Origin of the sequence: Dokdonella fugitiva (genome assembly GCF_014138265.1) — a bacterium.
GTDB classification, from domain to species: Bacteria; Pseudomonadota; Gammaproteobacteria; order Xanthomonadales; family Rhodanobacteraceae; genus Dokdonella_A; species Dokdonella_A fugitiva_A.
Window position 1 is genome coordinate 114,891 of sequence record NZ_JACGXL010000007.1, and the last position, 55,802, is coordinate 170,692.

A 55,802-nucleotide genomic window follows, 5' to 3' on the forward strand; every position below is an offset into this window, starting at 1 on the left:
GGTGTCTTCGAGCTGCAACCGATGCCGCTGAGCTTGGCGACGCGGTGCGGCTCGATCGCGAGTTCCCAGCACGCGTGGATGATCGCGGCGGAGATCGAATCGTGGCCGCAGCCCGCGCAGAGCGTCGAGATCTTGCCCTCGTAGTCGCGCCGGGTGAAGCCGATCGCGTTGCAGCCGAGGGTCGGGTGGTGCAGCTTGGGCTTGGCGATCCAGGTCACGGCGTCTTCCTCGGCGGCGACGCGTGCGCGGCGTCGCGGTGCAGGCGATAGATCACGTTGTTCAGCGCGAACAGCAGTTCGTCGTCGCCGGTCGCGTGGAAATCGATCTCGCAGCCGGTGTCGAGCGTGGCGATCGGGCGCCTGGCGAAACCGATCCGCGTCGCGAGCGCGTCGGCGCCGAGTGCAGGGTCGCCGTATTCGGCGAGACCGCCCTGGAACAGCCCTTCGGCGGGCACGTTCTCGAGCGCGTAGTGCGGGCCGTCGCAGCCGAGCGGAGCGGGACCGCGGATGCGCTTGGCCTCGAACGTCACGTGCTGGCCGACGAGGCGTTTCACTTCGGCCGGGTCGACCGCACCGGTGGTGCCGACCCACGGCGCGGCGTCGCCGCGCGCGATCGTCCAGCGGCCGGCGAAACGATCCTGCGCAGCGGCAGCCGCGGCGAACAGACCGATCGCGAAGAGCCACCACGAAGCGGGCGATCGATGCTCAGTCACAGTCGTCCTCCGGCGCCGCGTAGCCGTCGACGAAGCGCTGGCCGTAGCCGATCTCGAACGAGCGCGTGTCGCGCTTGTAGTCGAGGCCGTCGACGTCGTGGTTCTCCGCGCGGAACGCGTACGCCTTGCCCGGCTTGCCGTCGACCGGCTTCTCGAAATAGACCTCGATGCGCGCCGGGTGCTTCGGATCCTCGTTCGGCACGATCGTCGCGCCACCGCACCAGTCCGAGCCGCTGTCGATCGGGTTGTCCGGATTGGCGAGCAGGCAGGCGCCGCCACGCCAGGTGACGCGCGCGGTGTCGCCGACCGCGTCGTCGAGCCAGGCTTCGATGCTGCGTTCGTCGCCGCACTCGCCGCGCACGTAGTCGACGTCGGCGACGCGTGCCGAACGCGCGGCGGCCGCGAGCGCCGCGTCGCTCACGCCGCGCTTCGACGCGGCCTGCGACGACGGCGGTGTCGCGGACAGCGCGAGCGCGATGCCGCATGCGACGACGGCATGGATCGCCCTGGCGGCGCGCATGTCAGCGCTTCCCGCTCACTTCGATCGCGTAGCCGAGCAGGCCGATCGCGAACACGAGGCCGGACAGCGTCCACGCGGAGAACATCAGCGGCGCCGAGCGAACGAGGTCGGGCTGCACGATCAGCACGAAGCGGAACGCGAGCCCGACGGCTTCGGCACCGAGCGCGACGACGAGCCAGGCCGAGCGGTCGCGCCGCCAGAGCAGGGCCAGTGCGCCGAGCACCATCGCCGCGATCACCACCGAGAACAGCGACTGCAGCGCGGGCGAAAGGGCGTTCATCAGGCCACCTTGTCCGCTTCACGCGGCTGCTGGGCGCCGACCTGCTGCTCGATCGTGCGCGTGATGAAGCGCGCGGTGATCGGCGTGCCGTCGTAGTGCAGCACCGGCACGAGCCGAGCCGGGTCGATGCCGAACTCGTTGACGAGCATCGAGCGCAGCTGCGCGTCGCGGTTCTGCTCGACCACGAACACGCGCTCGTGCGCGGCGACGAACTCGGCGACCGCGTCGGCGAACGGGAACGCGCGCACGCGCAGGGTGTCGAGATGCACGCCGTTGCGCTCGAGTGCGACGATCGCCTCGTCCATCGCGGGTGCCGTCGAGCCGAAATGGATCGCGCCGAGCGTGGTCGGCTGCGTCGCCTTGCGCAGCAGCGGTTGCGGCACGAGCGCCTTCGCGGTCTCGAACTTCTTCAGCAGCCGCTCCATGTTGTAGACGTAGTCGGGCCCGCGCTCGGAATAGCGAGCGTACGGATCGCGCGAGGTGCCGCGCGTGAAGTACGCCCCCTTGTCCGGGTGCGTGCCCGGGTAGGTGCGGTAGGGTATGCCGTCGCCGTCGACGTCCTTGTAGCGGCCGAAGTCCTTGCCGGCCTCGAGTTCGGCCGCGCTCATGACCTTGCCGCGGTCGTACGCGCGCGCGTCGTCCCAGTCGAACGGCGCGCACAGGCGCTGGTTCATGCCGATGTCGAGGTCGGTCATCACGAACACGGGCGTCTGCAGGCGGTCGGCGAGGTCGAGCGCGTCGGCCGAGAACGCGAAGCACTCGTTCGGGTCGCACGGGAACAGCAGCACGTGCTTGGTGTCGCCGTGCGAGGCGTAGGCGCAGGCGAGCAGGTCGGCCTGCTGCGTGCGCGTCGGCATGCCGGTCGACGGGCCGCCGCGTTGCACGTCGACGATCGTGACCGGGATCTCGGCGAAATAGGCGAGGCCGATGAACTCGGTCATCAGCGAGACGCCGGGGCCGGAGGTCGCGGTGAACGCGCGCGCGCCGTTCCAGCCCGCGCCGACGACCATGCCGATCGACGCGATCTCGTCCTCCGCCTGCACGATCGCGAAACGGTTGGCGCCGGTCTCGGCGTCGACGCGGTACTTCATGCAGTACTTCTGGAACGCCTCGGCGAGCGACGACGACGGCGTGATCGGATACCACGCGCAGACGGTCGCGCCGCCGTAGACGCAGCCGAGCGCGGCCGCGCTGTTGCCGTCGACGAAGATGCGCTCGCCGACGCCGTCGGCGTGCTTCACGCGCAGCCCGAATTGCGCCGTGTCGAAGCTCGCGCAAGGCCGGTCGTCCGCCGAGGGGTTCCCGATGTAGTCGCGGCCGAGATGCAACGCGTGCTTGTTCGCGTCGAGCAGCTTCTCCTTGCCCTTGTACTGCTCGCCGAGCAAGCGCTCGATGATCGCGACGTCGATGTCGAGCAGCACCGACAGCGCGCCGACGTACATGATGTTCTTGAACAGCTGGCGCTGGCGCGGGTCGGTCCAGGCGCGGTTGCAGATCTCGGTGAGCGGCACGCCGATCACGTGGATGTCGTCGCGGAACTTCGACTTCGGCAACGCGCGGGTCGAATCGTGCACGAGGTAGCCACCCGGCTCGATCTCCTTGACGTCGGCATCCCAGGTCTGCGGGTTCATCGCGACCATGAGGTCGACGCCGCCGCGGCGGCCGAGCCAGCCGTTGCCGCTCACGCGCACTTCGTACCAGGTCGGCAGGCCCTGGATGTTCGACGGGAAGATGTTGCGCGGGCTGACCGGCACGCCCATGCGCAGGATCGCCTTCGCGAACAACTCGTTGGCGGATGCAGAGCCGGAGCCGTTGACGTTGGCGAACTTGACGACGAAGTCGTTGCAGGCCGCGATCGGCTTCATGCGGCCTTCTCCTTCGGCGCGCCGGATCGGCAGCCCTCACCCGCGTGCGTGACGCCGAGCAGGAACTTCTGCATGTCCCACGCACCGGTCGGGCAGCGCTCGGCGCACAGGCCGCAGTGCAGGCAGACGTCCTCGTCCTTGACCATCACGCGGCCGGTCTTCAGCGGTCCCGACACGTAGAGGTCCTGCGTCGTATTCGTCGCCTGCGCGGACAGGCGCGTGCGCAGCTCGTCCTCGGTGCCGTCCGGCGTGAACGTGATGCAATCCATCGGGCAGATGTCGACGCAGGCGTCGCATTCGATGCAGACGCGATCGGTGAACACGGTCTGCACGTCGCAGTTGAGGCAACGCTGGGTCTCCTTCCACGCGGTCTCGACGTCGAAGCCGAGTTCGACCTCGAGCGTGATGCTCCTGAGCGTCTTGCCCGCGTCGGCCCACGGCACCTTGTAGCGCTCGTCCGGCGAGACGTCGTTGTCGTAGCTCCACTCGTGAATGCCCATCTTCTGCGAGATCATCTCGACCGCCGGCGCAGGCCGATCGCGCACGTCCTCGCCCGACAGCAGCTTGTCGATCGACACGGCGGCCTCGTGGCCGTGCGCGACCGCCCAGATGATGTTCTTCGGGCCGAACGCGGCGTCGCCGCCGAAGAACACGTGCGGCAGGCTCGACTGCATCGTCGCCGTGTCGACCACCGGCATGTCCCAGCGTTCGTCGAACGCGATGCCGATGTCGCGCTCGATCCACGGGAACGCGTTCTCCTGGCCGACCGCGATCAGCACTTCGTCGCATTCGAACAATTCGTCCGGCTCGCCGGTCGGCACGAGCGTGCGGCGGCCCTTCGCGTCGCGCTCCGCGCGCACCTTCTCGAACGTCATGCCGGTCAGGCGGTCGCCCTCGTGCACGAATGCCTTCGGCACGCGGTAGTCGAGGATCGGGATGCCTTCGTGCATCGCGTCCTCCTTCTCCCACGGGCTCGCCTTCATCTCGTCGAAGCCCGAGCGCACGATCACCTTGACGTCGTCGCCGCCGAGGCGGCGCGCGGAACGGCAGCAGTCCATCGCGGTGTTGCCGCCGCCGAGCACGATCACGCGCCGGCCGACCTTCTCGACATGGCCGAAATAGACCGACGCGAGCCAGTCGATGCCGACGTGGATGTGCGCAGCCGCCTCGCGCCGGCCGGGCAGGTCGAGGTCGCGCCCGCGCGGGGCGCCGCAACCGACGAATACCGCGTCGTGGTGCTCCGCGAGCAGCGCCTTCAGCGACTCGATGCGGCGGCCGCCGACGAACTCGACGCCGAGGCCGAGCACGTAGCCGGTTTCCTCGTCGATGACTTCCTCGGGCAGGCGGAAGCGCGGCACCTGCGTGCGCATGAAGCCGCCCGCCTTCGCGTCGGCTTCGTACACGGTCACGTGATACCCGAGCGGCGCGAGGTCGCGCGCGACGGTGAGCGAGGCCGGCCCCGCGCCGATGCAGGCGATGCGCTTTCCGTTGCGCTGCGCGGGCGCTTTCGGCAGGCGCGGGCGGATGTCGTCCTTGAAGTCCGCGGCGACGCGCTTTAGGCGGCAGATCGCCACGGGTTCGGGCTTGCCGCCCGCACTCTCCTCGACGCGGCCGCGCCGGCACGCGGGTTCGCACGGACGGTCGCAGGTGCGCCCGAGGATTCCCGGGAACACGTTCGACTTCCAGTTGACGAGGTAGGCGTCGGAGTAGCGTCCGGCCGCGATCAGGCGGATGTATTCGGGAACCGGCGTGTGGGCCGGGCAGGCCCACTGGCAATCGACGACCTTGTGGAAATAGGCGGGATCACGCGTATCGGTCGGCTGCACTACGGTCCCCTCTGGAAACGCACAGTGATGGCTGTCGTCGAGACTAGACCTTGTGCCTGCGCGGTGCAAAGCGCAGCGCACCAAACGCGCGCCGAACGGGCGCGGTCGCGCTCGCCGCGCGCGGCTCAGCCGCCACCGTTCTCCTGCGCCTCGATGTCCTTGTCGTGCTTCTCCTTCTCCTTCTGCAGCTGCTGCTCGACGCCCTTGGCCTTGTCGATCGCCTTGAGCTGGTCGTCGAACACGGTCTTCTGGCGCGCCTCCGGCGCGGCCGGTTCGGCCTTCTTCGGTGCTTCCGCTTCGGGCTTGCCACCGCAGGCGGACAGGGCGAGCAGCAGGCTCGCGAGCAGGATGGTGCGGTTCATGGCGGACTCCCGGTGGCGGTATCCGCTAGAGTCTGCGCCGCGGCCGGCGCCGGCCACAAGCAGGAGATTTCGCGCATGACGAACCCGTCACGCTGGCGGCTCGACGGCCGCACCGCACTCGTGACCGGCGCGAGCCAGGGCATCGGCTACGCCTGCGCGCGCGAACTCGCCGCGCTCGGCGCCGACGTGCTGCTCGTCGCGCGCGACGAGGTGCGCCTCGAGCAGGCGCGCGCGGAACTCGCCGAGGAGTTCCCCGGGCGCGAGTTCCTCGCCTGCGACGCCGACCTCGCCGTGCAGGAACAGCGCCTCGAGGTGTTCGACTGGATCGCCGACCTCGACGTCGACCTGTCGCTGCTCGTCAACAACGTCGGCGGCAACGAGGCGAAGCCCGCGCTCGACTACGCGCTCGACGAAGTGCGCGCGCTGGTCGAACTCAACGTGCTCAGCGCGTTCGAGCTGTGCCGCCTCGCGCATCCACACCTCGCCGAACACGGCAATGCGGCGATCGTCAACGTCGGTTCGGTGTCCGGCCTCGTGCACGTGCGCACCGGCGCGCCGTACGGCCTGACCAAGGCCGCGCTGCACCAGCTCACGCGCAACCTCGCCTGCGAATGGGCCGAGGACGGCATCCGCGTCAACGCGGTCGCACCGTGGTACATCCGCACCCGCCGCACCGAGGACAAGCTCGCCGATCCGGACTACCTCGACGACGTGCTGCTGCGCACGCCGATGGGCCGCATCGGCGAGCCCGACGAAGTCGCCGGCGCGGTCGCGTTCCTGTGCCTGCCGGCGTCGAGCTACGTGACCGGCGAATGCATCGCGGTCGACGGCGGGTTCCTGCGCTACGGCTTCTGAGCCGACGCGGCGCGAAACGACGGCGTAGGCCGGGCGCGTGGCGCGACCGGCGCCGCTCATCGGGACTCAGCGACTGTTCGAGCCGCGTGCGTCGGGGGTGCGCGCCCGGGCAGGCGAAGCCACGCGCCCGCTCATGAGGTCCGCGAGCGCTTGCCATGCGCGCATGAATCGACGTGACGATCGCGTGGGGGGCTTTCGTTCGAAGCCGGCCCAGCCGGAAAATCGCTCGCCTGTCGGTATCGCGAGATGGATCGCGCGAGTCTCCTCGTCCACCAGGATCCTGCCGTCGTCGTCGACGTACTTGGGCAGCGAGTGCGTCAGTGCTGCCGCTCGTGCGATCGCGGACTCGATCTCGGCAGCGGACATCGTTCGTAGCGTCGTCTGGCGATTCGCACCCGAGTAAGCGTCCGACCACTCCTCGACCACGCGACCGTCGCGTTCCAGGCGCAACTCCCACGAGCGCGCGCCGCCGCCGCCGAAACCGCCTTCGCTGAGCCGCATCAGTGGCTCATCGCCGGCCGCGAACGCGAGTTCGTGAACAGCGAACGCGGCGAACATCCAGTAGCGAAGTCTCATTTCAGCGGCCTCCTGCCTCGGCCGGTTCAATCGTGAAGTCCGCGACAGTCTCCGTGCCGGAGATCGGAATGCGCCTTTCGGCGCGCGCATATGCAGGTGCCATGACCGATGTCGCGACTTCCGCGAGCTTCTCCTTGCAGACGTCTCCGAACAAAAAGCGGCGCGTGTACATGTCGAATCGGAATTCGAGCCGATACCGACCGGCCGAGTCCGCCGTCGTGACGACCGGAGCGCTCGCATGCCCGTGATCGAGCCACGCGACGGCGACGATGGCTTCGGGTACGGGCTTGTTGCCGGGATCGCGCACATTCCCTTCGATCACGTAGATCGGTGTCTTGCACTTCGCGTGCGCCGCTGCCTGGAACAGCACGCAAGCCACCAAGCCGAATACGCGTTTCACGGTGTTCCTCCGCATCGACAGCCGGCCGCGAGCCCGCCTCGCCGCCTTGCGCCGCATGCTCGCACGCAATCCCCTGCCGTGCCCGCCCGGGCTCGATCGACGCACCGCGATCAGGGTCGGTGTCGCGACGGTTGCGGTTCCCGGCACGGGCGGCGGCGGGTTCGTCGCGCGGGTGCTTGAACAAGGCGGGCGACCGTCGTAATGTAGTTAACGAATTCATTAACTATGGAACGACGTGGAGCGTGTATTCGAAGCGTTGGCGTCCACCGCGCGCCGGAAGATCCTCGCGTACTTGAACCAGGGCGAGCTCACCGCCGGGGAGATCGGCGCGCGGTTCGAGTTCAGCAAGCCGGCGTTGTCGGGCCACCTGCGCATCCTCGAGGGCGCTGGGCTGATCGAGCGCGACAAGCGCGGCCAGTTCGTCTATTTCCGGCTGGTTCCGGACAAGCTCGTGAACACGCTGTTCGCGTGGGCGGCCGAGGTGTGCCCCACGGCCGGCCCGCTCAAGCGCGAGAGCCGCGCGCGCGCGCAACGCAAGGCCAAGGCCCGCTGAGGGACGGATACCGGAGATGCTTGCGACGACCGAGGCCCTCTCGACTTTTCCCATCGCGCGCATCCGCTCGCGTCCCGGCGTGCCGCCGATCGAGGTCGCGCTCATCGCGCAGCTCGGGCACGGCAGCGGCGATCCGTTGATCGAAGCCGCGCGCATGCGGCAACGCGGGCACGAGGCGTTCATCGACGCGCTCGACGAGCCGTCGGCGCGGATCGGCGGCATCGACGTCGAAAGCGGGGACACCACGTCGTTGTACACGTTCACCGTGGGCGCCGCCGGCCATCCGTTCCACCGGCACGCCGGCCACCGCGTGTTCACCGCGATCTCCGGCAGCGCAGGCGCGCAACTGCGCTTCTCGACCGCATCGGCCGAGCAGATCGCGCGCGATCCGGGCGAGTTCATCTCGGCCTTGCACCACGTCAACATCCCGCCGGATTGCCTGTTCACGGCGCGATTCGGCGGCGGCACGTGGCACCAGTTCGTGCCACTGCAGGCCGGCAGCCGCATCCCGCGCTGTTCGCACTGTCGTGCCACACGAACGAACTCGGCGGCGACCTCGCGCCGGAGCTGCGTCGCGCCATCATGGCCAACGAGGCGAGCATCCCGGCACTGACCGAAGTGCTTCCGGCGCCCGTGCGGGCCCTGCTCGACGATGCTTCGTTCGATCCGGCGCGCGTCGCGACGATTGCGTTGTCGCTGGACGCGGCGCCGACGTCGCGGCTGGCGCGCGCATGCGCGTCCACGCGGCGGGCGCTCGGCCGCGCGCGCGCGTTCGCCGCGCGATGGCGGCGAACGCGAGGATTCCTCGCCGCCAGCCGCGGCGCGTGCGCGGTGCGTGCGCTCGCGGCGATGCCGGCGCAATCGCTGTTGCACGAGCAGCTCGACGGCCGCGACGCCCACGACGACGCCTTCGAATTGCGCATCGCCGCGAGCGCGCTCGGCGCGGTGTCGGCCCGCGCGACGCTCGCGTCAATCCTCGCCGGCTTCGTCGAGAACCATCCGTCGGGCGTGCGGCGCCTGATGTCGTTGCGCAACGTGCTCGTCGCGCCGTTCGGCCTGCGGACGTCGTCGCTCGGCTGCCCGGTGTCGTCGCTGCTGTCGCGGGCCCCGGGCCCCGTGTTCGCCGGGCGCTTCCCCGTGTTCGCGCAGCGGCTCGACGCGGCCGATACGTGGGCCGAAGTCGTGCTCGGCGCCGATGACAGGCACGTCGCGTTCCGCACCTGCGTCGCGGTCGACCTGCGCGACGGCGAAGCACGTTGCCTGATCGGCACGCGCGTGAACACGCGCAACGTGTTCGGCGACCTGTACATGGCGATGGTCGATCCGGTTCACCGGCGCTACATCACGCCGGCGCTCCTGCGGCACGCGATCGAACACGTCGCGCGGCGTGCGCACGGCACCGGTGAATGACAGCCGAAAACGGCGAGTCGACTCCGCCGACCTGCGCTAGCATGCGCGCATGCAAGCCGCCGCCGTGCCTACCACCCATCTCGATCCACGCGTCTGCGACCAGGCGCGACTGACGCGCGACGCGCGCTTCGACGGCCTGTTCTACATCGCAGTGACGTCGACCGGGATCTACTGCCGCCCGGTCTGCCCGGCGCCGTCGCCGCGCGCGAAGAACATCCGCTACTACGACAGCGCGGCGGCCGCGTCCGCGGCAGGGTTCCGGCCGTGCCTGCGTTGCCGGCCGGAGGCAGCGCCCGGTTCGCCGTTGCACCGCGCGAAGAGCGAACTCGTCGCCGGTGCATTGCGCCTGATCGAACAAGGCGCGCTGGACGAGGGTTCGCTGCCCGCGCTCGCCGCGCGCGTCGGCGTCGGCGAGCGCCACCTGCGTCGCGTGTTCGCCGAGGAACTCGGGGCGAGCCCGCTCGACGTCGCGGCGACGCGGCGCCTGCTGTTCGCCAAGCAACTGCTCACCGAAACCGCGATGCCGATCGCGCGCATCGCGGACGCGTCCGGCTATGCGAGCCTGCGTCGATTCAATGCTGCGTTCGTCGCGACGTACGGCAAGCCGCCGCGCGATTTCCGTCGCGGCCGCGCGGCCGCCGACGCCGGCGCGGACGAACTCGTGCTGCGCCTGCCGTATCGCGCGCCGTACGATTTCGAGCACCTGCTCGCCTTCTACGGCCGGCGCACGATCCCTGGCGTGGAGGCGGTCGACGCGCGCAGCTACCGGCGCAGCGTCGTCGTCGACGGCGTGCCGGGCTGGTTCGACGTCGCCGCGATCCCGGGCGACGACGCGCTCGCGCTGCGCGTGCATCATCCGTCGAGCAGCGCGGTCGGTGCGATCGTCGCGCGCGTCAAGCGCATGTTCGACGTCGACGCGGACCCGCGCGCGCTCGAGTTCGCGTTGCGCGGCAGCACGCTGCTCAAACCGCTGATCCGGCGCTGGCCGGGACAGCGACTGCCGGGCGCATGGGACGGTTTCGAGCTCGCGGTGCGCGCGGTGCTCGGCCAGCAAGTCAGCGTCGCCGCCGCGCGCACGTTCGCGGCGCGCGTCGCGGCGACGTACGGCACGCCGTACGCGGACGGCGAAGCGCACGGCGTCGGCGCGCTGTTCCCGACGCCGGAGCGGCTCGTCGACGCGCCGCTCGAGCAGCAGGGCGTCATCCGTGCACGCGCCTCGACGATCCGCGGCATCGCGCGCGCGGTGCTCGACGGCCACGTCGCGTTCCGCGCCGAACAACCGCTCGCCGCGTTCGAGCGCGACCTCGTCGCGTTGCCCGGCATCGGCGCGTGGACCGCGCACTACATCGCGATGCGCGCGCTCGCCCAGCCGGACGCGTTCCCCGCGGCCGACCTCATCCTGCGCCGCGCGGCCGGCGAGGGTCGCACGCTGTCGACGCGGGAGCTCGAACGGCTCAGCGAGGAATGGCGGCCGTGGCGCGCGTATGCGGTGATGCTGCTGTGGCGGAACAGCTAGGCGCGTACGAACGCATCGCGGCCGGAGCCGCTCCGCATCGATCCCGCGGGAGTCACTTCAGCGGCGATCAGGTCCTCAGGATTCCCGGCAATGACCATCCACTACGACTATCTCGACACGCCGATCGGCCGCCTCCTGCTCGCCGCCGACGACGCCGGGCTGCGCTACGTCGAATTCGAGCGCACCGACCAGGGTGAACGCATTTCGCCGTCGTGGCGGCGCGGGCGCCGCCACCTCGATGCGGCCGTCGGGCAGCTCGAGGCGTACTTCGCCGGCGAGCTGCACGCGTTCGACCTGCCGCTCGCGGCCGAGGGCACCGATTTCCGCAAGTCCGTCTGGGATGCGCTCGTGCGCATCCCGTACGGCGAGACGATCAGCTACGGCGAGCTCGCGCGACGCATCGGCGACCCGTCCGCGAGCCGCGCGGTCGGCGCCGCGAACGGCGCGAATCCCCTGCCGATCATCGTGCCGTGCCACCGCGTGATCGGCGCGAACGGCAAGCTCACCGGTTTCGGCGGCGGCCTTCCCGTGAAGCAGTGGCTGCTCGAACACGAACGCCGCCACGCGCCGCGCGCACCGTTCGCGCTGTCGTAGCCGGTCAGGACTCGAAGCCAAGCTGAAAGCCTGAAACACGAAGGACACGAAGGACACGAAGGAAAGCCAACCGAAGAGTTGCAAAGCTTGAAACACGGAGCACACGGAGCACACGGAAAAAGCAAGCGATGAGGTGAAACGCTTTTCCTCCGTGTGCTCCGTGTGCTCCGTGTTTCAGGCTTTTCTTCCTGCTCTCTCTGATCTGCTCTTCTTCGTGTCCTTCGTGTTTCAGGCTTTGGCTTGGCCTTTGGCTCTGGCTTTGCTTCGGCTTCCGTTTCGGAGCGACACGCGTCAGCAGCCGCGCAGGCGTTCGCGCAGTTGCGCCTGGTCCTGCTTCAGTTGCGCCTGGGTGTCGCTGAATGCGCGGCGCAGCTTGCCGGTGACGGTGTCGAGTTCGCCGCGCAGGTACGCGCAGGCTTCCGCGGGTTCGGCGTGATGGCATGCGTCGACGACCCAGACGTAACTCGCGCCGAGCGGGTCCGCGTGGGTCGGAACCGTCGGCGGATGCTGCAGTTCGGGCGCGGAGACGCCGATGCCGCCCGGGCCGTACGCCTGCGCGAGGCTCTTGCCGGAGTCCGCGAGCATCGCGTACGGCACGAGGCTGCGCCGGCCGATGCCGTCGTCGCTCACGTAGCGGCTGCCGTCATGCGCGATGCACAGGTAGAACGACGGCGGTGGTATCGCGGGCAGTGGGGGAGCCGGCGCGGCATCGGTCGCGGCCGGCAGGGCGTCGTCGTCGACGGTCGGGGGCGGCGCAGGCGCGGCAGGCGGCGCATCGACGAGGTGCACGACCGACTGTTCCTTCGCGTCCGCGCACGGCTTGTCCTGGTAGCTCACGCCGTCCGGGCCGGTGCAACGATAGACGTCGGTCGCCCCCGCGGCGAACGGGAAGCAGGCGAGCAGGAGCACCGCGCGGATCATGCGTGCATGGTAAACCCCTCCCGGGCGGGGCGCCGCGACCAGGACGATCGACGCATGCCGGCTCGGCCGGAATCGGACTAGGATGCGCGTTCCGTCCTACCGGAATCCGGGATGACTGCCGTCGATTTCATCGATCTGGCCAGCGACACGAAGACGCGACCGACTGCGGCGATGCGCGCGGCGATGGCCGCGGCGGACGTCGGCGACGAACGCGCGCACGAGGATCCGAGCGTGAACCGCCTGCTCGCGCGCTGCGCCGCGCTGCTCGGCAAGGAAGCCGCGGTGTTCCTGCCGTCCGGCACGATGGCGAACGAGATCGCGCTCGCCGTGCACTGCCGTCCCGGCGATGCGGTGCTCTGCGACGCGACCTCGCACCTCATCGGTTTCGAGGGCGGCGGCCCCGCGGCGCTCGCGGGCGTGATGATCGAACCGATCGGCGGCCGGCGCGGCATCTTCGACGCGCAGGCGCTGCGCGCAGCGATCCGTGCCGACGCGCCGTACGCGCCGCGCCAGCGGCTCGTCGTCGTCGAACAGACCTCGAACCTCGGCGGCGGCGCCGTGTGGCCGCGGGCGACGCTCGACGACGTCGCCGCGGTCGCGCACGCGGCGGGGCTCGCCACCCACATGGACGGCGCGCGCCTGCTCAACGCCTGCGTCGCGAGCGGCGTCGCCGCAGCCGACCACGCGCGCGGCTACGACTCGGTCTGGATCGATTTCAGCAAGGGTCTCGGTGCGCCGGGCGGTGCCGTTCTCGCCGGCAGCCGCGCGTTCTGCGACGAGGCATTCCGCATCAAGCTGCGCTGGGGCGGTGCGATGCGCCAGAGTGGGATCATCGCCGCGGCGTGCGAATACGCGCTCGATCACCACGTCGAGCGGCTCGCCGAGGATCACGCGCACGCGCGTCGCTTCGCCGAGTCGGTCGCCGGCGTACCGGGCATTGCGATCGCGCCGGGCGACGTCGAGACGAACCTCGTCTATTTCGACGTCGATGCCGTCGCGGGCGGCGCCGCCGCGTTCGTCGCGGCCCTGCAGGCGCGCGGCGTGCGCATGGTCGCGATGGGCCCGGCGCGCGTGCGCGCCGTGACGCATCTGGACGTCGACGCCGGCGCAATCGAGCGGGCGGGGGCGCTCGTTCGAGCGTTTTGCGAAGAAAAGCGACAAAACACGTTATAACAAAGGGGTTTTGACTGGCCCGCGACTTGCTTCCCTGAGGGAGAGACAGCGAAGAAGGGCGTGTTTTGGACGATCGGTCACGAGGATGGTGGTGGCTCGGCCGGGCAGCGGCACTCGTGCTGCTGTGCGCCGGGCTGCACGCGGCTGCGAGCGAGGCGCCGATGCTCGTCGCGCGCCTCGAGCCCGCGTTGCCGCGCGACGCGGCCGCGCGCATCGTCGCCGGCGCCGAGGACGGCCACTTCGTCGCCGAGTCGTATGCCGCGCTGACGCCGTCGCGTCATGGCGGTGTCTGGTACCGCGTGCGCCTCGCGAGCGACTGGACCGATTCGCGCCCGCCGGTGCTGAAGATCGCCGACCCGCAAGGCCTCGCGGTCACCGCCTACCTGCCGCCCGCGTATGCCGGCGTCGAGCGCAGCGTCTACCGCGCCGACGGTGGCGCCGAGTTCACGCGCCACGCGATCTCGATCGTGCTGCCGGACGACCTGCGTGCCGACCAACCGCTCTATCTGTGGATCGAGCCCGCGAGCAGCGTGCCGCGCCGGCTCGCGATCACCGATATGGCCCAGGCGCGCGCGCGCGACATCGTCGATGCGCGACTGGACATCCTGTTTCCGGCGATCCAGCTCGCGACCCTGCTGGTCATGCTGAGCTTCTTCATCGTGCTGCGCGAGCGCATGTACGCGTACTTCGTCGGCCAGATGCTGTTCATCGTGCTGTTCGAGTTCTACGAGTTCGGCATCGGCTTCGAGTACCTGCCGTTCGCCTGGCTCGCACCGCTCGGCATCCGCGCGACCTGGCTCATGTCGCTGCTCGCGGCGATCCTGTCGATCGACTTCACGCGCCAGTTCCTCGACCTGCCGCACGGCGCGCCGCGGCTCGACCGCGTGCTGGCGCACGCGAGCTGGCCGCTCGTCGCGCTCGCACTGCTGGTGATCGCACCGTGGATCGATTCGATCGGCTGGATCGAGGACGTGCTCGCGTTCGCGTTCCTGCTGCTCGCGCCGCTGCTGCTCGTCGCCGGCCTCGTCGCCTGGCAGCAGGGCGGCCGTCGCGGTGGCTACTACCTGTGCGCGTGGGTGCCCGGCCTGCTGTTCGTGATCGTGCGCGCACTGCAGCTCGCACTGCACTGGCCGCAGCCGGTCTGGCTCGAGTTCGCGCTGCCGGCCGCGTTCGCGTTCGCCGGCATCGTGCTTGCGTTCGGCCTCGCCGACCACATCGTGTCGATCCGCCACGAACGCGACCTGGCGCACCGCCTCGCCGAGCACGACATGCTCACCGGCGTACTCAACCGCCGCGCGATCCTCGCGCGACTGCGCGCCGCATTCCTCGCCGCGCGCGAGAAGGACCGCCCGCTCGCGGTGCTGTTCCTCGACCTCGACCACTTCAAACGCGTCAACGATAGCTACGGCCATCGCGCGGGCGACCAGTGCCTGCGCGCGGTGATCGCGCCGATCGCGACCGAACTGCGCCAGGGTGACGCGCTCGGCCGCTACGGCGGCGAGGAATTCCTCGTCGTGCTGCCGGGGGCGACCGTCGCCAATGCCGAGGGCGTCGCCGAGCGCATCCGCCACCGCGTCGAGGAGATGCCGATGCTGATCTCCGGCATGCGCGTCGGCCTCACGCTCAGCATCGGCGTCGCCACGCTCGATCCCGACGTGATGACGCCGGATGACCTCATCGAGCGCGCCGACGCGGCGCTGTACCTGTCCAAGAGCGGCGGCCGCAACCTCGTCAGCACGCATCGCGGCCCGCTGGCACCGGCGGGCGAAGCCATGCGCGAGGCATGGCCGCACGAGTGACGCGGGTCAGCGCGCGCGCTCGACGCCGACCGGCAGCGCGGCGATGCGCCGGTATTCCTCGCCGTCGAACACGGCCGGGTCGGCGAGGCGCGCTTCGATCATCGGCGTCGCGTCGTTACCCCAGTACAACGCGTCGCCGAGCGCGAGCGTCGGTACGCCGAACACGCCGACTGCGAGTGCGGCGTCGGTGTTCGCGCGCAGGCGCGCCTTCACCGCGTCCGACGCGATCGCGCTCGCGGTGTCGGCGATGCCGAGCGCGCGCGCGACGTCGGCGAGTTCGCCCGCGCTCGTGCCGGCGCATCCGTCACGCCAGACGTGCTCGAAGATCGCCGTCACCGCCGGCCAGCCGCCACCCGCGGCGAGGCACAGGCGCAGCGCGGCGAGCGAGTTGAACGGATGCGCCGGCGGGAAGCGCAAGGGGATGCGCGACCGATCCGCCTGCCATTGCACGAAGCGGTAGGTGAACTCGCGCTTGCCCGCGATCTCGGCGGGGCCGAGCTGGCCGTGGCGCGCGAGCACCGCGCCGAACACGATCGGCACGGGATCGATCGCGATCCGCTCGCCCAGCGCGCGCATCGCCGGCAGCTGCAGGTAGGCGAACGGCGAGATGAAGTCGAAGTACCAGGTGGCGGTCGCGCGCATCGTCAGTGCAGGGTCTTGTAGACGGCGGGATCGAACGCGTCGACCGCGATGACTTCGTCGCGCGCGTCGCGTGCTTCGTTGAGCAGGTCGTACTCGGCGCCGCTGATCACGCCCGCGGCGACGCCGAGGTCGTCGAGCAGGTAACCCGGGGCGCGGTCGAGCCGGCCCGCGCGCACGGCGTCGCGCAGTTTCGTCTCGATCGGGATCGCGCGCACCGCCTTGTCGAGCGCGGCTTCGAGCGAACCGAGGCCGGGTTCGCCCGGCGGCGGCACGAACACGTCGGCGGTGAGCGTCGTGCGCGCCTCGCGGTTCTCGAGGATGTCGCGCGCGACTTCGCTGCCGAGCTTGTCGGACGGCGGGCGGAAACGCGCGCCGAGCGGGAAGATCGCGAGCTTGAGCAGCACCGCGGCCCAGCGCACGGGCAGGTTGTCGAGCACGCCGAGCAGCGCGTCCTGGATGCGGTACAGGCACAGCTCCGCCGACCAGCACGCGAGCGCGTAGTTCGGCCGCGTCTTCGGCTCGTCGTGGTAGCGCTTGAGCGCGGCGCTCCCGAGGTAGAGATAGGCGAGCGCGTCGGCGAGCCGGCCCGACAGCTTCTCGCGGCGCTTGAGCGAGCCGCCGAGCGTACCCATCGCGGTGTCGGAGATGATCGTGAAGGCGGCCGAGAAGCGCGACAGGTGCTGGTAGTAGCGGTGCGTGTCCTCGGTGCGCGGCGCGCCGGCGAGGCGCGAGCCGCTCCAGGCGAGCAGCTTCGCGCGCGTGGCGCGCGTGACGAACAGGTTGACGTGGCCGAAGATCGCGCGGTCGAACGCGGCGAGGTCGTTCTTCGCGACCGCGTCGATCTCCTTCTGCACGAACGGATGGCAGCGGATCGCGCCCTGGCCGTAGACGATCATCGAGCGCGTCAGGATGTTCGCGCCCTCGACCGTGATGCCGATCGGCACCGCGTCCCACGCGCGCGCGAGCGCGTTGCGCGGGCCGCGCTGGATCGCGCTGCCGGCGCGGATGTCCATCGCGTCCGCGACGACCTGGCGCATGCTGTCGGTGAGGTAGGCCTTGCAGATGTTGCCGATCACCGCGGGCTTCTCGCCGGCGTCGAGCGCGCCGCAGGTGAGCGTGCGCGCGGCGGTCATGAGATAGGTGAGCCCGGCGATGCGCGCGAGCGGTTCCTCGATGCCTTCGAAGCGGCCGATCGGCGTGTCGAACTGCTCGCGCACGGTCGCGTACGCGCCGCAGATGCGCGTGGCGAGCTGCGCCGCGCCGATCGACAGCGCCGGCAGCGAGATCGATCGGCCCGCGGCGAGCGATTCCATGAGCATGCGCCAGCCGTGGCCGATCTGCTCGCGTCCGCCGATGACCGCGTCGTCGAGCGGCACGAACACGTCCTTGCCGACGATCGGGCCGTTCATGAACGGCACGCCCATCGGATCGTGGCGCTGGCCGATCTCGATGCCCGGCGTCGCGCGCGGGATCAGGGCGCAGGTGATGCCGCGGTCTTCCTGGTCGCCGATGAGCCTGCTCGGGTCCTTGAGGCGGAACGCGAGGCCGATCAGCGTCGCGACCGGCGCGAGCGTGATGTAGCGCTTCTTCCACTCGAGGCGCAGGCCGAGCACTTCGACGCCGTCGATGACGCGCTTCTCGACGATGCCTTCGGATTGCGTCGCGGCGGCATCCGAACCCGCTTCCGGGCCGGTCAGCGCGAAGCACGGGATCTCCTCGCCGCGCGCGAGGCGCGCGAGGTACTTCTGCTTCTGCGCATCGGTGCCGTAGTGCAGCAGCAATTCGCCCGGGCCGAGCGAGTTCGGCACCATCACGGTGACGGCCGCGGTGACCGAACGGCTCGCGATGCGCGTGACCACGCGCGAGTGGCCGATCGCGGAGAAGCCGAGGCCGCCGTGTTCCTTCGGGATGATCATGCCGAGGAAGCGCTGTTCCTTGATGTAGCGCCAGATCTCCGGCGGCAGGTCGCGCTGCTGGTAGACCTCCCAGTCGCTGAGGCGGCGGCACAGTTCTTCGACCGGCCCGTCCATGAACGCCTGCTCTTCGGCACTCAGCGGTGCGGGCGAGAAGTCGAGCAGCTTCTGCCAGTCGGGCCTGCCGCCGAACAGGTCGCCGTCCCACCAGACCGTGCCCGCTTCGAGCGCGATGCGCTCGGTGTCGCCGAGACGCGGCAGCACCTTCGCGAACACCGGCATGACGAAGCGCGAGACGAGCTGGCGCCGCAGCGGCGGCAGGCCGAACACGATGGCGAGCGCGAGCGCGAGGATCGTGCAGGCCGCCAACAGCGTCGGGTGCGCGCCGCCGGTGAGGCGCCAGCCGACGAGGGCGACGCCGGTCGCGGCGATCCAGGCGAGGAAGCCGAGGCCGCGGAACGCGAGCGTGGCGAACAGCACGAGCGCGAGGAGCAGGACGATCCAGATCATGTCGCCACCTCCGGTCGGAGCGGCGATTATGCCTGTTGCGCTCCCCCACCGCGGGTGAACGCCTGCGTAGAATGCGCGATCGATCGGGGGAATCGAATGCGCATCGTCTCCATCCTGCTGCTCGGCCTCGCGCTGTACTTCGCCGCGGGTCTGCGCTGGCCGGCACGCTACGAAGGGCCGCGCTACGTGCCGCCGGCCGCGGCGGACAGCCCGGCGATGCGCGTGCTGCGCGCACGGCCACTGCCCGGCGACGAGGCCGCGCGCGCGGACGTCCTCGTCGAGCTGGTCGCACTGCAACAGACTGCGGACGCGACCGCCTACGCGCGCTGGATGCAGGCGCGCGCCTGGCGCGCGTTCCTCGGCCGCGACGAGCCCGCGTTCGCCGACACCGGCGCGGCGATCGACGCCGGCCGCGACGGCGAGGCGGAGCTCGCGGCGCTGCGCGCGGACGTGCTCGCGCGCGTCGTCGCGGTGCGCGTCGACACCGCGCTCGCGCCCGCGCTGCTCGAGGTGTTCGCCGCGGGCGAGGACATGTCGCGTGGACGCGTGCTGAATGCGGTCGCGCCCGGCCTGTGGAGCATCGACATCGATCGCTACCACGACTTTCGCGTCGCGGTGAAGGTGCGCAATCTCGCCGACGCGCCGATCGACGGCACCCCGCTCGCGCCGCTGCGGCTCGTGATGTCGTGGGACGGCGAGCGCGACAAGAGCGTGCGCTGCGAGCCGCACGGCGACGCGCGCCTCGAACCGGGCAGGGAAGTCACGTTCTGGTGCGTGAGCATGGCCGACCTCGGCTGGAAGACCGCGTCGGAGCCGGTCGACTGGATACGCAGCGGCGCCGGCAACGACGACCATCGCCTGCTGCTCGTCGCGGACGCTTCGTCGCTGGCGATTCCCTCGCTCGACCTCGCCGTGCGCCGCGGCGGCAACGAGTACCGCACGAGCGAGATCGACCATCGGGCCGAACTCGCGCGTCATCGCGCGGGCGAGCGCGGTTGCTTCGAACGCGGCACCTGCGCGCGCGAGATGTTCGACGAGACAGGGCAGTGGCGCGCGACGCTCGCCTGGGCGCTCGCCGCGCTCGGCGTGTGCGTGACGGCGGCGACGCTCGGTCGTTCCGTCGTGATCGCGGTACTGCTCGCGTTGTTCACCACGTTAAACGCCGGCGCACGCGCGCTCGTCGCGGGCGGCGGCGACGTGCAGCCGTTCCCGCTGCTGCGCTCGGTGCCGTGGATCGCCGCCTGCCTCGCGCTCGCCGCGCTTGCGTGGTCGCTGCGAGCGCCGTTGTCCGACTGGCGCGCGATGCGTTCGCGTCCACGCCCGGACGTCATCTACGAACGCTGGGCGTTCGCCGCGGGCACGCTCGGCTCGATCGGAGTGGTCGTCTACGGGGCGTTCCTGCTGTGGATGCTGTGGACCGTGTTCCGCCGCTAGGCATCGGAGCGGCGGCGCCGCGCGCCGGTGGCGGACGTTGCGACGTGCGGCGCGAAGCTGCGAAGATCGGCCGATGAAGAACAAGACCGACATCGTCAACAACTGGTTGCCGCGCTACACGGGCTCGGCGCTGGACCGTTTCGGCGAGCACGTCCTGCTGACCAACTTCGGCCACTACGTCGAGCTGTTCGCGCAGTGGCACGGCGTCGACGTGCAGGGGCGCGACCGGCCGATGCCGAACGCGACCGCCGACGGCATCACGATGATCAACTTCGGCATGGGCAGCCCGAACGCGGCGACCGTGATGGATCTGCTGTCGGCGATCACGCCGCAGGCGGCGCTGTTCCTCGGCAAGTGCGGCGGCCTCAAGAAGAAGAACCAGCTCGGCGACCTCGTGCTGCCGATCGCAGCGATCCGCGGCGAGGGCACCTCGAACGACTACCTGCTGCCGGAAGTGCCGGCACTGCCCGCGTTCCAGCTGCAGCGCGCGGTGTCGACGATGATCCGCGACCTCGGCCACGACTACTGGACCGGCACCGTCTACACGACCAACCGGCGCGTGTGGGAGCACGACGTCGCGTTCAAGGACTACCTGCGCAAGACGCGCTGCATGGCGATCGACATGGAGACCGCGACGGTGTTCGCGGCCGGCTTCGCCAACCACATCCCGACCGGCGCGCTGCTGCTCGTGTCCGACCAGCCGATGATCCCGGAAGGCGTGAAGACCGAAGCGAGCGACAAGCTCATCACCGCGAATTTCGTCGAGGCGCACATCAAGGTCGGCATCGAGGCGCTCAAGCTCGTGCGACGCAACGGTCGCAGCGTGAAGCACCTGCGCTTCGAGGACGACCACGACGCCTGACGCGGGCGACCGCACGGCCACGAGGGGGAGCGATGTCGCGCCACACACGCAAACCGCTGCAGCGCCACCACGAGACGCATCGAAGCGAGCGCAGCGGCTGGCTGCGCGCGGCCGTGCTCGGCGCGAACGACGGCCTGCTGTCGACCGCCGGACTCGTCGTCGGCGTCGCAAGCGCCGATGCCACGCGCAGCGCGGTGCTGCTCGCCGGCTTCGCCGGCCTCGTCGCCGGAGCGTTCTCGATGGCCGCCGGGGAATACGTCTCGGTGAGTTCGCAGGCCGATGCGGAAGCCGCGGATCGCGAGATCGAGAAGCGCGAACTCAACGAGGATCCGCACGGCGAGCGCGAGGAACTCGTGAACATCTACCGGCGGCGCGGCCTCGATGCCGAACTCGCCACGAAGGTCGCCGACCAGCTCACCGCGCACGACGCGCTCGGCGCGCACCTGCGCGACGAGCTCGGCCTCACCGAAACCCTGCGCGCGCGGCCGCTGCAGGCCGCACTCACGTCGGCGATCACGTTCTCCGTCGGCGCCGGCCTGCCGCTGTTCGCGGTCACGCTCGCGCCGGCGACGCACATCGCGCCGGTCGTCGCGGCCGCGACGCTCGTTTCGCTCGGCGTGCTCGGTGCGGTCGCCGCGCGCACCGGCGGTGCGCCGGTCGCCAGCGGTGCGTTGCGCGTGTTGTTCTGGGGCGCGCTCGCGATGGCCGCGACCGCGGCCGTCGGCAAGCTGTTCGGCGTCGCGGTGTGATTCGCGGCTTGCGGACCCAGGCGGAAGCGAAAGCCTGAAACACGAAGGTCACGAAGGAAAAACGGAATCAGGAAAGAGCCTGAAACACGGAGTACGCGGGGCAGGGAGGCGGCGATCCTCAGTACGACAGCAGCGCGTGCAGGGGGGAGGCATTGCCCCAGCGCGCGCGGCCGGGCAGGGCGGCGAGTTCGATCAGCACGCTCGCGCCGACGACGGTCGCGCCGAGGCGCTCGACCAGCGTGCGTGCGGCGCACAGCGTGCCGCCGGTGGCGAGGACGTCGTCGGCGACGAGGACGCGTTCGCCCTTGCGCAGCGCATCGTTGCGCGCTTCGAGGCGGTCACGTGCGTATTCGAGCTCGTAGTCGACCGCGACCACCGGAGGTGGCAGCTTGCCGGGCTTGCGCAGCGGCACGAAGCCGGCGCCGAGCGTGGTCGCGAGCGCGGCGCCGAAGATGAAGCCGCGCGACTCGATCGCGCAGACCGCCTGCACGCGAGCCTCGCGCCACGGCTCGGCGAGCAGCGCGATGCACCGCGCGAACTCGGCAGCGTCGGCGAGCAGTGGCGTGATGTCGCGGAACACGATGCCCGGCGTCGGGAAATCCGGTACCGCACGGATCAGGCTGGCGAGATTGTGCATGAGGTCGTCGACTCGTGGGGCGGGTCGAGCCGCGAAGCGGCGATTCCGCCGAACCGGACGGCGGCACGCGCGACGCGCGTACCAGCCTGCGGCGCCGCGTTGCTTCAGTAGCGCGGGATCGACGGATCGATCTCGACCGACCACGCGTCGATGCCGCCTTCGACGTTCCACAGGTTGGTGAAGCCGTGCTCGCGGAAGTGCTCGGCCGCGTTGCGGCTCGAGTTGCCGTGGTGGCAGATGAAGGCGAGCGCGGCGTCCTTCGGCAGTGCGGTCAGGCGCGCGTGCGTCTCCGGCGTGAACGGTTCGGCACCCGCGAACGGTGCGAAGGCGCGATCCTGCTCCGGCCGCACGTCGACGACGGTGATGTCGCCGGCGTGCATGCGCTGCTTCAGCTGGTGCACGTCGAGCGAGCGGATCGCCTGCGGGGCCTGCGGCAGGAAGATCGCGAGGCCTTCGCCGTGCGGCGTGCGCGTCCAGTCGATGCTCGCGCCGCGCGCGCGCTGCGCGCTGGCGGCGTCGAAGCGAACTTCGAGGCCGTTGGCGACGGCGACGATGTCGTGCTCGCCCGGCTCGCGCAGCTGGAACTGCGGCTGGAAGCGGCCGTCGACGACGAGGAACAGCTTGGCGTCGCCGGCGTCGGCGAGCGCGGCGCGCACCTTCTCGACCGCGGCGTCGGAAATGGTCAGCAGCGGCGGCGTGCGGTCGGGCGCGGACACGCCGAGCACGCGATGCAGTTCGCCCGAGTCGAACATCGACTGCACGATGTCGGCGCCGCCGACGAGCTCGCCGCCGATGTACAACTGCGGGATCGTCGGCCACTGGCCGAACTCCTTGATGCCCGCGCGGATCTCCTCGTCGGCGAGCACGTCGACGCTGTGGTAGTCGTCGAGCAGCGCGTTGAGGCGGTCGGCCGCGGCGGCCGAAAAGCCGCACTGCGGCGCGAGGCGCGTGCCCTTCATGAACAGCACGACGTGATGGTCGGCGAGCAGCGACTCGATGCGCGCGCGCGTGGCGGGGGAGAGCGACATGGCGGTATCCGTGGGGCGGGGCGGCAATGATACGCCGGGCGCAGGGGCCGGCGGGTTTGGGCAGCCCCTGATTTATAGGCGATAATCGCCGTCGCAAGGCGCCGCGCGGGAAGCGCGGCGGGCCAGGGTAGGGGCGGGGTCGCGAGGCCCATCGAACGCAGCACAGGCTCGGAATCCGTCCGCCGCGAGGCGGTCGCCGGCATCGCGCCGGGGGTTCCGCATGGATCGGCGCAAGCTCGGGAGGAGTGTCATGGTTCGTCGCAAGTCGCTCGCGGTCGCGGTCGGGGCTGCATTGTCCACGGTCGCGTTGTCTTCCATCTCCGTCGTCGACGTCGCACGCGCGCAACCTGCGCCGCCGGCCGAAGGCGTCGTGCCGATCACCTATGTCGGTGCCAACGCGCGCGTTTCGCTCGGCGTCGACGACGACGGCGACGTGCTCGGCGAGATCCTCGGCCTCCTCGGCAAGACCGACGACCACGCCTGGCTCGCCCAGCTCTGGCTCGGCCAGGGTGGCGCCGGCGGTGCGCAGGTCGATTACCACTGGCTGCGCGGCGATGCCGAGGCGGAGCGCGCGCAGGCGGGCAGCGCGAGCGTGCTCAAGGCGTTCGGCGCGTTCGACCAGAACGCCTGGAAGGACCGCAAGGCGACGCTCGGCTTGGGTTGGGAGAAGAATGATTTCTCGATCGATGCCTACGTCAGCCATGCGACCTCGGGCACGCGCTACGCGGGTTCGACGCTCGTCACCGACGTGACCCAGCTCGTCGGCACCGACGAGCACGGCGACTACACGCAGACGCAGACGATCGACACGCTGACCGAGGCGTTCGAGCATCCGTACGACGACGGCGTCGGCCTGCGCGTCGGCCGCTACTTCGACGATCCGCTGCTGCGCGTGCGCGGCGGCCTCGACTACGAGCGCGGCAAGTACGACTCGGACCAGTGGACGCTGTCGCTCGGTCTCGACAAGTACTTCGCCAACACCGGCTTCAGCGTGTCGCTGCTCGGCGAGAGCCTGCACAAGGGCGGCGATTTCGAGCGTGACAAGAACGACACGCGCGGCTGGCTGCTGCTGCGCTACGACATCGGCCAGAACTACCGTGCACGCGAGCCGTACCGCATGGTGCAGGTCGAGCGTCCCGCACCGGCTGCGGCGGCGCCCGCGCCGCAGGTGATCCGCAACGAGGTCAAGCTCGACGGCGACGCGTTCTTCGACTTCGACCACGCCGACCTGCGCGCCGACGCGCGCGCCGCGCTCGACGAGCTCCTCACCAAGCTCAAGTCGGCGAACCGCGTGAGCCGCGTCGCGGTCGTCGGCCACACCGACTCGGTCGGCACGGTCGCCTACAACCAGAAGCTGTCCGAGCGACGCGCGGCGAGTGCGAAGCGCTATCTCGTCGCGCGCGGCATCGACGCGGCCGAGATCGATGCGCGCGGCGAGGGCGAGTCGAACCCGTCGCATCCGAACGACACGCCGGCGAACCGGCAGAAGAATCGCCGTGTCGACATCGAGTTCCTCACGATCGAGGAAACGACGCAGCCGGTGCAACCGACGCCGTCGCCGCAGGTCGAATGGGTGAAGGAGCCGGTCGCGGCACCGCCGGCATGGATCGAGCGCGCGTTGCGCAATCCGGCCGAGCACAAGCGCACCGTCGACGTGTACCGCTTCGAGAAGACGACGAAGACGACCACGCTCGGCCCGCGCCAGTACACGAACCATCCGCCGGTCGCGCAGGACGACGCGGCCACGATCGAACAGGATGCGCCGGCGACGCCGATCGCGGTGCTCGCCAACGACAGCGATCCCGACGGCGACGCGCTGGTGGTGACGACGGTCGGTGCCGCCTCGCACGGCGTCGCGGTCGCGACCGCGGCCGGCGTCGACTACACGCCGGCCGCGGGCTACCTCGGCGACGACAGTTTCAGCTACACGATCAGCGACGGCCGCGGCGGCAACGCGACCGCGACCGTGCACGTGAGCATCACCACGCCGAACCATCCGCCCACCGCGGGCCCGCTGCAGGTGCGCGTGCTGAAGGGTGCGTCGATCGACATCCCGGTGCTGCAGGCCGCGTCCGATCCCGACGGCGATCCGCTCACCGTGATCGCGGTGAACCACACCGGGCCGCTGCCGAACAACACGGTCACGATCAATCCGGACTTCACCGTGCACTACACGTCGATCCACGGCTGGTTCGGCCAGGACTATTTCGAGTACACCGTGTCCGACGGCAAGGGCGGCACCGCGACCGGCACGATCGCCGTGTACGTGTACGAACGGCCGCCCTATTGATCGGTTCCCGTGCGAATGACCGGGGCTTCCCGCCCGGCATCCGCTCGCCGCGTCCGATACAGGCCCGGACGCGGCTCCGCGTGGGCGGCTTGCGCCGCCCACGCGGGCGACCCATTCATGGATCGCGCAAGGCGATGTTTTCGCGGGGGGTCAAGCCGCGACAGGCAACGGCAGCGGGGCCGCGGCGGCGTCGCTGCGCGCGAGGCTGAGGCAGCGCTCGGTCCAGTGCAGCAGCTCGAACGAACCGTCGTGGTGCTCGACCAGTCCGGTGCAGTGTTCGACCCAGTCGCCGTCGTTGATGTAGAGCGCGCCGGCGTGCTCGTGCATGTTCGCGTAGTGGATGTGGCCGCAGATGTGGCCGTCGAAACCGTCCGCACCGGCCTGCGCGGCGACGCGCCGCTCGAAGTCGCCGATGAAGCGCCGCGCGGTGCCGATGCGCGTCTTGAGCAGGATCGACAGCGGGCGGTAGCGCAGGCCGAACAGGCGCAACAGCGCGTTCGCGCGCCGATTCAGGGCGCAGACGAAGCCCTGCAGCACGTCGCCGAGCCGCAGCAGCCAGCGCGGCGCATCGCCGTGGCCGTCGTACTCGTCGCCATGGCTGACCCGGTAGCGACGTCCGTCCGGACCGACGTGCACGGCGTCGAGCGCGACCTCGACGCCGGCGACGCGCGTGCCCGCGAAGCGGCGCAGCGCCGCGTCGTGGTTGCCGGGAATGTAGACGACGCGCGTGCCTTGCGCGGCGAGCGCGAGGATCTCGGCGATCACCTCGGCGTGGCTCGCGTGCCAGTACGGCCGCTTCGCCATGTTCTCGAAATCGACGATGTCGCCGACGAGGTAGAGCCGCTCGCAGCGCAGCGAGCGCAGGAAGTCGAGCAGGTAGGGCGCCTTGCAGCCGGCGTAGCCGAGGTGGACGTCGGAGATGAACACGCTGCGGAACGAGAGTCGCGACATCGCGCATCCTCGCGGGGAACCCGGCGCAGTGTCGGCGCCGCACGTCTCGCGCGCGTTGCGCCGCGGTTGCACCGCGGTGACAGCGACGGCGCGGCGCGCCGCGCGCGCCAACACACACGTGTCACATCGCCGGCGTAGCGTCCGTGCGGAGTCCCCGCCGCCGCGAACGCCCGATGTCGATCCCGAACCTGCGCGACAAGCTCGACCAGAAGATCTTCGACGCGATCTATTCGCGCAGCCTCGTCTACAACACCTGCTGGGAGGATCCCGCGGTCGATCGCCGCGCGCTCGCGCTCGGCCCGGACGACAGCGTGCTGGTGATCACCAGCGCCGGCTGCAACGCGCTCGACTACGCGCTGCAGGGGCCGCGCAGCATCCACGCGGTCGACGCGAACCCGCGCCAGAACGCGTTGCTCGAGCTGAAGATCGCCGGCATCCGCACGCTCGGTTTCGACGACTACTTCGCGATCTTCGGCGAGGGCTGGCACGCACGCTTCGCCGAGATCTACGGCGACGCGCTGCGCGGCGAACTGTCGGAATTCGCGCGCGCGTGGTGGGACCGCCACGCCGACTGGTTCACGAGCCGCCGCGGCAGCTTCTACTTCCACGGCCTGTCCGGCTGCGTCGCGCGCGGCGTGCGCGCCTACTTCGCGACGCGCCCGCGCCTGCGCCGCGCGATGGACGACCTGTTCCTCGCGCGCGACGTCGACGAGCAGCGCGTGATCTACGACGGCCGCGTCGCGCCGCAGCTGTGGAACACGCCGGTCAACTGGGTCATCTCGCGCCAGTTCGTCATGAGCCTGCTCGGCGTGCCGTACCCGCAGCGGCGCCTGGTCGAGGCGCAGCACGAGCACGGCGTGTCGGGCTTCATCCGCAGCGCGGTGCAGTACGTGTTCCGCCAGCTGCCGCTCGCCGACAACTATTTCTGGCACGTCTACATGACCGGCCGCTACCGCCGCGATTGCTGCCCCGAATACCTCAAGCAGGACAACTTCGAGCGCCTCAAGGCCGGACTCGTCGATCGCATCGTGCCGCACACGACCACGGTGACGGAGTTCCTGCGCGCGCACGACGCGCCGATCACGCGCTTCGTGCTGCTCGACCACATGGACTGGATGAGTTCCTATCATCCGGCCGCGCTGATCGAGGAGTGGGAGGCGATCCGCGAGCGCGCGGCGCCCGGCGCACGCATCCTGTTGCGCAGCGCGCAGGCGCGCCCGGCCTATCTCGACGAGATACGCATCGGTCCCGCGCGCGAGCGCCTGCGCGACGCGTTCCGTTTCATGGACGCCGAGGCGGACGCGCTGCAGCCGCATGACCGCGTGCACACCTACGCCGGGTTCGTGATCGCCGATGTCCCGGCTTGAAGCGCTGCGCGGCGACGTCGCCGTGCTCGCGCGGCTCGTGCGCGGCATGCCGCGCGCGGGTTCGCACGCGCAGGCGCTCGGCGCGTTCTACGGCGCGCAGTCGACGCACTACGACCGCTTCCGCGAACGCCTCCTGCAAGGGCGCGCGGAGCTCGTCGCGGACATCGGGCTGCACGACGGGGCGCACGTCGTCGAACTCGGCGGCGGCACCGGCCGCAACCTCGAGTTCTTCGGCGCGCGCGCCTCGCGCATCGCGCGCTACGACGTCGTCGACCTCTGCGCGCCACTGCTCGAATGCGCGCGCGAGCGTCGGCGCGCGTTCCCGCAGCTGCACGCGATCGAGGCGGACGCGACGACGTGGCGGCCACGCCGCGCGGTCGACGCGGTGATCCTTTCGTACGCGCTGACGATGATTCCCGACTGGCGCGCCGCGATCGCCAATGCGATCACGATGCTCGCGCCCGGCGGCGTGCTCGCGGTGGTCGACTTCCACGTCTCGCCTGCGCGCAGCGCGCCCGGCGCCGCGCAGCACGGCGCGTTCACGCGCCGCTTCTGGCCGTTCTGGTTCCGCCACGACGGCGTGCGCCTCGACGCGGCGCACCTGCCCGCCTTGCGCGACGCGTTGCCGTCTCACGCGGTGGTCGAAGCGCGCGCGGCGGTGCCGTACCTGCCGTGCGCGCGCGTGCCGTATTACCGCTTCCTCGGCCGCAAGACCTGAGTCCGGCGCGCTAGACGTCGAGATCCGTGCCGCCGGTGCCGCGGCCGAAGAAGTACGTGAGCGCGGCGGCAGCGACGAGGAACAGGCCGAACCCGCGCAGCGGGCCTTGCAGTTCCGACGTGCCGACCAGCTCGCCGGCGACGAGGAAGACCAACCCGCCGCCGCCGAGCCACAGCGAGCGGGCGAGGCGGAACAGCGCCGGGCGTTCGTCGGAGACGGTCGGTCGCGGTGTCGGCGAGCGGCGCGCGAGCACGATGATCGCCGCTGCACAGCCGACGGCGGCGATGCCGGCGAGCGTGCGGACGAGCGCATGCGTCGCGGTCTGGGAGAGGAACAGGCCGACGCCGAGCAGCATGCCAAGCAGGGTGCGCACGGATCCGGGCGTGGTCATGGGTGCAGGCATGTTGTTGCGACGCGTGCGCTCAGGCGCCGACGTCGAGGCGCTGCATGTCCTCGTCGGACAGGCGCAAGTGCACGGCACCTGCGAGTTCGGCGACCTGCGCGGGCGTCGTCGCACTCGCGATCGGCGCGCTGACGCCGGGACGCCCGATCAGCCAGGCGAGCGCGACCTGCGCCGGCGTCGCCTCGTGGCGGCGCGCGACGTCGTCGAGCGCGGCGAGCACGCGCAGGCCATGGCCGTTGAGGTACTTGCCGACCGCGCCGCCGCGCGCGGTGCTCTTGCCGAGGTCGGCCTCGCTGCGGTACTTGCCGGTGAGGAACCCGCTCGCGAGCGCGTAGTAGCAGACGACGCCGACGCCGGTCTCGCGCACGAGCGACGCGAAGTCCGTTTCGTAAGGCTTGCGCGCGACGAGGTTGTATTCGGGTTGCAGCACTTCGTAGCGCGGCAGGCCGAGCCGTTCGCTCGTTTCGAGCGCTTCGGCGAAACGCGCGGCCGTGTAGTTCGATGCGCCGATCGCGCGCACCTTGCCGCGCTCGATCAGTCGCGCGAACGCGCCGAGCGTGTCGGCGAGCGGTACGTTGGCGTCGTCCTCGTGCGCGAAGTAGAGGTCGATCACGTCGACGCCGAGGCGTTGCAGCGATTCGTCGGCGGCGGCCTCGATGTTCGCGGGCGAGAGGCCGCGGTGGCGCGACCATTTCGCGACCTTGGTCGCGACGACGACGCGGTCGCGCTTGCCGCTGCGCGCGAGCCAGCGGCCGATCATCGTTTCCGATTCGCCGCCCTGGTTGCCGGGCACCCAGGCCGGGTACGCGTCGGCGGTGTCGAGCAGATCGAGCCCCGCGTCGACGAACGCGTCGAGCACGGCGAACGCGCCCGCTTCGTCGACGCTCCAGCCGAACACGTTGGTGCCGAGCGCGAGTGGGGCGATGGACAGGTCGGAACGGCCGAGGCGGCGTCGATTCATCGCGGACTCCAGCGAGAGGATCCGGCGGATCTGCGCGCGCGGCGCGCGAGGGCAGGCGGAACGCGCGGGACGGGCCGCGCGCCGGATCGGTCAGGAAAGGACGTCGGGACGCTTGGCGCCCGCGTAGCGGCGCGTCCAGTAGCCTTCGTCGAGGCGGCTGATGCTGACGCTCTTGCCGGTCGACGGCGAATGGATGAAGCGACCCTCGCCGAGGTAGATGCCGACGTGCGAGACGCGCTTGCCGCGGATCTTGAAGAACACGAGGTCGCCGACCTTGAGGTCGGCGCGTGCGACGTTGATGCCGGCGCGGTACTGGCTCGCCGAGTCGACCGGCAGGTCGACGCCGGCGCTGTGGTGGAACACGTAACGCACGAAACCGCTGCAGTCGAAGCCGGTCTTCGGGTCGCGACCGCCGCGGCGGTAGCGGATGTTCTGCAGGGTCATCGAGAACTCGGCGAGCAGCTTGCGCAGGCCGCCGATGGGAGCGGCGACGTCCGGCGCCGCTGCGGCGTCCGGCGCGATGGCCGCGTTGTCGACGAGGAACGCGCCCGATGCCGGCCAGGCGGTCGAGGCGATCGCGGAAGCGGATTCGAGCTGCCAGGGGCGAAGGTCGACGGCCGACGGGGCGGCGGTCGCATCAGTGCCTTGCGTCGCCGCCAAGGCGAGCAAAAACAAGGCTGTCATTCGCTGGAATGGCATCGGTGCGCTCCGGATACAGACAGGGAGGCGACACCGCATACGCAGTCCGGCCCACCCCCGTGGAGGGGTGAAAGTAGCAAAGCCCTTTTCCGGAGTTGTTTGGCTGACGTTAAGCCAAGGACGATTTCGACGGATTTTTGTGACGCAGTTCCGCCGTGGCCTGCGAACCGCGGCGCGGAATCAGCCGCCAGGACCCTCCGGAACGGCCTTTTCGAGCAGCGCACGCGCGACCGGCACGATCTCGTCGGTCCACAGCGCGTACTGCGCCGCCGAGGGGTGCAGGCCGTCGGCGACGAGCATCGCCTCGCCGTCGCCGGCCTCGCGCGAAGCCGCGGTCACGTCGACGAACGCGATGCCCGCGGCGCTCGCGATCGCGCGCGCCGCCGCATTGAACGCATCGATCGCGCTGCCGACCTGCGCGGCGTCGCGGCCTTGCCCATGAGCGAAGCGCGTGACGCCCCAGTCGGGGATCGACACGACGAACACGCGCGCCGGCGAACCCGCGAGCGCGCGCGCGCGCGCGAGCAGCGTCGCGAACTCGTCGCGATACTCGTCGAGCGCACGGCCACGGTACTGGTTGTTGACGCCGATGAGCAGGCTGACCAGCGCATACGGCGGGGTGAGCGTCGCCGCATCCATCGCCGCCGCGAGCTCGTCGGTGGTCCAGCCGGTGGTGGCGACGATCTCGGGATCGGCGAGCGCGACGCCGAGCGCGCGCAGGCGCCGCGCGAGCTGCGCCGGCCAGCGCTCGTCCGCGGCGACGCCTTCGCCGATCGTGTAGGAATCGCCGAGGGCGAGGAAGGTCGCGGGGTTCATCGGGTATCCGGGAAGGATGGAGGTTGGAACATGCAACGCACGCACCGGCGGTACGCGCGTCGCGCGTACCGCCCTACGCCACGCGCCGCGCGGCGTTGCGCGCGGTGCGCGCGAGCTCGCGCTCGATGCGCGCGAGCGCGTCGGCAAGCACGGCGGGTTCGGGCAGCAGGGTGAGGCGGAAGTGGTTGCGCGCGGCGATGTTGAAGCTCGATCCGGGCACGAGGATGATCTGTTCGTGCTCGAGCAGGTCGAGCGCGAACGTGGCGTCTTCGAAGCCGGGCAGGCGCTCGGGGTCGACGCCCGGGAACGCGTACAGCGCGCCGTGCGGCGCGACCATGCGCAGGAATTCGCTGCGTTCGACCGCGTCCACCACCGCCGCGCGCGCCGCGTGCAGGCGGCCGCCCGGGCGCGTGAGCGCGCCGATCTCGTTCGGTCCCTCGAGCGCGGGCTTGATCGCCCACTGCGCGGTCACGTTGCTGCACAGGCGCAAGCTTGCGAGCAGGTCGAGTGCGCGCACGAGGTCGTGCACGCGTCGCTCGGTGCCGGTCACCGAGAGCCAGCCGACGCGGTAGCCGCAGGCGAGGTGCACCTTCGACAGGCCGCCGTAACTGATGCACGGCGTCTCGCCCGCGAGCGGCGCGAGCGGCGTGAACGCGGCGCCGTCGTAGAGCACGCTGTCGTAGATCTCGTCGCAGAGCAGGACGAGGCCGTGGCGTCGCGCGACGTCGACGAGCGCGACGAGCAACTCGCGCGGATATACCGCGCCGGTCGGGTTGTTCGGGTTGATGATCACGAGCGCGCGCGTGCGCGGAGTGACCATCGCTTCGATCTCGGCCGGATCGGGCAGGTGCGCGCGTTCGGGCGGGCACGGGTAGTGCAGCGGCACGCCTCCGTTGAGGCGCGTCGCAGCGGTCCACAGCGGGTAGTCCGGCGCGGGCACCAGCACTTCGTCGCCGGCGTCGAGCAGTGCGCGCAGGCTGAGATCGATGAGTTCGCTCACGCCATTGCCGATGAACACGTGTTCGGCACGCGCTTGCGCACCGTTGCGGCGGTGCTGCGCGGCGACCGCCTCGCGCGCCTCGAGCAGGCCTTGCTGGTGGCAGTACGCCTCGCTCTTCGGCAGGGCGGTCGCGATCGCGTCGCGCAGGTGCTGCGGCACGCGGAAGCCGAACAGGCCGGGATTGCCGATGTTGAGGCGCAGGATCGCCTTGCCCTCGGCCTCCAGTTCGTGCGCGCGCCGGCTGAGCGGCCCGCGGATGTCGTAGCGCACGTCCTCGAGGCGACGGCTGGTCGCGACCGTTGGATGCTGCATGTCCCCTTCCCGGCATTGAACGTCGGCCGATCCTAGCAGCGCGATTGCTGCACCGCACGCGAGGCGCGCGCAAATGGGCATTTGAGCGCGATTCCAGCCGCATCCGGCCTGCGCTGCACCGCAACCGGCCGCATACGCCGGTGAATGGCCGCGCGACGGCGGCGCGGATCGGCCCGCGCGGCGACGACGATCCGCGCCGAGCGCACGAGGCGCGCGGGCTCCGGGCGGCACCTTGCTAGAATCCGGCCGATGCCGTCGATCACCGATCCCCACCAGCGCCTCGCCCGCATCGGCTGGCGTGCGCAGGCGCTGCCGGAGGGAACCGACCCCGCCGCGATCGCGCGCGTCGTCGCGCAGCATCGCGCCGGTTACCAGTTGCACGATGGCAACGACATGTTCAACGCGCAGCCCGCGGCGCGTTTCCTCAAGCGCGACCTCGATCCCACGGAGCGGCCTGCGGTCGGCGACTTCGTGCTCGTCGCCGCGGGTTCGCCGCCGACGATCGAGCGCGTGCTGCCGCGGCGCACCGAGCTCAAGCGCGGTGCCGCCGGCGAGAGCCACCAGCGCCAGCTCATCGCGGCCAACGTCGACGCGGTGTTCGTGCTGAGCGGGCTCGACCACGACTTCAATCCCGCGCGCATCGAGCGCTACCTGCTGCTGATCCAGGGCAGCGGCGCGACGCCCGTGCTCGTGCTCACCAAGGCCGACCGCACCGACGCGGTCGACGCCGTCGTCGACGACCTGCGCCGTCGCGTCCCCGGTGTGGACGTGCACGCGGTCAACGCGAAGTCGGCCGACAGCGTCGCGCCGCTGCTCGCCTACCTCGGGCCGGGTCACACCGCCGTGCTCGTCGGTTCCTCCGGCGCCGGCAAGTCGACCCTGACCAACACGCTGCTCGGCGAATCGCGCCAGGCGACCGGCGCCGTGCGCGAGCACGACAGCCGCGGCCGCCACACGACGACGCATCGCGCGCTGATCCTGCTGCCGAGCGGCGGCTGCCTCATCGACACGCCGGGCATGCGCGAACTCAAGCTCACCGGCGAGGAACAGATCGACCAGGGCCAGTTCGCCGACATCGACGAACTCGCGCAGTCGTGCCGCTTCGGCGATTGCGCGCACGCGAACGAACCCGGCTGCGCGGTGCGCGCCGCACTCGCCGACGGCCGGCTCGATCCGGATCGCTGGCGCAACTACCTGAAGCTCCGCGACGAGCTCGCCGCGACCGCCGACACGCTCGAGGCGCAGATGCGTCGCAAGGGCGAAGCGAAGGTGCTGACCAAGGCGCTCGGCAAACGGCTCAACGAGAAGTACGGGCGGCATTGAGCCGCCGTGGCTCGTGTCGGAGCGCACCCCGTGCGCGACTCGCTTCGTTGCAGCTCGCCGCTCAACCGGTCGCGCACGGGGTGGGCTCCCGCGAAGGACGCCTATGGCACGGTCGTGCCATGCGCACGTACCATGAACGCCGCCGGCAACACGACGTACTGCGGATCGTCGTTGCGCGCGCCGAACGGCGCGGCAGCGAGGTCGTCGATCGTCGCGGCGATGTCGGGCGCGTAGAAGAACCAGGAGTCGTGCCCCGACGCGCCGGTGTCGGCGCGCGCGGGGCGGTCGGCGCCGCCGTCGAGCTTCGCGCTCGCGCCGACGAAGAAGCCGCCGTGCACGAACGTCGGCGGGACGTCGACCTCGAAGAACGTGTCGTTGAACACGTTCGGCGTGCCGCTCGTGCTCGCGACGACGTGCGCGTTGCGCGGGTCGCCATCGGCATCGTCGTCCTCGAGCAGCCAGAACGTGACCGGTCCGTTCGCGAGCGACGGGAACGTCGGGCCGAACGCGACCGAGATGCGCGTGACGACTTCGCCGCCGGGCGCCGCGAGGAAATAGTTGCCCCACAGCATGTCCGGATCGAACGTCGACGGCGGCCCCTGGTTGGTGTCGCCGTCGCCGTCGTCGTAGGCGTGCTCGACGGCTGCCGGTTCGATCGCGCCGTCGAAGCCATCCTCGAACACGGTGTCGCTGATCGCCTGTTGCGTCTCGAACGCGCCGATGTCGGCCGCCGCGCCGGATACGCGCGCGAAGCCCGTGCCGCGCTGGTCGAACGCGAGCGCGTCGTCGTTGCTGCCGGCGTCGCGGGCGGGACTCGTCGCCGACAACGCGTGCGTGCGCGTCGGGCCGCCGTTCCAGGCGAGCGGGAACAGCTGCGGGTCGTCGGCGATCGTGTCCGCGGGCAAACTGATCGCCGCATCCGCTGCGGCGACGAGCGCATGCGATCCGCTCACGGCCAGCGTGCCGTCGGCACCGAGGTCGGCCGCGAACGCGGGCGACGGGCCGGTCGTGTTCGCGGCGACGATCGAACTGCGCAGGTCGAGCGTGCCTTCGGCGTCGTAGATGCCGGCGAGGCGGAACATCACGCCACCGCCGCCGGCAGCGGCGGTGTTGAACGCGACCGTGCTGTTGGCGAGCACGAGCGGGCGCGCGCTCGCGATGCCGCCGCCGCGCGCAGCGGTATTGGCGGAGAACGTGCTGTCGTGGACGACGAGCTTCGTGTCCTGCGGCGGCGGCGGATCGCCGTAGACGCTGAACACCGACTTGTAGACGCCGCCGCCGTCGCCGTCGGCGGTGTTGCCGTCGATCGTCGATCCGGCGATCGTCGCGACGCCGCGCACGTACGCGCCGCCGCCGTTCGCGTCCTCGTCGCCCTGCGTCGCCTCGATCGTGTTGCCGGAGATCGTGCTGTCGACCAGCGACAGTTCCCCGCGCGAATACAGCCCGCCGCCGACCGTCGCGTAGCCGTCGTAGGAAGCGTACGGCGCCACGACCGCGTTGCCGGAGATCGTGCTGCGCACGAGCGTCGCGCCGTCGCTCGCGTAGGCGCCGCCGCCGGCGCCGGTGCCGTGCGCGCCGGTCGCGGTCAGCGTCGAGTCGGTGATGCGGCTGTCGGTCATGACCAGGGTCGTCACGTCGACCGCGCCGCCGAACACGAGCTGGTAGGTGCCGCTCGCATGGCAGTTCGTCACGGTGACTCGATTCAGCGCGAGCGTGCCGCCGAACCCTTCGATGCACGCGGCGAGGCTGCCGGCGTAGCTGCCGTTGGCGATCGTGAGGTCGTTCGCGGTGAACGTGCCCTTGTCGCTGGAGAAGCCGCCGATCACGAGCGCCTGCGACTGGCCGCCGGCATCGATCGTGAGCGCGTCGCGGCCGGGGCCCTGCAGTGTCACGTCGTAGAGGTGGTGGTCGCCGAGCACGCTCGTGTCGAGCGCACCCTGGGTCAGGGTGATCGTGCTGCAGGTGAGCGCGGAAAGATCGACGACGTCGCCTTCGGCGGCGCCCGCGAGCACGCTGCGCAGGCTGCCCGCTCTGCCGTCGTCGAGGCAGCTCGTCACCGGCAAGGTCGCGCCGCGCGGCGCCGTGGCGGCGCGTGGCGCATGCGTGCGCGGCGGCTGCCGACGCGCCTCGAGGCGCAACGCGTAGCGCGGCGACGCATGCGCGCCGGGTGCGGCCGGCACGGCGGCCTCGGCGGCGAATGCGCAGGCGAGCGCGGCGGCGAGTGGGACGGGATGGAATACGCGAAGGCGTCGGGGCATGTCGATCTCCGGATGTCGTGTCGCAAAGCATCCCCCGCCCCGTCGTCCATCCTAGCAGGCGGTCTGCTAAGGTTGGCCTGAACGACCGCACGGGTGGACATGGCTGCGAGCGCTGCGGATCTCCATGCGACGCTGGATGCGCGCCTCGTCGAGGCGACGCGCGGCATCCGCCTGCTCGACTCGGTGAGCTGGCCGGCGTCGATCGAGCTCGGTTTCATCGCGGCGTGGAAGGCCGGGCGCGCGAAACTCCCCGACGTGACCTATCCGCGCCTCGACTTCGGCGACACGCGCGCGAAGCTCGACGCGATTTCCGGCGCGGCCGATCCCGCGCATCCGATCGGCGACTACATCCGGCGCACGGCCGAGTCGTGGCGCGTCGCGACCGACCTGCTCGAGGCGATGGGCACGCCCGCGATCACCGCGCATTCGGCCAAGCTGTACGGCCTGCCCGGCGACCGCGTGCCCGGCGCGACGCTCACCAACGTCGACGCCGCGCGCCACTTCATCGCGATCGCCGACGAGTACAACAGCGGTGCGCCGCTCGACGAGATCGAGACGCAGATCCCGGCCGAACTGCTGCGCATCGAGCTCAAGCAGCGCCTCGACGGCTTCTTCGGCGTCGACGCGATCCGCGTCGAAGTCGATCCGGATCTCATCGCCAAGGCGGCCGCGGGCGCGACGCGCATCCGCCTGCGTTCGGCGACGACGTTCTCCAACTACGACCGCGACCAGTTGCTCGCGCACGAGGCGTTCGTGCACTCGTTGACCGCGCTGAACGGACGCGCGCAACCGAACCTGAAGTCGCTCGCGCGCTCGTCGCCGCGCATCACGGCGACGCAGGAAGGCCTCGCCGTGTTCGCCGAACTGATGTCGGGCTCGATCGACATCGCGCGCATGAAGCGCATCAGCCTGCGCATCGTCGGCATCGACATGGCGATCCGCGGCGCCGACTTCATCGAGGTGTTCCGCTTCTTCATGGACGCGGGGCAGAGCGACACCGACAGCTTCACCTCGGCGCAGCGCGTGTTCCGCGGCGCGCCGGTCGGCGGCGGTGCCGCGTTCACCAAGGACGCGGTCTACCTGCGCGGCCTGCTGTCGGTGCACACGTTCTTCCGCTGGGCGCTGAAGAACCAGCGCATGGCGCTGTGCCGCAACCTGTTCGCCGGCAAGTGCGCGCTGCACGACGTGATCGCGCTGGAGCCTTATTTCGACAACGGCTACATCGCGCAGCCGCGCTACCTGCCGCCGTGGGTGCAGCATGCGCACGGGCTCGCCGGCATGCTCGCGTTCTCGCTGTTCGCCAACCGCATCCGGCTCGACCGCGTCGAGGCCGAAGACCTCGTGCTCGGCCTCTGAGCGCATCCGTCCATCGTTCGCACACGTCCACTCCGAGGATCCCGTCGTGAAAAAGTCCCTGCTCGCCGCCGCGCTCGCCACCACCTTCGCCGCCGCGCCCGCGCATGCCGCCGATGCGCGCGCGCAGGTGGAACCGCTGCTGCCGCAGATCACCGCGTGGCGACGCGACCTGCACCAGCACCCCGAGCTCAGCAACCGCGAGGTACGCACGTCGAAGCTCGTCGCGGCGGAACTGAAGAAGCTCGGGCTCGACGTGCGCACCGGCATCGCCAGGACCGGCGTCGTCGGCATCCTCAAGGGCGGCAAGCCGGGGCCGAAGCTGGCGATCCGCGCCGACATGGACGCGCTGCCGGTCACCGAGGACGTCGACGTGCCGTTCGCGTCGAAGGCGAAGGGCGAGTACATGGGCAAGACCGTCGGCGTCATGCACGCGTGCGGGCACGACGCGCACACCGCGATGACGCTCGGCCTCGCCGCCGCGCTCGCGAAGCAGCGCAAGGACCTCCCGGGTGAAGTCATGTTCGTATTCCAGCCGGCCGAGGAGGGTGCCCCCGCGGGCGAGGAAGGCGGCGCGCCGCTGATGGTCAAGGACGGCGTGTTCAAGGACTTCAAGCCCGACGCGATATTCGGCATGCACGTGGTCAGCGCCTATCCGGTCGGCGACGTCGCCGTGCGCGCAGGCGGCGCGATGGCGAGCTCGGACACGTTCCGCATCACGGTGCACGGGCGCCAGGCGCACGGTGCGACGCCGTGGAAGGGCGTCGACGCGGTCGTCACCGCGGCCGAGATCGTCACCCAGGCGCAGACGATCGTGAGCCGCCGCCTCGACATCAACAAGGATCCCGCCGTCGTCACGTTCGGCGTATTCAACGGTGGCCAGCGCTTCAACATCGTCTCCGACACCGCGCATCTCGAAGGCACCGTGCGCGCGTTCGACGAGGACATGCGCAAGCAGGCGCTCGATGCGTTGAAGGGCATCGCCGAGCACGTCGCCGCGGCGAACGGCGCGACCGTCGACGCCGAAGTGCCGGCGCCGGGCAGCAACCCGGTCAACTACAACGATCCGGCGCTGACCGCGCGCGTGCGCGCGAGCCTCGAGACCGCGGTCGGGCGCGAGCACGTGCTCGAGGCGCAGCGCTGGACCGCGTCGGAGGACTTCCCGCAGCTCGGCCAGGGCGCGCAGGCGCCGAGCGTCTACTTCTTCGTCGGCGCGACGCCGGTGGGGCAGGATCCCGCGAGCGCGCCGACCAACCACTCGCCGAAGTTCTTCCTCGACGAGGGCGCGCTCGCGGTCGGCACGAGCGCGATGCTGCAGGCCGCGCTCGATTTCCTCGGCCACGGCGCGCCGCATTCGTAAGCGCGGGCAGCGAGGTCGCCCGATCGCCGCGTCGGCGCCGCTGCGGCGGCGGTCGGGCGTGTGCGCGATGCTATAGTCCGGCGACCGCATCCAGCCATCGCCGCGGCCGTGCCGCGTGCCTACCGACCCCATGTCGACCATCGAAGAACTCAAGAAGGCCGCCCTCGACTACCACCGCAAGGCGCCGGCCGGAAAGATCAGGGTCACCCCGACCAAGCCCGTCGTCACCCAGCGCGAACTCTCGCTTGCCTATTCGCCCGGCGTCGCCGCCGCGTGCGAGGAGATCGTGCGCGACCCCGCCGAAGTCGCGAGCCTGACCGCGCGCGGCAACCTCGTCGCGGTGATCACCAACGGCACCGCGGTGCTCGGCCTCGGCAACATCGGCCCGCTCGCGGCGAAGCCCGTGATGGAAGGCAAGGGCGTGCTGTTCCAGAAGTTCGCCGGCGTCGACGTGTTCGATCTCGAGATCGCCGAGAACGATCCGGACAAGCTCGTCGAGATCATCGCCAGCCTCGAGCCGAGCTTCGGCGGCATCAACCTCGAGGACATCAAGGCGCCCGAGTGCTTCGAGGTCGAGAAGAAGCTGCGCGAGCGGATGAAGATCCCGGTGTTCCACGACGACCAGCACGGCACCGCGATCATCGTCGGCGCCGCCCTCGTCAACGCGCTGCACGTCACCGACAAGGACATCGGCAAGATCAAGCTCGTCTCGACCGGCGCCGGCGCGGCCGGCATCGCCTGCCTCGACATGCTGGTCAGCCTCGGCGTGAAGATGGAGAACGTCTGGGTCGCCGATCGCCTCGGCGTGGTCTGGAAGGGCCGCAAGGAGGAGATGGACCCGAACAAGTGCCGCTACGCGCGCGACACCGACGCGCGCACGCTCGACGACATCATCGACGGCGCCGACGTGTTCCTCGGCCTGTCCGCGCCCGGCGTGCTCAAGCCCGCGATGGTCGCGCGCATGGCCGAGCGGCCGATCATCCTCGCGCTCGCCAACCCGACGCCGGAGATCCTGCCCGAGGAAGCGCGTGCGGTGCGCGCCGACGCGATCATCGCGACCGGACGCTCGGACTATCCGAACCAGGTCAACAACGCGCTGTGCTTCCCGTACATCTTCCGCGGTGCGCTCGACGTCGGTGCGACGACGATCAACGAGGCGATGAAGATCGCCTGCGTGCACGCGATCGCCGCGCTCGCGCGGCGCGAGGCGAGCGACGTCGCCGCGCGGGCGTACGGCGGCCGCACGATGTGCTTCGGCCCCGACTACATCATCCCGCAGCCGTTCGATCCGCGCCTGATCGTCGAACTCGCGCCCGCGGTCGCGCGCGCGGCGATGGAATCGGGCGTGGCGACGCGGCCAATCAACGACCTGCGCGCGTACACCGAGAAGCTCAACGAGTTCGTGTTCCGCACGACACTGCTCATGAAGCCGGTGTTCGCGCGCGCGAAGGCTGACCCGAAGCGCATCGCGTTCGCCGAGGGCGAGGAGGAGACCGTGCTGCGCGCGGTGCAGGCGATCGTCGACGAAGGCATCGCGCGGCCGATCCTGATCGGCCGTCCGTCGGTGATCGAGTCGCGCATCGAACGCCTCAGCCTGCGCATTCGTCCCGACGTCGACTTCGAGCTGTGCAACATCGAGAGCGACCCGCGCTTCAAGGACTACTGGACGCTCTACCACGAGATCATGCAGCGCAACGGCGTCACGCCGGAGAGCGCCAAGCAGATCGTGCGTTCGCGCGCGACCGTGATCGGCGCCCTCATGCTCCGTCGCAACGAGGCGGACGGCTTCATCTGCGGCATCGTCGGCCGCTTCCACAAGAAGCTCGGTTACCTGCGCGGCATCATTCCGCTCGACCCCGGCGTCACCTCGATGTCGGCGATGAGCGCGGTGTTCAACGAGCGCGGCGTGTTCTTCTTCCTCGACACGCACGTCGCGATCGACCCCGACGCGGAGCGCATCGCCGAGGCGGCGGCGCAGGCGACCCTGCGCCTGAAATACTTCGGCATCGTGCCGAAGGTCGCGATCCTGTCGCACTCGAACTTCGGCAGCCACGAGGACGCGAGCGCACTGAAGATGCGCCGCGTGGTCGAACTGCTGCGCGAGCGCCTGCCGAAGGTGGAGATCGAGGGCGAGATGCACGCCGACACCGCGCTCAACGCGGAAGTGCGCGAGCGGCTGTTCCCGCAGTCGCGCCTGTCCGGCAGCGCCAACGTGTTCGTCTGCCCCAACCTCGACGCGGCCAACATCGCGTTCAACATGACGCGCGTGATGACCGACGGCGTCGTGATCGGCCCGATCCTCATGGGGCCGTCGAAGCCGGTGCACGTGCTGACGCCCGCGGCGACGGTGCGGCGCGTGTTCAACATGACCGCGCTCGCGGTGGTCGAGGCGCAGATCCGCGCGCAGGTCGCGATCGGCCGCTGACCCGTGGCCCCGCACGCCGCATTCCCGCGTGGATACGCGTGGGTGCGGCGAAAGGGCGACGGATCATGGCGGGCAGAAGACGCGGCAGCGACCGATGGGCGGCACGGCTCGGTGCGTGCGCGGCGCTCGCGGGCGCATCGTCGTCGGCCGACGCGCTCGTCCGCTGCGTGGACACGCCCGCGCAGTTGCAGTCCGCGCTCACGGCAGCAGCGGCGAGCAGCGCCGACGACGCGATCCACGTGGTCGCCGGCGTCTACGCGGCGACCTCGGCGGACGGCTTCTTCGCCGAGCTCGACGCGCCCGGGGACCTCGACATCAGCGGCGGCTGGTATCCCGGTTGCGTCGCGCGCGTGCGCGGCGCGCGCAGCACGATCGACGGGCAGGGGCTGCGGCCGGGCATGGTCATCCTCGGCAGTTTCACGTCCGTCGGCCACCTGTCGATCAGCCACTTCGATTTCGTCGACGGCCTCAGCAACGATGCCTACGCCGGCGGCCTGACCGCGAATCCGTACCTGTCGACGAACCTCGACGTCACGATCGAAGCGAATCGCTTCGTCGGCAATGAGGCGGTCGACAACGTCGACGGCGGTGGCGGTGGACTGCGCGCGGTCGCCGACGGCACGCTCGCGATCCGCAACAACGTGTTCGTCGGCAACCACGCGCGCAACTGGGGCGGCGCCGCGCTGCTGCATTGCGAAGGACTGCTCGCGCGCATCGTCGGCAACACGGTGACCGGCAACGAGGCGTCGACCGGCGCCGCGACGAGCGCGTCGGGCCTGCGCGTGGGTGGCGACTGCCTCACCGAGGTCGCCGACAACATCCTGTGGGGCAACGCCGGGCTCGATCTCGCGCTGTTCGTCGAAGGCGCGCGGCTCTACCACAACGACCTCGCCGACCTCGGCGGCGACGAGCAGCCGGCGGCGCGCGTCGGCGACGTGCTCGTGAATCCGCAGTTCGTGTCGAGCACGAACCTGCGCCTGCGTCGCACCTCGCCGCTGATCGACGCCGGTTACGACACGCCGATCGACGGCTTGTCCGCGTTCGACGCCGACGACGGCCCGCGTGTGGCCGGACCGCACGTCGACATCGGCGCGTACGAACTCGACCGTCTGTTCGACGACGGCTTCGATCCGCCGTTCGGCCCCGCGTCCTGAGCCGCCGCGCGCCGCGCGAAGACCCGAGCGCGCGACGCACGACCTCAGCGGCAGCGCCCGCGCGATCCCTGCGCGCAGACGTGGCCGTCGATCCATGTCGCGCCGTCGAACGTCGCGCCCTCGAGGTCGGCATTGTCGAGCGCGGCGCCGCGCAGGTTAGCGCCGTCGAGGCGCGCGCCGTTCAGGCTCGCGTTGACGAAGTCGGCGCCGGCGAGGTCGGCGCGACTGAAATCCGCGTCGCTGAGGTCGGAGTTCGTGAAGGCGACGCCGCCGAGGCTCGCGCCGGCGAAGCGGCGGCCCTTGAGATCGGCGTTGACGTAGCTCTCGCCGCCGGCGCGCGTGGCGCTGCCCGCCGTCGTGCTGCCGTTGCGCGTGACCACGGTTTCGCCGTGCGCGACCTGCGTGTCGTCGCCGAACGACTGCTCGGACACCGCGCCCGCGCCTTCGGCCTGGTTGATCACGGTGCCTTCGACGCGGGTCGACGAATGACGGTCGCCGCTCGTGCGGGTGCTTGTCCTCGTGTGCGTCGTCGTGCGTTCGGGCGCGGCGCCGCTTTCGACGCGCGCGCTGCCGTCGGTCCCGGCCTCGATCGAAGCGTCGCCGGCTTCGATGCGCGCGCCGTCGCCGTCGACTTCGATCGATTGCGCCGAGGCGACCGCGGGCGGGGCGAGTGCGAGGGCGAGGGCGAGGATGAGCGGGATGCGGCGCATGGAAACCTCCTGGTCGTGCGGGTGGTGCGGATCAGCGATGGCCGTCGGAGCTGCGCGCGCGCATCTCGCGCGCGTGCGACAGCGGGTCGTCGTTGTTCGCGGGGGGCGCCGAAGCGGCCGGCGCGGGTGTCGTCACGCTCGCACCGATCAGCGCCGGCGCACCGAGGTAGGCGCGCTGGCCGATCACCGGCGCCGCCTGCGAGGGGGGCAGCGACTGCGGTTTGAGTTCGACCAGGCCGTCGAGTGGATCGTCGTAGGTCGCGCCGGGCACGAGGCTCGCGCCCTGCGGCAGGTTCATGTGCGACAGCTCGAGCATCCAGGCGGAGTTCACGGGCTCGGCCGGTGTCGAGCGCGACAGGATCAGCGACAGCATGTTCTGCGCGGGCAGGCTGCCTTGCTGCGCGGCGAGGCGGTACAGGCGCACGGCTTCGCCGTAGTCGACCGCGACGCCGGTGCCGCGGTGGTGGCGGCCGGCGAGCTCGTAGCTCGCCTCGGCGTCGCCGTTCGCGGAGTCTTCACGCAGCCGTTCGATCGAGCGCTCCGCGGTCGCCTCGGGCACGCTCGCGTCGATGCGCGCAAGGTTGCGCGCGGCGGCCTTGCCACCGCGTGCGGCCGATTGCTGGTACCACAGGCGCGCAGTCGCGCGCTGGCCCGCGGACTCGTAGGAGACGCCGAGCGCATTCGTCGCGGCGCTGTCGCCGGCGGCGGCGGCGCGCTCGAGCAGGTCGCGCGCGACCTGTTTGCCGCGCGCACCGCCGAGGTCGTCCTCGAGCAGGCTCTGCAGGTACAGCGCACGCGCATAGCCGACCTGCTCGCCGATGCCGAACCACTTGCGCGCCTGCGCCGGATCGCGCGCGACGCCGTAGCCCTTCGCGAGCAGGTAGCCCGCGGCGAGCATCGCGCGCACGTCGCCGCCGTCGGCGGCCTGGTGGAAGCGCGCGTACGCCTCGTTGTAGCTCGCGCCGCCCTTGTCGCCGCCGTAGTAGACGAGGCCGAGCCGCAGCATCGACGGCACGTCGCCGGCGTCGGCGCGTCGCGCGAGTTCATTGCGCTCGCGCAGTTCGCGCTTGCCCGCCTTCGCGGGGACCACCGCCGGCGCGGCCGCCGCAGGCGGCGGCGCGGCGGGCGGTGTTTTCAGGACCACTTCGGCGCCGACGCCACCCGCGCCGGCGAGCAGGGCGAGGAGCAGCGTCGATCGCGCGAGCGTGCTGTGCATGTTCGAACCCTCCGGCGGCGAACGACGCACGCGCGCCGCCCCGCGTCGCTCACCTCGACGCATGCGCGTCGACGTCCCACTCGGCCGAGCCGATGCCCGCGTGCGTGCCGCGCGCGAGTTCGAGCAGCGTCTGCCGCAACGTCGCCGTGCCGGGGACCGCATGGATCGGCTCGAGCGCAGCGGCGCCGAGCGCGCGCTGCAGCTCGTTCGAGCGGTCGTCCGCGGTGGCGAGGCAGGTCGCCGCCTCGTGTCCCGGCTGCGTCATCTCGAGCGTGTAGCTCCTCGGGTTGGCGATGTCGGGAATCAGCAGCGAGCGGCGCGCCTGCAGCAGCGGCGCCGGCTGGAACGTGCTCGGGTACACCTGCGTGAGCGTGCCCTTGGCGTCCTCGTAGAAGCAGTACAGGTGCGCGGTGCGATCGACGCTGACGTTGAGCAGCAGCGATTCGCCGAGCGCGAAGTGCGGGTCCTTGCGATCGAGCGTGATGTCGACCGCGATCGGTCGCGCCGCTTCGGCGTCGAGCGCGACCTGGCCGCCGCGCGGCGCACCGGCGCGCGCGCCGTCGCCCCAGCCGATGCGCGTGAAATGGTCGCTGCCGTCGGTCGCCACGTAGTTCGTCATGAGACGTTCGTAGCTTTCGAAGTTGAAGTTGCCCGACACGGTGGCCTGGTGGTCGGCCTGGTAGCGCGCGAGCGCGCCGCGCAGCGCCGAGTCGGCGCGGCCGTCGCCGCCGCCGTCGTAGTAGCCGAGCGCGTGCAGCGCGGTCGCGAACAGGCGCACGCGCTGCTCGTCGGACATGTCGCCGTACCACTCGCGCAGCTGGCGCTGGAATTCCGGGTGCGACTGGTCGAGCGCGAGGCAGTCCCAGTACGGCACGCGCGCCCACTTGCCGATCACCTCGATCATGCCGAGCTCGACCAGCGTGCGCACCGCGGGCCCGACGCCCTGCGAGATCGTGCCGCCGATCGTCAGCTGCGTGCCTGCGTTCTTGATGCGGCCGCCGAGGTCGATGCCTTCGCCCTTGTTGCCCGCGGCGATCTCGTTGGCGGAGTCGAGCCCGGGGAACAGCGTGCGCGTGGTGAAGTCGCCGAGGTGCAGCTCGAGGCCGACCGCGGTCGTGATGACGTCGTTGGAATAGCCGATTTCCCAGTTCTTCGCCGACGCGCCGATGCCGCCGTTGCGGATCAGCACGTTCTGGTCGACGTAGGAGATCGCGCCCGACACGTACACCGCGGGCTTGGGGATCGCGAGCTGCCCGGCCGGCAGCATCAGGCTCGTCAGCGTCTGCACGGTGTCCTGCTTGAGCGGGTCGATCTCGAAATCGACGATGCGGAACGCATTGCTCGTGCGCGACATCTCCGACAGCGCGGTGAAGATCATGTCCTTCGCGGCGACCGGCGCCTTGCTCGACGGATCGGGAATCTGCTTGCTCGTGATGAGCGTGGTCGGCACGCGCTCGGCGCGCAGCATCGAGTCCATGCAGGCGAGGCCATCGCTGAAACCGGTGATCGCGCGCACGGGTTCGGCGATCGGTCGGCTCTCGATCGTCGTGCGTTCGATGTACGGACGGTCGCGGCGAAGGTCGGTGCCGCTGCAGCCGGCGAGCACGGCGACGGCGGAGGCGGCGAGGCAGAGGCGTACGCGGGTCGTTCGGATCATGCGTGGACTCGGGACACGGGGACGGAGCGGCGGTCGGCAGCGAGCCGACACCGGGCGGAGGCGGCGGTCGCGCCGCGCGCTACTTGCAGACGCTGATGACGTCGCCCGACACGACGACGATGTTGTCGCCGTTGTTGCCCGGGCCGTACTGGTTCGGTCGCGGTCCGTACTGGCCGACCGGCGTCGTCGCCTGCGGCGGCACGCCGACGTTGGTCGTGCACACGCGCGTGCCGACCGCGGACGGCTGGATCGTCGTGTCGGTGGTGCGACCCGTCGCGCCGTAGCCGAGCCAGCGCTTCGATTCGACGTTGAGCACCTTGGCGCGGTCGAGCGGACTGATGTCGCGCCGCGGTGCGAGGTCGGCGGCGAGCGCGGACGATGCGAGCAACCCGAGCGTCACGGCTGCGAGGATCCGTTCCGTTCTGGACATGGTGGCGACTCCTTGAAGGCGGCGGAGGAGTTCAGGGCTCCTCCGCCGCGTGACGCGGCATGCGCAGGGGATCGCAGCCGCGTGAACCGGCGAAATCAGTTGCCGTCGTTCGACGACAGGTTCTGCTCGGCCTTCGCGGCCGGGCCGATCGCGGCGTTGAGCACCGCGCCCTGCACCTGCGTCGACTGCTTGTTGTCGCCGCCGATGTTGACCTTGCCCTTGTTCGAGGACAGGTTCTGCTTGGCCTGCGCGCCGGGGCCGATCGCAGCGTTGAGCACGGCACCTTGCACCTTCGTGCTCTGGTCGTTCTTGCCCTTGATCTTCACTTCCGCGAAGGCGGAACCGCTGACGAGGAAAGCGCCGATGGCGAGCGCGGCGAGTGCTTTCTTGACCATTTCCGATTGCTCCTGTGTCGTGTGGAAATCCACGTGGATCGCATGCCGGCCAGGGGTGCCGGACATGCAGCCGGTTGCGCATGCCGCTGCGGGCGTGCGGTGTTACTCCTTGCTGTTCGAGACCGAACCGATGTTGACTTCGGCCTTCGAGCCGTTGCCGGCGGCACTGTTGACGATCGAGCCGCCGACGACGACGGTCTGGCGGTTGCTGCCGCCGACGCGCGCGTTGTTGACGGCGCCGACATTCACCTTCGCGGTCGCGCCACCCTTGGCGGTGTTGGTCACCGATCCCTTGACGACGACGACCTGATCGTTGCTGCCGCCGGTGCCCGCGCCTTGTCCCGCGAACGCGGACGAGCTGATCGCCAATGCCGCGAGCGCGGCGATCATGACGGTGCGTGACTTCATCTTCGATCCACTCCCGTTGCACGTCGGCGAGGCTGCGCCGCATCGATGACCTCGTGATGTCACGATCACGCGGGCCGTGCGTCGCTTCATGCGACGAAGGCGGAACCCTAACCGATGGAATGCGCCGATGTGGTTAAGAAAGCGTGGAGGAAATCACAAATAGCAATTTTCCTACACGCATTCGGCCGCGATCAGCGCGTGCGTGAAAATTTTTCCTGAACGTCATGCGCGTAGTGCATATGTCGTGCATGCATGAAACGCATGTGACATGCGACTCGCGACGTAGCGTCGATGCTCGCGTGAACGCGCACGCGACGTGGCGCTTCGCGACGCAGCGTCGATGCACGCGCGCATGTCACGCGACGTCGTGTGCAGAGCGGAAGCGGCTGGAGTTTCATGCGCGCGGACGATGCGCGCGTCGGCCGGCGATCGGGCCATGGTCGGAGTCGCGTCAGTCGCGCGGCGTGTCGCCGGCGAAGATCGACGCGCCGATCGCGGCGGCGAAGCGTTCGATCGCCGCGGCCGCCGCGATCGAGTTGCCGTTCGCGTCGAGGCCGGGCGCCCACGCGCACACGCACAGGCGACCCGGCACGATCGCGACGATGCCGCCGCCGACGCCGGTCTTGATCGGCAGGCCGATGCGGCAGGCGAGGTCGCCGGCGGCGTCGTACGCGCCGCAGGTGAGCATGAGTGCGCCGATGCGGCGCGCGGCGAGCGCGTCGACCACGCGCGCGCCGCGCGGCTGCGCGCCGTCCGCGGCGAGGAACAGGCTCGCACGCGCGAGTTCGCTGCACGACATCGCGATCGCGCATTGCGCGCAGTAGGCGTCGAGCAGCGCGGCGACGTCGCCGTGCAGGTTGCCGAAGCTGCGCATGAAGTGGGCGATCGCCGCGTTGCGGTCGCTGTGCTCGCGTTCGGAACGCGCGACGTCGCCGTCGATCGCGACGCTCGCTTCGCCGAGCAGGCGATGCACGAGCTCGAGCACGGCGCGTTCCGGCTGCAGGTAGCGCCGGCACAGCACGTCGACGACGACGAGCGCGCCCGCGTTGACGAACGGGTTGCGCGGCACGCCGCGCTCGCGCTCGAGCTGCACGAGCGAATTGAACGGGGTGCCCGACGGTTCGCGGCCGACGCGCTGCCACAGCGCGTCGCCTTCGCGCTGCAGCGCGAGTGCGAGCGCGTACATCTTCGACAGGCTCTGGATGGAGAAGCGGCGCTCGCTGTCGCCGGCGCCGTACAGGCGACCGTCGACGGTCGCGACCGCGATGCCGAACTGCTCGCGCGGCACGAGCGACAGCGCGGGGATATAGTCGGCGACGCGTCCTTCGGCGAGCAGCGGCTGCACGTCGCGGGCGATCTCGCGGAGCAGGGCGTCGATGTCGGTGTGCATGGCGCGGCGCGTGGAGGTCCGGCCGCGAAGCCTACGCGATCGGCGCGCGTGCGCGAAGCACGCGCATGCGTCAGGGCGTCAGGTACGAGGTGCGCAACGCGTCGAGCAGCGGATCGCGTTCGCCGGCCGGACTCGAGGCGAGGTGTCCCTGGCCGATCGTCCAGATGATGACGCCGCCGATGCCGTGCGCCTTCGCGTACGCGCCCTTCTCGGCGGCCGATTGCGCGTCGTCGTAGCTGAGGAAGTTGCAGCCTTGCGGGCCGGCTCCCGCGACCGAGGACAGGTACGGCACGCGCGCGGTCGCGTCCCACTGACGCGTCGTCGCGACCGGGTACGCGGTCGCGATCGTCGCGTAGCTCATCGTGCCGTCGCTCGCCGAGATGCTGCCGCCGTCCTGGTGCGGTGCGGTCACGCCCTGCCAGCAATAGCCGTAGAACGCGAGGCCGATGCCGAGCTTCGACGCCGGCACGCCGCTCGGCAGGAAGCCGAGGCGGATGCTCACGTCGACCGCCGACGGCGTGCTCGGCGTCGGCGGATCGGTGTTGTAGAGCGCCGAGTTGTGCCAGCTCTTCCAGCCGTCCCAGCCCTGCGACGCCGCGCCCGCCATGTCGTAGGTCATGACGTCGATGCGATCGAACAGCGGCGCGACGTCGGCCCAGAACGGGTCCGGCTCCATGTAGTTCGGGTTGAACCAGCCGACGGGGACGGTGAGGATCGCGCCAGGCAGCAGGGCCCGGACTTCCTGTGCGAGCGCCTTGAAGCTCGGTTTGTCGGCGTCCTCCAGTGGCTCCCAGTCGAGGTCGAACCCATCGACACTCCACGATTCCTTCAGTTCCTGCAGGTTGATCGCAAGCAGGTGGCGGCTTTGCGCCGTTGCCGCGGCGCCGCGCCAGCCGTCGATCTCGCCGGCACCGCCGATCATGATGATCGCCTTGCGACCGGCCGCGTGCGCTGCGGCGATCGCCGCCTGCGCCCACTGTGGCCCCTGCACGTCGTCTATGTCGAAATCGTAGGTGAGGTTGCCGTCGGGCAGCGGTCGCATGCGCCCGACCATCAGGTGCGTCACCGCATCGAAGCGGATGTCCTGTGGCGCCAGCAGCGCACGCTCGTAGCCGACGTAGTAGCCGAGCACCCAGCGCGCGGGTTCGAATCCGTCGGCGAAGATCGCGTCGGCGGCGCCTGCCGCGTGCGGGACGCCGAGCAGGCCGACGAGGGCGGCGACGGTCACGGTGGCGTGGCGCATGGCGATTCCCCCTTCGCGGATCACCCACTCTAGTACGAGACGGAGTCGCGATCCGCGCCAGCGGTCGCGCGATCGGCGCCGCCGGGCGGCCCCGCACGGCGGCGCGGCATGCAAGCGGCGCGCCGGACGACTAAACTGGACAGCCCGCGGCGTCGACCGGCGCCGCCCGCGGTCACAGCGCAGCGCGCCCGCACGCTGCATCGAGAGTACGCATGAACCAGCTCAACGACATCCTCGACCAGGACCTCGACCCGCGCGAGACGCGCGAATGGACCGAGGCGCTGCACGGCGTGATCAAGGCCGACGGCACCGACCGTGCGCACTACCTGCTCGAGCGCATGGTCGAGGAAACGCGCCGCGCCGGCGGCCACCTGCCGTTCGCGCCGACGACCGAATACATCAACACGATCCCGCCCGAGCGCGAAGCGCACATGTCCGGCGACCCGAACATGGAGTGGCGCATCCGCTGCCTGATCCGCTGGAACGCGATGGCGATGGTCGTGCGCGCGAACCGCAAGCCGGGCGAACTCGGCGGCCACATCGCGAGCTTCGCCTCCAGCGCGACGCTGTACGACGTCGGCTTCAACCACTTCTGGCGCGCGCCGAGCGCGGAGCATCCGGGCGACCTCGTGTTCCACCAGGGTCATTCGAGCCCGGGCATCTACGCGCGCTCGTTCCTCGAGGGGCGCATCGGCGAGGAGCAACTCGACCTGTTCCGCATGGAGGTCGAAGGGCGTGGCCGCGGCCTGTCCTCGTATCCGCATCCGTGGCTGATGCCCGAGTACTGGCAGGTGCCGACCGTCTCGATGGGTCTCGGCCCGCTGCAGGCGATCTACCAGGCGCACTTCATGAAGTACCTCGAGCACCGCGGCCTGATCGCGCCGAGCGACCGCAAGGTGTGGTGCTTCATCGGCGACGGCGAATCGGACGAGCCGGAGACGCTCGGCGCGATCTCGCTCGCCGGGCGCGAGCGCCTCGACAACCTCATCTTCGTCGTCAACTGCAACCTGCAGCGCCTCGACGGCCCGGTGCGCGGCAACGGCAAGATCATCCAGGAACTCGAAGGCGTGTTCCGTGGCGCCGGCTGGAACGTCATCAAGACGATCTGGGGCAGCTACTGGGACCCGCTGCTCGCGCGCGACACCTCGGGCAGGCTGCGCCAGCTCATGATGGAAACCGTCGACGGCGAATACCAGAACTGCAAGGCATTCGGCGGCAAGTACACGCGCGAGCACTTCTTCGGCAAGTACCCGGAGACCGCCGCGCTCGTCGCCAACCTCTCCGACGACGACATCTGGCGCCTCAACCGCGGTGGCCACGATCCGCACAAGGTCTACGCGGCGTACAGCGAGGCGACCGGCACGAAGGACATGCCGAGCGTGATCCTCGCCAAGACCGTCAAGGGTTACGGCATGGGTGCGGCCGGCGAGTCGCAGAACCCGACTCACCAGCAGAAGAAGCTCGACGACGACGCGGTGCGCCACTTCCGCGACCGCTTCCAGATCCCGATCCCCGACGACAAGCTCAAGGACGTGCCGTACTACCACCCGGGCAAGGACTCGCCCGAGGTGCAGTACATGCTCGAGCGGCGCAAGGCGCTCGGCGGCTTCCTGCCGCAGCGGCGCACGAAGAGTTCGTCGATCGCGGTGCCGGAACTCGGCGCTTTCGAGCAGATCACCAAGGGCACGGGCGAGCGCGAGATCTCGACCACGATGGCGTTCGTGCGCGGCATGAACCTCATGCTGCGCGACAAGGCGCTCGCGCCGCACGTCGTTCCGATCGTCGCTGACGAGGCGCGCACGTTCGGCATGGAAGGCATGTTCCGCCAGATCGGCATCTACGCGCCGTTCGGCCAGAAGTACAAGCCGGTCGATTCCGACCAGCTCATGTACTACCGCGAGGACCAGAAGGGCCAGGTGCTGCAGGAAGGCATCAGCGAACCCGGCGCGATGAGCGCGTGGATGGCCGCCGGAACGAGCTATTCGATCAGCAACGTGCCGATGTTGCCGTTCTACATCTACTACTCGATGTTCGGCTTCCAGCGCATCGGCGACCTCGCCTGGGCCGCCGGCGACATGCGCACGCGCGGCTTCCTCGTCGGCGGCACCGCCGGCCGCACCACGCTCAACGGCGAAGGGCTGCAGCACGAGGACGGCCATTCGCACCTGCTCGCGGGCGCGATCCCGAACGTGCGCGCGTACGACCCGACCTTCTCCTACGAGGTCGCGGTGGTGCTGCAGGACGGTGCGCGCCGCATGCTGCAGGAGCAGGAGGACGTCTACTACTACGTCACCGTGATGAACGAGAACTACGTGCATCCGGACATGCCGGCCGGCGTCGAGGCCGACATCGTCAAGGGCATGTACCTGTTCAAGGACGGCGGCAAGCCGAAGAAGAACGAGCCGCGCGTGCAGCTGCTCGGCTCCGGCACGATCCTGCGCGAGGTCATCGCCGCGGCCGAACTGCTCGAGAAGGACTTCGGCGTCGCCAGCGACATCTGGTCGTGCCCGAGCTTCTCCGAGCTGCGCAAGGACGGCTTCGACGCCGAGCGCTGGAACCGCCTGCACCCGATGGACAAGAAGCCGCGCAAGGCGCACGTGACCGCGTGCCTCGAGTCGCGCGCGGGTCCGGCGGTTGCCGCGACCGATTACGTGCGCGAGTACGCCGACCAGGTCCGCGCGTTCATGCCGCAAGGCAAGCGCTACGTCGTGCTCGGCACCGACGGCTTCGGCCGCAGCGACACGCGCGCGAACCTGCGCGCGTTCTTCGAGGTCGACCGCTGGTGGATCGCGCACGCGGCGATCGCCGCACTCGCCGCGGACGGCCAGATGAACCCCGAGGATGTCGCGCGTGCGATCAAGCAGTACAAGCTCGATCCGGACAAGCCCAACCCGCTGACGGTCTAGCACGCGCCGGGGCCGCCGACGCGGTCCGGGCGCAGCGGCGGAAGCCGCGATGCGCTCCGTCGCATCGCCTTCCGGCGTTCCCGCGGGACCATCGTCGGAGTGGACCGTGAAGCGCAGCCGAACCGGAGTCGCGCATGCATTGACTCGCCGCCGCGCGCGCTTCGATCATGCGCCGATGCACGGCCTTTCCCGCTTCCTCCTCGCGCTCGCATTCGTCCTCGCCCCGCTCGTCGGCGCCGCCCAGGCGCCGGAAACCGGCAAGCTGCTCGACGAGTCGCGCCAGCGCATCGCCGACGCGCGCAAGCAACTCGACGGTGGCGACGTCGACGACGCGACCTTGTCGCAGCTGCGCGACCAGATGGGCGCGGTCGACACGCACGCGAACACGCTGCTCGGCGAACTCGCGCCGAAGTTCGACGCGATCGCCGCGCGCGTCGACCAGCTCGGGCCCGCGCCGGCGAAGGGCGGCGAGGCGCGCGACATCGCCGCGCAGCGCGCCGACCTCGAGAAGGAACGCGGCGCGCTCGACGCCGACATCAAGCGCGCCAAGCTGCTCATCGTCGACAGCGGCCAGGTCGTCGCGCAGATCGCCGAAGCGCGCCGCGCGAACTTCCAGGCGCGCCTGTCGCAGCGCACGCCGTCGCCGCTGACACCGACGTTCTGGCGCGGCCTCACCGCGAACATCGATCGCGACCTCGCCGGCGCGCGCGCGTTGCTCGGCGGCATGTTCGCCGGAACCGCGGCCGCGTTCGCGCCCGCGAACCGCGTGCCGACGCTGTTCGGCATCGCCGCCGGCGTGCTGCTGATCCTGCTCGGGCGCTGGTGGGTGGAGCGCGCGCTCATGCGCTGGACCGCCGACCGCATGCCGCACGGGCGGCTGCGCCGCTCCGCACTCGCGTTCGCGATGGTCGTCGCGACGACCGTGCTGACCGGCCTCGGCGCGCAGGTGATCGTGATCGCGATCGACTGGCACAGCGTGCTCGGCGACGACGCGCGTGCGTTCGCGCGATCGATCGTCAGCGCCGTCGTGTTCGGCAGCTACGTGACCGGCCTCGGCCGCGCGTTGCTCGCCGCGGCGCGGCCGTCGTGGCGCCTGCCGCCGATCTCCGACGACGTCGCCGCGCGCCTGCGCCACTGGCCGTTGCTGCTCGGCGGCGCGGTCGCGCTGAGCGTCCTGCTCAAGCACTTCAACGAGATCGCTGGCACCAGCCTGTCGGCGACGATCGCCGGCAGCCTCGTCGTCGCGCTCGTCTACGCCGCGCTGCTCGCCTGGGGCCTGCTGCGCGCGGCGCGCACGCCGGCCGACGCCACGGAACACGACGAGCGCGCGCCGCGCCCGGCGTGGGTCGGCGTCGCGATCGCGCTGCTCTGGCTCGGCGTCGTGCTCGCGTTCGTCGCGGCGCTGTCGGGCTACGTCGCGCTCGCACACCAGGTCGCGCGGCAGATGATCGGCCTCGGCATCGTCGCGGCGACGTTCTACCTCGTCGTGCACGTGGTCGAAGACCTGTTCGCCGCCGGACTGTCGTCGCAGGCGAACTGGGTGCGCCGCACGCTCGGCCTCGACCAGCGCGTGCTCGACCAGGTCGCGGTGCTGAGTTCGGGCCTGTTCCGCGTGTTCGCGCTCGCGATCGCCCTGTTCGCCGCGCTCGCGCCGTTCGGCACCGAGCCGGGCGACCTCGTCTCGCAACTGGGCCGCACCGCGGCCGGGCTCAAGATCGGCCAGATCGAAGTCACGCCGGTCGCGGTGTTCGGCGCGCTGCTCGTGCTCGTGCTCGGCATCGCGGCGATCCGCGCGCTGCAGCGCTGGCTGCTCGACAGCTATTTGCCGACGACGCGGCTCGACCCGGGCATGCGCACGTCGGTGACGACGCTGCTCGGCACCGCAGGCGTCGTCGTCGTCGTCGCGTTCGCGCTGTCCGCGCTAGGCCTCGGCCTCGATCGCATCGCCTGGGTCGCGAGCGCGCTCTCGGTCGGCATCGGCTTCGGCCTGCAGGCGATCGTGCAGAACTTCGTGTCCGGCCTGATCCTGCTGGTCGAACGGCCGGTCAAGGTCGGCGACTGGGTCGTGCTCGGCGACGCCGAGGGCGACATCCGCCGCATCAACGTGCGCGCGACCGAGATCCAGATGGGCGACCGCTCGACCGTGATCGTGCCCAATTCCGAACTCATCACGAAGAGCGTGCGCAACGTGACGCTCGCCAACGCCGAAGGGCGCGTGCGCTTCCGCGTGCCGCTGCCGCTCGACAGCGATCCGGCTCGCGTGGTCGAGATCATCAAGGCCGCGTTCGCCGCACATCCGGGCGTGCTGCGCCAGCCGCCGCCGAACGTGCTGCTCGACAGCATCGAGAACGGCAACCTCATGTTCATCGTGGTCGGCTTCATCGCCAACCCGCGCCAGTCGGGTCAGGTGCGCAGCGACCTGCTGCTCGACATCCTGGCGCGGCTGCGCGCCGAGGACATCGCGTTGTCGACGCCGTACCAGGTCAACCTCGGCCGCGTCGGCGAAGCCGGCGCGCAGGGGCCGCTGTCCGGCGCCGAATGACGCGCGGCGCGCTTACGGACCCCTGAGACGACGCCGCCGGCACGAGGCCGGCGGCGGGTACAACGGTGCAGCGGACGGCTTACTGCGCGGCGTCCTTGAGCTTCTTCAGCGCGCGCACCTTGACCTTCACGCTGGCCGGCTTGGCGGCGAACCAGCGCTCTTCCTTCGTGAAGGGGTCGATGCCCTTGCGCTTCGGCTTGGCGGCCACGGCGACCGCGCTGATCTTCAGCAGGCCCGGCAGCGTGAACACGCCGGCGCCCTTCTTGTGCAGCGAGTTGGCGACCGTCTGCTCGAGCGCGGCGAGGACGGCGCGGACACCCTTGCTCTCGACGCCGCTCTGCTCGGCCAGGTGCGACACCAGGCCCGACTTGCTCAGCG

51 protein-coding genes (2 of these 51 cut by a window edge) are annotated in these 55,802 nt (G+C 70.6%); 21 read left to right on the forward strand and 30 right to left on the reverse strand.

The features are described from left to right. The 7 genes from FHW12_RS18660 to FHW12_RS18690 form a co-directional block, all read right to left on the reverse strand. A protein-coding gene (locus tag FHW12_RS18660) for a 2-oxoacid:ferredoxin oxidoreductase subunit beta (RefSeq protein ID WP_182532574.1) crosses the window boundary here: on the reverse strand, positions 1-218 show its beginning. It extends 838 nt beyond the left edge of the window; only the first 218 of its 1,056 coding nucleotides appear in the window; the start codon lies at positions 216-218; its stop codon lies off the left edge, out of view. Continuing rightward, positions 215-712, reverse strand: coding sequence for a hypothetical protein (locus FHW12_RS18665; RefSeq protein WP_182532575.1), 498 nt, complete (start codon positions 710-712; stop codon positions 215-217). The genes FHW12_RS18660 and FHW12_RS18665 overlap by 4 nt, the downstream gene beginning before the upstream one ends. Further along, positions 705-1,232 (reverse strand): hypothetical protein, encoded by a 528-nt coding sequence (locus tag FHW12_RS18670; RefSeq protein WP_182532576.1) that lies wholly within the window; start codon positions 1,230-1,232, stop codon positions 705-707. Before FHW12_RS18670 ends, FHW12_RS18665 begins: the two co-directional genes overlap by 8 nt. A gap of 1 nt (position 1,233) precedes the next feature. Continuing rightward, positions 1,234-1,512 (reverse strand): hypothetical protein, encoded by a 279-nt coding sequence (locus FHW12_RS18675; RefSeq protein WP_182532577.1) that lies wholly within the window; start codon positions 1,510-1,512, stop codon positions 1,234-1,236. Continuing rightward, the gene (locus tag FHW12_RS18680) at positions 1,512-3,377 is read right to left on the reverse strand and encodes a 2-oxoacid:acceptor oxidoreductase subunit alpha (protein WP_182532578.1); all 1,866 of its coding nucleotides are present in this window, start codon (positions 3,375-3,377) and stop codon (positions 1,512-1,514) included. The genes FHW12_RS18675 and FHW12_RS18680 overlap by 1 nt, the downstream gene beginning before the upstream one ends. Then, a complete protein-coding gene (locus tag FHW12_RS18685) occupies positions 3,374-5,203 on the reverse strand; it encodes an FAD-dependent oxidoreductase (protein WP_182532579.1) in 1,830 nt (609 codons plus the stop codon). Before FHW12_RS18685 ends, FHW12_RS18680 begins: the two co-directional genes overlap by 4 nt. A gap of 125 nt (positions 5,204-5,328) precedes the next feature. Beyond that, positions 5,329-5,565: a hypothetical protein gene (locus FHW12_RS18690; protein ID WP_182532580.1), complete on the reverse strand. Its 237-nt coding sequence runs from the start codon at positions 5,563-5,565 to the stop codon at positions 5,329-5,331. Positions 5,566-5,640: 75 nt separating this feature from the next. On the opposite strand from FHW12_RS18690, the gene FHW12_RS18695 reads away from it, so the two are divergent. Continuing rightward, positions 5,641-6,420, forward strand: coding sequence for an SDR family oxidoreductase (locus tag FHW12_RS18695; protein WP_182532581.1), 780 nt, complete (start codon positions 5,641-5,643; stop codon positions 6,418-6,420). A 66-nt stretch (positions 6,421-6,486) separates the two neighbouring features. Here the strand turns inward: FHW12_RS18695 and FHW12_RS18700 are convergent, their stop codons facing one another. Both FHW12_RS18700 and FHW12_RS18705 read right to left on the reverse strand, forming a co-directional pair. Beyond that, positions 6,487-6,978: a hypothetical protein gene (locus FHW12_RS18700; protein ID WP_182532582.1), complete on the reverse strand. Its 492-nt coding sequence runs from the start codon at positions 6,976-6,978 to the stop codon at positions 6,487-6,489. Between the two features lie 19 nt (positions 6,979-6,997). Continuing rightward, positions 6,998-7,396 (reverse strand): carboxypeptidase-like regulatory domain-containing protein, encoded by a 399-nt coding sequence (locus FHW12_RS18705; RefSeq protein ID WP_182532583.1) that lies wholly within the window; start codon positions 7,394-7,396, stop codon positions 6,998-7,000. 235 nt (positions 7,397-7,631) lie between these two features. Between FHW12_RS18705 and FHW12_RS18710 the strand changes: the two genes are divergently transcribed. From FHW12_RS18710 to FHW12_RS18725, 5 genes are all read left to right on the forward strand, one after another. Then, the gene (locus tag FHW12_RS18710; RefSeq protein ID WP_182532584.1) at positions 7,632-7,949 is read left to right on the forward strand and encodes a metalloregulator ArsR/SmtB family transcription factor; all 318 of its coding nucleotides are present in this window, start codon (positions 7,632-7,634) and stop codon (positions 7,947-7,949) included. A 16-nt stretch (positions 7,950-7,965) separates the two neighbouring features. Further along, positions 7,966-8,562, forward strand: a complete 597-nt coding sequence (locus FHW12_RS21440; protein ID WP_259393147.1) for a hypothetical protein — start codon at positions 7,966-7,968, stop codon at positions 8,560-8,562. Then, the gene (locus tag FHW12_RS21445) at positions 8,532-9,359 is read left to right on the forward strand and encodes a DUF2867 domain-containing protein (protein WP_259393148.1); all 828 of its coding nucleotides are present in this window, start codon (positions 8,532-8,534) and stop codon (positions 9,357-9,359) included. Before FHW12_RS21440 ends, FHW12_RS21445 begins: the two co-directional genes overlap by 31 nt. A 49-nt stretch (positions 9,360-9,408) precedes the next feature. Beyond that, positions 9,409-10,875: a DNA-3-methyladenine glycosylase 2 gene (locus tag FHW12_RS18720; protein ID WP_182532585.1), complete on the forward strand. Its 1,467-nt coding sequence runs from the start codon at positions 9,409-9,411 to the stop codon at positions 10,873-10,875. A 90-nt stretch (positions 10,876-10,965) separates the two neighbouring features. Further along, entirely contained in the window at positions 10,966-11,469 is a 504-nt protein-coding gene (locus tag FHW12_RS18725) for a methylated-DNA--[protein]-cysteine S-methyltransferase (protein ID WP_182532586.1), read from the forward strand. Between the two features lie 291 nt (positions 11,470-11,760). Here the strand turns inward: FHW12_RS18725 and FHW12_RS18730 are convergent, their stop codons facing one another. Then, a complete protein-coding gene (locus tag FHW12_RS18730) occupies positions 11,761-12,390 on the reverse strand; it encodes a DUF4124 domain-containing protein (RefSeq protein WP_182532587.1) in 630 nt (209 codons plus the stop codon). A 111-nt stretch (positions 12,391-12,501) separates the two neighbouring features. On the opposite strand from FHW12_RS18730, the gene FHW12_RS18735 reads away from it, so the two are divergent. Then, positions 12,502-13,563 (forward strand): threonine aldolase family protein, encoded by a 1,062-nt coding sequence (locus FHW12_RS18735; protein WP_182532588.1) that lies wholly within the window; start codon positions 12,502-12,504, stop codon positions 13,561-13,563. A gap of 65 nt (positions 13,564-13,628) precedes the next feature. After that, positions 13,629-15,362 carry a sensor domain-containing diguanylate cyclase gene (locus FHW12_RS18740; protein ID WP_182532589.1) on the forward strand — a complete coding sequence of 578 codons (1,734 nt, stop codon included), beginning with the start codon at positions 13,629-13,631 and terminating at the stop codon, positions 15,360-15,362. Between the two features lie 6 nt (positions 15,363-15,368). On the opposite strand, the gene FHW12_RS18745 is transcribed toward FHW12_RS18740, so the two are convergent. Next, positions 15,369-16,004 carry a 2-hydroxychromene-2-carboxylate isomerase gene (locus FHW12_RS18745; protein WP_182532590.1) on the reverse strand — a complete coding sequence of 212 codons (636 nt, stop codon included), beginning with the start codon at positions 16,002-16,004 and terminating at the stop codon, positions 15,369-15,371. A 2-nt stretch (positions 16,005-16,006) separates the two neighbouring features. Further along, a complete protein-coding gene (locus tag FHW12_RS18750; RefSeq protein WP_182532591.1) occupies positions 16,007-18,427 on the reverse strand; it encodes an acyl-CoA dehydrogenase in 2,421 nt (806 codons plus the stop codon). Between the two features lie 96 nt (positions 18,428-18,523). On the opposite strand from FHW12_RS18750, the gene FHW12_RS18755 reads away from it, so the two are divergent. The 3 genes from FHW12_RS18755 to FHW12_RS18765 all read left to right on the forward strand — a co-directional run bounded on the left by FHW12_RS18755 (position 18,524) and on the right by FHW12_RS18765 (position 21,472). Continuing rightward, positions 18,524-19,861 carry a hypothetical protein gene (locus FHW12_RS18755; RefSeq protein WP_182532592.1) on the forward strand — a complete coding sequence of 446 codons (1,338 nt, stop codon included), beginning with the start codon at positions 18,524-18,526 and terminating at the stop codon, positions 19,859-19,861. A gap of 73 nt (positions 19,862-19,934) precedes the next feature. Next, complete coding sequence (locus tag FHW12_RS18760; RefSeq protein WP_182532593.1) at positions 19,935-20,723, forward strand: AMP nucleosidase; 789 nt, start codon at positions 19,935-19,937, stop codon at positions 20,721-20,723. Between the two features lie 32 nt (positions 20,724-20,755). Next, positions 20,756-21,472, forward strand: a complete 717-nt coding sequence (locus FHW12_RS18765; protein WP_182532594.1) for a VIT1/CCC1 transporter family protein — start codon at positions 20,756-20,758, stop codon at positions 21,470-21,472. A 118-nt stretch (positions 21,473-21,590) separates the two neighbouring features. Here FHW12_RS18765 and FHW12_RS18770 read toward each other — a convergent pair whose 3' ends face one another. Continuing rightward, complete coding sequence (locus FHW12_RS18770; RefSeq protein ID WP_182532595.1) at positions 21,591-22,109, reverse strand: adenine phosphoribosyltransferase; 519 nt, start codon at positions 22,107-22,109, stop codon at positions 21,591-21,593. A 104-nt stretch (positions 22,110-22,213) separates the two neighbouring features. Beyond that, a complete protein-coding gene (gene grxD / locus FHW12_RS18775; protein ID WP_182532596.1) occupies positions 22,214-23,137 on the reverse strand; it encodes a Grx4 family monothiol glutaredoxin in 924 nt (307 codons plus the stop codon). 250 nt (positions 23,138-23,387) lie between these two features. Here grxD and FHW12_RS18780 point away from each other — a divergent pair, with 250 nt between their 5' ends. Beyond that, on the forward strand, positions 23,388-25,427 hold the full coding sequence (locus tag FHW12_RS18780) for an Ig-like domain-containing protein (RefSeq protein WP_182532597.1): 2,040 nt from the start codon (positions 23,388-23,390) through the stop codon (positions 25,425-25,427). Positions 25,428-25,577: 150 nt separating this feature from the next. Here the strand turns inward: FHW12_RS18780 and FHW12_RS18785 are convergent, their stop codons facing one another. Next, the gene (locus tag FHW12_RS18785) at positions 25,578-26,378 is read right to left on the reverse strand and encodes a UDP-2,3-diacylglucosamine diphosphatase (RefSeq protein ID WP_182532598.1); all 801 of its coding nucleotides are present in this window, start codon (positions 26,376-26,378) and stop codon (positions 25,578-25,580) included. 173 nt (positions 26,379-26,551) lie between these two features. Between FHW12_RS18785 and FHW12_RS18790 the strand changes: the two genes are divergently transcribed. Together FHW12_RS18790 and FHW12_RS18795 are read left to right on the forward strand one after the other, a co-directional pair. Next, positions 26,552-27,745: a DUF3419 family protein gene (locus FHW12_RS18790; RefSeq protein ID WP_182532599.1), complete on the forward strand. Its 1,194-nt coding sequence runs from the start codon at positions 26,552-26,554 to the stop codon at positions 27,743-27,745. Next, complete coding sequence (locus FHW12_RS18795; RefSeq protein ID WP_182532600.1) at positions 27,732-28,463, forward strand: class I SAM-dependent methyltransferase; 732 nt, start codon at positions 27,732-27,734, stop codon at positions 28,461-28,463. The genes FHW12_RS18790 and FHW12_RS18795 overlap by 14 nt, the downstream gene beginning before the upstream one ends. A 10-nt stretch (positions 28,464-28,473) precedes the next feature. On the opposite strand, the gene FHW12_RS18800 is transcribed toward FHW12_RS18795, so the two are convergent. The 5 genes from FHW12_RS18800 to FHW12_RS18820 all read right to left on the reverse strand — a co-directional run bounded on the left by FHW12_RS18800 (position 28,474) and on the right by FHW12_RS18820 (position 32,654). Beyond that, a complete protein-coding gene (locus FHW12_RS18800) occupies positions 28,474-28,836 on the reverse strand; it encodes a hypothetical protein (protein WP_220484540.1) in 363 nt (120 codons plus the stop codon). A 49-nt stretch (positions 28,837-28,885) separates the two neighbouring features. Next, positions 28,886-29,827, reverse strand: a complete 942-nt coding sequence (locus FHW12_RS18805) for an aldo/keto reductase (RefSeq protein WP_182532602.1) — start codon at positions 29,825-29,827, stop codon at positions 28,886-28,888. Between the two features lie 90 nt (positions 29,828-29,917). Then, positions 29,918-30,511, reverse strand: coding sequence for a C40 family peptidase (locus FHW12_RS18810; protein WP_259393149.1), 594 nt, complete (start codon positions 30,509-30,511; stop codon positions 29,918-29,920). A 195-nt stretch (positions 30,512-30,706) separates the two neighbouring features. Then, positions 30,707-31,342 (reverse strand): SGNH/GDSL hydrolase family protein, encoded by a 636-nt coding sequence (locus FHW12_RS18815; protein WP_182532604.1) that lies wholly within the window; start codon positions 31,340-31,342, stop codon positions 30,707-30,709. A gap of 73 nt (positions 31,343-31,415) precedes the next feature. After that, positions 31,416-32,654: an aminotransferase class I/II-fold pyridoxal phosphate-dependent enzyme gene (locus FHW12_RS18820; protein WP_182532605.1), complete on the reverse strand. Its 1,239-nt coding sequence runs from the start codon at positions 32,652-32,654 to the stop codon at positions 31,416-31,418. A 249-nt stretch (positions 32,655-32,903) separates the two neighbouring features. Between FHW12_RS18820 and rsgA the strand changes: the two genes are divergently transcribed. Further along, positions 32,904-33,977, forward strand: coding sequence for a ribosome small subunit-dependent GTPase A (gene rsgA / locus FHW12_RS18825; protein ID WP_182532606.1), 1,074 nt, complete (start codon positions 32,904-32,906; stop codon positions 33,975-33,977). A gap of 101 nt (positions 33,978-34,078) precedes the next feature. Here rsgA and FHW12_RS18830 read toward each other — a convergent pair whose 3' ends face one another. Next, on the reverse strand, positions 34,079-36,235 hold the full coding sequence (locus FHW12_RS18830) for a choice-of-anchor Q domain-containing protein (protein WP_182532607.1): 2,157 nt from the start codon (positions 36,233-36,235) through the stop codon (positions 34,079-34,081). A gap of 99 nt (positions 36,236-36,334) precedes the next feature. Between FHW12_RS18830 and FHW12_RS18835 the strand changes: the two genes are divergently transcribed. From FHW12_RS18835 to FHW12_RS18850, 4 genes are all read left to right on the forward strand, one after another. Continuing rightward, on the forward strand, positions 36,335-37,591 hold the full coding sequence (locus FHW12_RS18835) for a flavohemoglobin expression-modulating QEGLA motif protein (RefSeq protein WP_182532608.1): 1,257 nt from the start codon (positions 36,335-36,337) through the stop codon (positions 37,589-37,591). Positions 37,592-37,637: 46 nt separating this feature from the next. Continuing rightward, the gene (locus tag FHW12_RS18840; RefSeq protein WP_310735290.1) at positions 37,638-38,948 is read left to right on the forward strand and encodes an amidohydrolase; all 1,311 of its coding nucleotides are present in this window, start codon (positions 37,638-37,640) and stop codon (positions 38,946-38,948) included. A 130-nt stretch (positions 38,949-39,078) separates the two neighbouring features. Then, complete coding sequence (locus tag FHW12_RS18845; RefSeq protein WP_182532610.1) at positions 39,079-41,373, forward strand: NADP-dependent malic enzyme; 2,295 nt, start codon at positions 39,079-39,081, stop codon at positions 41,371-41,373. Positions 41,374-41,438: 65 nt separating this feature from the next. Next, the gene (locus tag FHW12_RS18850) at positions 41,439-42,527 is read left to right on the forward strand and encodes a choice-of-anchor Q domain-containing protein (protein WP_182532611.1); all 1,089 of its coding nucleotides are present in this window, start codon (positions 41,439-41,441) and stop codon (positions 42,525-42,527) included. A 44-nt stretch (positions 42,528-42,571) separates the two neighbouring features. Here FHW12_RS18850 and FHW12_RS18855 read toward each other — a convergent pair whose 3' ends face one another. The 8 genes from FHW12_RS18855 to FHW12_RS18890 form a co-directional block, all read right to left on the reverse strand. Continuing rightward, the gene (locus tag FHW12_RS18855) at positions 42,572-43,237 is read right to left on the reverse strand and encodes a pentapeptide repeat-containing protein (protein WP_182532612.1); all 666 of its coding nucleotides are present in this window, start codon (positions 43,235-43,237) and stop codon (positions 42,572-42,574) included. Positions 43,238-43,268: 31 nt separating this feature from the next. Then, a complete protein-coding gene (locus FHW12_RS18860) occupies positions 43,269-44,453 on the reverse strand; it encodes a tetratricopeptide repeat protein (RefSeq protein ID WP_182532613.1) in 1,185 nt (394 codons plus the stop codon). A gap of 49 nt (positions 44,454-44,502) precedes the next feature. Continuing rightward, complete coding sequence (locus FHW12_RS18865; RefSeq protein ID WP_182532614.1) at positions 44,503-46,110, reverse strand: DUF4384 domain-containing protein; 1,608 nt, start codon at positions 46,108-46,110, stop codon at positions 44,503-44,505. Between the two features lie 79 nt (positions 46,111-46,189). Continuing rightward, complete coding sequence (locus tag FHW12_RS18870; protein ID WP_182532615.1) at positions 46,190-46,540, reverse strand: hypothetical protein; 351 nt, start codon at positions 46,538-46,540, stop codon at positions 46,190-46,192. A gap of 95 nt (positions 46,541-46,635) precedes the next feature. After that, positions 46,636-46,935 (reverse strand): hypothetical protein, encoded by a 300-nt coding sequence (locus FHW12_RS18875; RefSeq protein WP_182532616.1) that lies wholly within the window; start codon positions 46,933-46,935, stop codon positions 46,636-46,638. Positions 46,936-47,037: 102 nt separating this feature from the next. Continuing rightward, positions 47,038-47,343: a hypothetical protein gene (locus FHW12_RS18880; RefSeq protein ID WP_182532617.1), complete on the reverse strand. Its 306-nt coding sequence runs from the start codon at positions 47,341-47,343 to the stop codon at positions 47,038-47,040. 451 nt (positions 47,344-47,794) lie between these two features. Continuing rightward, positions 47,795-48,733 (reverse strand): glutaminase, encoded by a 939-nt coding sequence (locus FHW12_RS18885; RefSeq protein ID WP_182532618.1) that lies wholly within the window; start codon positions 48,731-48,733, stop codon positions 47,795-47,797. A gap of 70 nt (positions 48,734-48,803) precedes the next feature. Then, complete coding sequence (locus tag FHW12_RS18890; protein WP_182532619.1) at positions 48,804-49,976, reverse strand: glycoside hydrolase family 18 protein; 1,173 nt, start codon at positions 49,974-49,976, stop codon at positions 48,804-48,806. 212 nt (positions 49,977-50,188) lie between these two features. Here FHW12_RS18890 and aceE point away from each other — a divergent pair, with 212 nt between their 5' ends. Both aceE and FHW12_RS18900 read left to right on the forward strand, forming a co-directional pair. After that, complete coding sequence (gene aceE, locus FHW12_RS18895) at positions 50,189-52,882, forward strand: pyruvate dehydrogenase (acetyl-transferring), homodimeric type (RefSeq protein WP_182532620.1); 2,694 nt, start codon at positions 50,189-50,191, stop codon at positions 52,880-52,882. 106 nt (positions 52,883-52,988) lie between these two features. Beyond that, positions 52,989-55,424 carry a DUF3772 domain-containing protein gene (locus tag FHW12_RS18900; RefSeq protein ID WP_220484541.1) on the forward strand — a complete coding sequence of 812 codons (2,436 nt, stop codon included), beginning with the start codon at positions 52,989-52,991 and terminating at the stop codon, positions 55,422-55,424. A gap of 79 nt (positions 55,425-55,503) precedes the next feature. On the opposite strand, the gene FHW12_RS18905 is transcribed toward FHW12_RS18900, so the two are convergent. After that, positions 55,504-55,802, reverse strand: partial view of an HU family DNA-binding protein gene (locus FHW12_RS18905; RefSeq protein ID WP_182532622.1) — the 3' portion only. Its footprint extends 61 nt past the window's final position; only the last 299 of its 360 coding nucleotides appear in the window; its start codon lies beyond the right edge, outside the window; its stop codon occupies positions 55,504-55,506.

Excerpts from the sequence above, each read along its gene's own strand:
- FHW12_RS18680 (WP_182532578.1), bottom strand. The coding sequence starts at position 3,377 with ATGAAGCCGATCGCGGCCTGCAACGACTTCGTCGTCAAGTTCGCCAAC.
- FHW12_RS18830 (WP_182532607.1), bottom strand. The coding sequence starts at position 36,235 with ATGCCCCGACGCCTTCGCGTATTCCATCCCGTCCCACTCGCCGCCGCG.
- FHW12_RS18880 (WP_182532617.1), bottom strand. The coding sequence starts at position 47,343 with ATGAAGTCACGCACCGTCATGATCGCCGCGCTCGCGGCATTGGCGATC.
- FHW12_RS18815 (WP_182532604.1), bottom strand. The coding sequence starts at position 31,342 with ATGAACCCCGCGACCTTCCTCGCCCTCGGCGATTCCTACACGATCGGC.
- FHW12_RS21445 (WP_259393148.1), top strand. The coding sequence starts at position 8,532 with ATGGCCAACGAGGCGAGCATCCCGGCACTGACCGAAGTGCTTCCGGCG.
- FHW12_RS18675 (WP_182532577.1), bottom strand. The coding sequence starts at position 1,512 with ATGAACGCCCTTTCGCCCGCGCTGCAGTCGCTGTTCTCGGTGGTGATC.
- FHW12_RS18865 (WP_182532614.1), bottom strand. The coding sequence starts at position 46,110 with ATGATCCGAACGACCCGCGTACGCCTCTGCCTCGCCGCCTCCGCCGTC.
- FHW12_RS18750 (WP_182532591.1), bottom strand. The coding sequence starts at position 18,427 with ATGATCTGGATCGTCCTGCTCCTCGCGCTCGTGCTGTTCGCCACGCTC.
- FHW12_RS18795 (WP_182532600.1), top strand. The coding sequence starts at position 27,732 with ATGTCCCGGCTTGAAGCGCTGCGCGGCGACGTCGCCGTGCTCGCGCGG.
- FHW12_RS18780 (WP_182532597.1), top strand. The coding sequence starts at position 23,388 with ATGGTTCGTCGCAAGTCGCTCGCGGTCGCGGTCGGGGCTGCATTGTCC.
- grxD (WP_182532596.1), bottom strand. The coding sequence starts at position 23,137 with ATGTCGCTCTCCCCCGCCACGCGCGCGCGCATCGAGTCGCTGCTCGCC.
- rsgA (WP_182532606.1), top strand. The coding sequence starts at position 32,904 with ATGCCGTCGATCACCGATCCCCACCAGCGCCTCGCCCGCATCGGCTGG.
- FHW12_RS18725 (WP_182532586.1), top strand. The coding sequence starts at position 10,966 with ATGACCATCCACTACGACTATCTCGACACGCCGATCGGCCGCCTCCTG.
- FHW12_RS18845 (WP_182532610.1), top strand. The coding sequence starts at position 39,079 with ATGTCGACCATCGAAGAACTCAAGAAGGCCGCCCTCGACTACCACCGC.
- FHW12_RS18730 (WP_182532587.1), bottom strand. The coding sequence starts at position 12,390 with ATGATCCGCGCGGTGCTCCTGCTCGCCTGCTTCCCGTTCGCCGCGGGG.
- FHW12_RS18720 (WP_182532585.1), top strand. The coding sequence starts at position 9,409 with ATGCAAGCCGCCGCCGTGCCTACCACCCATCTCGATCCACGCGTCTGC.
- FHW12_RS18700 (WP_182532582.1), bottom strand. The coding sequence starts at position 6,978 with ATGTTCGCCGCGTTCGCTGTTCACGAACTCGCGTTCGCGGCCGGCGAT.
- FHW12_RS18755 (WP_182532592.1), top strand. The coding sequence starts at position 18,524 with ATGCGCATCGTCTCCATCCTGCTGCTCGGCCTCGCGCTGTACTTCGCC.
- FHW12_RS18670 (WP_182532576.1), bottom strand. The coding sequence starts at position 1,232 with ATGCGCGCCGCCAGGGCGATCCATGCCGTCGTCGCATGCGGCATCGCG.
- FHW12_RS18890 (WP_182532619.1), bottom strand. The coding sequence starts at position 49,976 with ATGCGCCACGCCACCGTGACCGTCGCCGCCCTCGTCGGCCTGCTCGGC.
- FHW12_RS18770 (WP_182532595.1), bottom strand. The coding sequence starts at position 22,109 with ATGCACAATCTCGCCAGCCTGATCCGTGCGGTACCGGATTTCCCGACG.
- FHW12_RS18855 (WP_182532612.1), bottom strand. The coding sequence starts at position 43,237 with ATGCGCCGCATCCCGCTCATCCTCGCCCTCGCCCTCGCACTCGCCCCG.
- FHW12_RS18850 (WP_182532611.1), top strand. The coding sequence starts at position 41,439 with ATGGCGGGCAGAAGACGCGGCAGCGACCGATGGGCGGCACGGCTCGGT.
- FHW12_RS18870 (WP_182532615.1), bottom strand. The coding sequence starts at position 46,540 with ATGTCCAGAACGGAACGGATCCTCGCAGCCGTGACGCTCGGGTTGCTC.
- FHW12_RS18690 (WP_182532580.1), bottom strand. The coding sequence starts at position 5,565 with ATGAACCGCACCATCCTGCTCGCGAGCCTGCTGCTCGCCCTGTCCGCC.
- aceE (WP_182532620.1), top strand. The coding sequence starts at position 50,189 with ATGAACCAGCTCAACGACATCCTCGACCAGGACCTCGACCCGCGCGAG.
- FHW12_RS18745 (WP_182532590.1), bottom strand. The coding sequence starts at position 16,004 with ATGCGCGCGACCGCCACCTGGTACTTCGACTTCATCTCGCCGTTCGCC.
- FHW12_RS18875 (WP_182532616.1), bottom strand. The coding sequence starts at position 46,935 with ATGGTCAAGAAAGCACTCGCCGCGCTCGCCATCGGCGCTTTCCTCGTC.
- FHW12_RS18885 (WP_182532618.1), bottom strand. The coding sequence starts at position 48,733 with ATGCACACCGACATCGACGCCCTGCTCCGCGAGATCGCCCGCGACGTG.
- FHW12_RS18810 (WP_259393149.1), bottom strand. The coding sequence starts at position 30,511 with ATGACAGCCTTGTTTTTGCTCGCCTTGGCGGCGACGCAAGGCACTGAT.
- FHW12_RS18785 (WP_182532598.1), bottom strand. The coding sequence starts at position 26,378 with ATGTCGCGACTCTCGTTCCGCAGCGTGTTCATCTCCGACGTCCACCTC.
- FHW12_RS18735 (WP_182532588.1), top strand. The coding sequence starts at position 12,502 with ATGACTGCCGTCGATTTCATCGATCTGGCCAGCGACACGAAGACGCGA.
- FHW12_RS18765 (WP_182532594.1), top strand. The coding sequence starts at position 20,756 with ATGTCGCGCCACACACGCAAACCGCTGCAGCGCCACCACGAGACGCAT.
- FHW12_RS21440 (WP_259393147.1), top strand. The coding sequence starts at position 7,966 with ATGCTTGCGACGACCGAGGCCCTCTCGACTTTTCCCATCGCGCGCATC.
- FHW12_RS18805 (WP_182532602.1), bottom strand. The coding sequence starts at position 29,827 with ATGAATCGACGCCGCCTCGGCCGTTCCGACCTGTCCATCGCCCCACTC.
- FHW12_RS18860 (WP_182532613.1), bottom strand. The coding sequence starts at position 44,453 with ATGCACAGCACGCTCGCGCGATCGACGCTGCTCCTCGCCCTGCTCGCC.
- FHW12_RS18790 (WP_182532599.1), top strand. The coding sequence starts at position 26,552 with ATGTCGATCCCGAACCTGCGCGACAAGCTCGACCAGAAGATCTTCGAC.
- FHW12_RS18695 (WP_182532581.1), top strand. The coding sequence starts at position 5,641 with ATGACGAACCCGTCACGCTGGCGGCTCGACGGCCGCACCGCACTCGTG.
- FHW12_RS18835 (WP_182532608.1), top strand. The coding sequence starts at position 36,335 with ATGGCTGCGAGCGCTGCGGATCTCCATGCGACGCTGGATGCGCGCCTC.
- FHW12_RS18820 (WP_182532605.1), bottom strand. The coding sequence starts at position 32,654 with ATGCAGCATCCAACGGTCGCGACCAGCCGTCGCCTCGAGGACGTGCGC.
- FHW12_RS18760 (WP_182532593.1), top strand. The coding sequence starts at position 19,935 with ATGAAGAACAAGACCGACATCGTCAACAACTGGTTGCCGCGCTACACG.